Annotated in this window: 45 protein-coding genes; 25 read left to right on the plus strand and 20 right to left on the minus strand. The window is 64.2% G+C overall.

Features of this window, described 5'->3' with window-relative positions; translation table 11 throughout:
• Both VMX79_12130 and VMX79_12135 read right to left on the minus strand, forming a co-directional pair.
• Positions 1-2,585: FAD-binding and (Fe-S)-binding domain-containing protein (locus tag VMX79_12130; GenBank protein ID HUV87845.1), on the minus strand; the 2,585-nt coding region annotated here is incomplete at its 3' end.
• Positions 2,586-2,625: 40 nt separating this feature from the next.
• Positions 2,626-2,991, minus strand: coding sequence for a metalloregulator ArsR/SmtB family transcription factor (locus VMX79_12135; GenBank protein HUV87846.1), 366 nt, complete (start codon positions 2,989-2,991; stop codon positions 2,626-2,628).
• Between the two features lie 446 nt (positions 2,992-3,437).
• Between VMX79_12135 and VMX79_12140 the strand changes: the two genes are divergently transcribed.
• From VMX79_12140 to VMX79_12165, 6 genes are all read left to right on the plus strand, one after another.
• Entirely contained in the window at positions 3,438-4,361 is a 924-nt protein-coding gene (locus tag VMX79_12140) for a hypothetical protein (protein ID HUV87847.1), read from the plus strand.
• Positions 4,362-4,513: 152 nt separating this feature from the next.
• The gene (locus VMX79_12145) at positions 4,514-4,918 is read left to right on the plus strand and encodes a hypothetical protein (GenBank protein HUV87848.1); all 405 of its coding nucleotides are present in this window, start codon (positions 4,514-4,516) and stop codon (positions 4,916-4,918) included.
• Positions 4,919-4,947: 29 nt separating this feature from the next.
• Positions 4,948-6,564: a hypothetical protein gene (locus VMX79_12150; GenBank protein ID HUV87849.1), complete on the plus strand. Its 1,617-nt coding sequence runs from the start codon at positions 4,948-4,950 to the stop codon at positions 6,562-6,564.
• Positions 6,483-7,970 carry a radical SAM protein gene (locus VMX79_12155; protein HUV87850.1) on the plus strand — a complete coding sequence of 496 codons (1,488 nt, stop codon included), beginning with the start codon at positions 6,483-6,485 and terminating at the stop codon, positions 7,968-7,970. Before VMX79_12150 ends, VMX79_12155 begins: the two co-directional genes overlap by 82 nt.
• Positions 7,971-7,987: 17 nt before the next feature.
• Positions 7,988-8,743, plus strand: coding sequence for a methyltransferase domain-containing protein (locus VMX79_12160; GenBank protein HUV87851.1), 756 nt, complete (start codon positions 7,988-7,990; stop codon positions 8,741-8,743).
• Positions 8,744-8,779: 36 nt separating this feature from the next.
• Positions 8,780-8,941, plus strand: a complete 162-nt coding sequence (locus tag VMX79_12165; GenBank protein ID HUV87852.1) for a hypothetical protein — start codon at positions 8,780-8,782, stop codon at positions 8,939-8,941.
• Positions 8,942-9,009: 68 nt separating this feature from the next.
• Here VMX79_12165 and miaB read toward each other — a convergent pair whose 3' ends face one another.
• From miaB to VMX79_12200, 7 genes are all read right to left on the minus strand, one after another.
• Positions 9,010-10,284 carry a tRNA (N6-isopentenyl adenosine(37)-C2)-methylthiotransferase MiaB gene (gene miaB / locus VMX79_12170; protein HUV87853.1) on the minus strand — a complete coding sequence of 425 codons (1,275 nt, stop codon included), beginning with the start codon at positions 10,282-10,284 and terminating at the stop codon, positions 9,010-9,012.
• A 74-nt stretch (positions 10,285-10,358) separates the two neighbouring features.
• Positions 10,359-11,132, minus strand: coding sequence for a prepilin peptidase (locus VMX79_12175; GenBank protein ID HUV87854.1), 774 nt, complete (start codon positions 11,130-11,132; stop codon positions 10,359-10,361).
• A gap of 51 nt (positions 11,133-11,183) precedes the next feature.
• Complete coding sequence (locus VMX79_12180; protein HUV87855.1) at positions 11,184-13,049, minus strand: POTRA domain-containing protein; 1,866 nt, start codon at positions 13,047-13,049, stop codon at positions 11,184-11,186.
• Positions 13,049-16,501, minus strand: a complete 3,453-nt coding sequence (locus VMX79_12185) for a hypothetical protein (GenBank protein HUV87856.1) — start codon at positions 16,499-16,501, stop codon at positions 13,049-13,051. The genes VMX79_12180 and VMX79_12185 overlap by 1 nt, the downstream gene beginning before the upstream one ends.
• 68 nt (positions 16,502-16,569) lie before the next feature.
• Entirely contained in the window at positions 16,570-17,595 is a 1,026-nt protein-coding gene (locus VMX79_12190; GenBank protein HUV87857.1) for an NHL repeat-containing protein, read from the minus strand.
• A gap of 16 nt (positions 17,596-17,611) precedes the next feature.
• Positions 17,612-18,562 (minus strand): PorV/PorQ family protein, encoded by a 951-nt coding sequence (locus VMX79_12195; GenBank protein HUV87858.1) that lies wholly within the window; start codon positions 18,560-18,562, stop codon positions 17,612-17,614.
• A 180-nt stretch (positions 18,563-18,742) separates the two neighbouring features.
• Positions 18,743-19,732, minus strand: coding sequence for a PorV/PorQ family protein (locus VMX79_12200; GenBank protein ID HUV87859.1), 990 nt, complete (start codon positions 19,730-19,732; stop codon positions 18,743-18,745).
• Positions 19,733-19,929: 197 nt separating this feature from the next.
• On the opposite strand from VMX79_12200, the gene glyA reads away from it, so the two are divergent.
• Positions 19,930-21,216 (plus strand): serine hydroxymethyltransferase, encoded by a 1,287-nt coding sequence (glyA, locus tag VMX79_12205; GenBank protein ID HUV87860.1) that lies wholly within the window; start codon positions 19,930-19,932, stop codon positions 21,214-21,216.
• Positions 21,213-21,662 carry a ribose 5-phosphate isomerase B gene (rpiB, locus tag VMX79_12210; GenBank protein HUV87861.1) on the plus strand — a complete coding sequence of 150 codons (450 nt, stop codon included), beginning with the start codon at positions 21,213-21,215 and terminating at the stop codon, positions 21,660-21,662. The genes glyA and rpiB overlap by 4 nt, the downstream gene beginning before the upstream one ends.
• A 37-nt stretch (positions 21,663-21,699) precedes the next feature.
• Here rpiB and VMX79_12215 read toward each other — a convergent pair whose 3' ends face one another.
• From VMX79_12215 to VMX79_12225, 3 genes are all read right to left on the minus strand, one after another.
• Positions 21,700-22,722: a hypothetical protein gene (locus VMX79_12215; GenBank protein HUV87862.1), complete on the minus strand. Its 1,023-nt coding sequence runs from the start codon at positions 22,720-22,722 to the stop codon at positions 21,700-21,702.
• 156 nt (positions 22,723-22,878) lie between these two features.
• Positions 22,879-23,919, minus strand: a complete 1,041-nt coding sequence (locus VMX79_12220) for a glycosyltransferase family 9 protein (GenBank protein ID HUV87863.1) — start codon at positions 23,917-23,919, stop codon at positions 22,879-22,881.
• A gap of 10 nt (positions 23,920-23,929) precedes the next feature.
• The gene (locus VMX79_12225) at positions 23,930-24,691 is read right to left on the minus strand and encodes an outer membrane beta-barrel protein (GenBank protein ID HUV87864.1); all 762 of its coding nucleotides are present in this window, start codon (positions 24,689-24,691) and stop codon (positions 23,930-23,932) included.
• A 122-nt stretch (positions 24,692-24,813) separates the two neighbouring features.
• Between VMX79_12225 and dprA the strand changes: the two genes are divergently transcribed.
• From dprA to VMX79_12260, 7 genes are all read left to right on the plus strand, one after another.
• Positions 24,814-25,932, plus strand: coding sequence for a DNA-processing protein DprA (dprA, locus tag VMX79_12230; GenBank protein ID HUV87865.1), 1,119 nt, complete (start codon positions 24,814-24,816; stop codon positions 25,930-25,932).
• A gap of 10 nt (positions 25,933-25,942) precedes the next feature.
• On the plus strand, positions 25,943-28,189 hold the full coding sequence (gene topA / locus VMX79_12235) for a type I DNA topoisomerase (protein ID HUV87866.1): 2,247 nt from the start codon (positions 25,943-25,945) through the stop codon (positions 28,187-28,189).
• Between the two features lie 4 nt (positions 28,190-28,193).
• Complete coding sequence (locus VMX79_12240; GenBank protein HUV87867.1) at positions 28,194-29,120, plus strand: cation diffusion facilitator family transporter; 927 nt, start codon at positions 28,194-28,196, stop codon at positions 29,118-29,120.
• 60 nt (positions 29,121-29,180) lie between these two features.
• Positions 29,181-30,686 (plus strand): radical SAM protein, encoded by a 1,506-nt coding sequence (locus VMX79_12245; protein ID HUV87868.1) that lies wholly within the window; start codon positions 29,181-29,183, stop codon positions 30,684-30,686.
• Positions 30,687-30,798: 112 nt separating this feature from the next.
• Positions 30,799-31,359, plus strand: a complete 561-nt coding sequence (pyrR, locus tag VMX79_12250; GenBank protein ID HUV87869.1) for a bifunctional pyr operon transcriptional regulator/uracil phosphoribosyltransferase PyrR — start codon at positions 30,799-30,801, stop codon at positions 31,357-31,359.
• Positions 31,360-31,382: 23 nt separating this feature from the next.
• A complete protein-coding gene (locus VMX79_12255; protein ID HUV87870.1) occupies positions 31,383-32,306 on the plus strand; it encodes an aspartate carbamoyltransferase catalytic subunit in 924 nt (307 codons plus the stop codon).
• Positions 32,303-33,616, plus strand: a complete 1,314-nt coding sequence (locus tag VMX79_12260) for a dihydroorotase (protein HUV87871.1) — start codon at positions 32,303-32,305, stop codon at positions 33,614-33,616. Before VMX79_12255 ends, VMX79_12260 begins: the two co-directional genes overlap by 4 nt.
• A gap of 62 nt (positions 33,617-33,678) precedes the next feature.
• Here VMX79_12260 and VMX79_12265 read toward each other — a convergent pair whose 3' ends face one another.
• Both VMX79_12265 and VMX79_12270 read right to left on the minus strand, forming a co-directional pair.
• Complete coding sequence (locus VMX79_12265; GenBank protein HUV87872.1) at positions 33,679-36,312, minus strand: C25 family cysteine peptidase; 2,634 nt, start codon at positions 36,310-36,312, stop codon at positions 33,679-33,681.
• Positions 36,313-36,462: 150 nt separating this feature from the next.
• Positions 36,463-37,818 carry a phosphomannomutase/phosphoglucomutase gene (locus VMX79_12270; protein ID HUV87873.1) on the minus strand — a complete coding sequence of 452 codons (1,356 nt, stop codon included), beginning with the start codon at positions 37,816-37,818 and terminating at the stop codon, positions 36,463-36,465.
• 151 nt (positions 37,819-37,969) lie between these two features.
• Between VMX79_12270 and VMX79_12275 the strand changes: the two genes are divergently transcribed.
• From VMX79_12275 to VMX79_12300, 6 genes are all read left to right on the plus strand, one after another.
• Positions 37,970-38,431 carry a hypothetical protein gene (locus VMX79_12275; protein HUV87874.1) on the plus strand — a complete coding sequence of 154 codons (462 nt, stop codon included), beginning with the start codon at positions 37,970-37,972 and terminating at the stop codon, positions 38,429-38,431.
• 313 nt (positions 38,432-38,744) lie between these two features.
• Positions 38,745-41,273 (plus strand): vitamin B12-dependent ribonucleotide reductase, encoded by a 2,529-nt coding sequence (locus VMX79_12280; protein HUV87875.1) that lies wholly within the window; start codon positions 38,745-38,747, stop codon positions 41,271-41,273.
• Positions 41,274-41,433: 160 nt separating this feature from the next.
• Positions 41,434-41,694 (plus strand): hypothetical protein, encoded by a 261-nt coding sequence (locus VMX79_12285; GenBank protein HUV87876.1) that lies wholly within the window; start codon positions 41,434-41,436, stop codon positions 41,692-41,694.
• A 784-nt stretch (positions 41,695-42,478) separates the two neighbouring features.
• Complete coding sequence (locus VMX79_12290) at positions 42,479-44,326, plus strand: bifunctional homocysteine S-methyltransferase/methylenetetrahydrofolate reductase (protein HUV87877.1); 1,848 nt, start codon at positions 42,479-42,481, stop codon at positions 44,324-44,326.
• Positions 44,327-44,356: 30 nt separating this feature from the next.
• Positions 44,357-44,872, plus strand: coding sequence for a DUF1844 domain-containing protein (locus VMX79_12295; GenBank protein ID HUV87878.1), 516 nt, complete (start codon positions 44,357-44,359; stop codon positions 44,870-44,872).
• A 2-nt stretch (positions 44,873-44,874) separates the two neighbouring features.
• Positions 44,875-45,843: a DUF362 domain-containing protein gene (locus VMX79_12300; protein ID HUV87879.1), complete on the plus strand. Its 969-nt coding sequence runs from the start codon at positions 44,875-44,877 to the stop codon at positions 45,841-45,843.
• Between the two features lie 459 nt (positions 45,844-46,302).
• Here VMX79_12300 and trxB read toward each other — a convergent pair whose 3' ends face one another.
• From trxB to miaA, 5 genes are all read right to left on the minus strand, one after another.
• Positions 46,303-47,250 carry a thioredoxin-disulfide reductase gene (gene trxB, locus VMX79_12305; protein ID HUV87880.1) on the minus strand — a complete coding sequence of 316 codons (948 nt, stop codon included), beginning with the start codon at positions 47,248-47,250 and terminating at the stop codon, positions 46,303-46,305.
• A 2-nt stretch (positions 47,251-47,252) separates the two neighbouring features.
• Entirely contained in the window at positions 47,253-47,702 is a 450-nt protein-coding gene (locus VMX79_12310) for a CoA-binding protein (protein HUV87881.1), read from the minus strand.
• 245 nt (positions 47,703-47,947) lie between these two features.
• Positions 47,948-48,136: a zinc ribbon domain-containing protein gene (locus tag VMX79_12315; protein HUV87882.1), complete on the minus strand. Its 189-nt coding sequence runs from the start codon at positions 48,134-48,136 to the stop codon at positions 47,948-47,950.
• Between the two features lie 97 nt (positions 48,137-48,233).
• On the minus strand, positions 48,234-48,539 hold the full coding sequence (locus tag VMX79_12320; GenBank protein ID HUV87883.1) for a hypothetical protein: 306 nt from the start codon (positions 48,537-48,539) through the stop codon (positions 48,234-48,236).
• Between the two features lie 49 nt (positions 48,540-48,588).
• Positions 48,589-49,527 (minus strand): tRNA (adenosine(37)-N6)-dimethylallyltransferase MiaA, encoded by a 939-nt coding sequence (miaA, locus tag VMX79_12325; protein ID HUV87884.1) that lies wholly within the window; start codon positions 49,525-49,527, stop codon positions 48,589-48,591.
• A gap of 95 nt (positions 49,528-49,622) precedes the next feature.
• Between miaA and selA the strand changes: the two genes are divergently transcribed.
• From selA to VMX79_12345, 4 genes are all read left to right on the plus strand, one after another.
• Positions 49,623-50,828, plus strand: coding sequence for an L-seryl-tRNA(Sec) selenium transferase (gene selA, locus VMX79_12330; protein ID HUV87885.1), 1,206 nt, complete (start codon positions 49,623-49,625; stop codon positions 50,826-50,828).
• Positions 50,829-50,961: 133 nt separating this feature from the next.
• Complete coding sequence (locus VMX79_12335) at positions 50,962-52,899, plus strand: PorV/PorQ family protein (protein ID HUV87886.1); 1,938 nt, start codon at positions 50,962-50,964, stop codon at positions 52,897-52,899.
• Between the two features lie 51 nt (positions 52,900-52,950).
• A complete protein-coding gene (locus tag VMX79_12340) occupies positions 52,951-55,608 on the plus strand; it encodes a T9SS type A sorting domain-containing protein (GenBank protein HUV87887.1) in 2,658 nt (885 codons plus the stop codon).
• 26 nt (positions 55,609-55,634) lie between these two features.
• Positions 55,635-57,053 (plus strand): adenylate/guanylate cyclase domain-containing protein, encoded by a 1,419-nt coding sequence (locus VMX79_12345; GenBank protein ID HUV87888.1) that lies wholly within the window; start codon positions 55,635-55,637, stop codon positions 57,051-57,053.
• 117 nt (positions 57,054-57,170) lie between these two features.
• Here the strand turns inward: VMX79_12345 and VMX79_12350 are convergent.
• On the minus strand, positions 57,171-57,403 hold a 233-nt coding region (locus VMX79_12350; protein HUV87889.1), incomplete at its 5' end, for a S16 family serine protease.

Below are 57,403 nucleotides of genomic sequence, written 5' to 3' on the forward strand. Positions count from 1 at the left end.
GCCGAGGCGGCGTAGCGCGCGAGGTCCACCACCTCCACCGGCACGTCCTTCTTGTCGGCGCTCACGCGCAGCTGGAACTCGCAGCACGGGCACAGCGCCAGGACCTTTTCCGCACCGACCTCGAGCGCCTCGTCCAGCCTCGTCTTGCCGACCTCCGCGGCTATCGGCGGGTCTTTTATAAGCGTGAGGACCGAGCCGCAGCAGTGGGCGTCTTCGCGGTTGTACGGCATCTCGACGAAGTCGGCCTGCGGGATCGCGGCAATCAAATCGCGCGGCGCGTCGTACACGCCCGAGACGCGGCCTATGTGGCAGGAGTCGTGCCAGGTAACCTTTTCCTTCGGCGCGCCGGCGTCGTCGAAGGCGAAGCCGCCTTTTATCTTCTCCGCCGCCACCTCGCTGTAGTGCCGGCACGTTATGTCGTAATCGATTCCCAGCTTCTCGGCCCACTGCGGGTAGACGCGGCGCCACATCATGTCGCAGGCCGGGCAGGACGTTATGACCGTGTCGGCGCCGGCGGCCTTGACCGCCGCTATGTTCTTTTTCATTATCTCGACGAAGACGTCCCACAGGCCCGCCACGAGCATCGGCGTGCCGCAGCAGCTCTCTTCCTCGGCCAGATAGGTGAAATCCTCGCCCAGCTCGTCGAGCAGGCGGACGCCGGCCTGGCCGATGTCGTGCTCGACGTAGCTCGCGGTGCAGCCGGCGAAGTAGACGTTTTCGGATTCGCGGCCCGGGCCGTGTTTTTCGAGCAGGTCGTCCGGGAACCAGGCGGCGCGGTCCTTGCGGTAGCCGGCCCAGATGTCGCCCTGGGAGCGGAGCGCCGCGGCCATCATCTCGAACGGCGGGAACGTCATCCGCTTATCCTCATCTATAAGCTTGCCGCGCAGCTTCATCCAGGAGGGCTCGATGGGCAGCGCCGCGGAGCAGCGGCGGTTGCACAGCTCGCACGTCGTGCACACCAGGATGGTGTCCACCATGAACTGGTTCCACTCCTCCCGGCCCTCCATGTATTCGCGCAGCCAGTACCACTTGCCGCGCGGGCTTTGGCTCTCCCAGCCGCGGCCGTAGAACTGGTCGCACTCGTCGATGCAGTAGCCGCACTGCGAACAGCCGTACGCGTACCACGCGACGTCCGCGGGGATGCCGCGCACGTCCCCCTCGGGCCGCTCGCCCACCGTCGTTATGACGTGGTTCCCGAACGGCCTCACCATCGGCTCGACTATCGCCGCCGCCGCGAGCGCCGTGCCCGCTGCGCCCCGCCCCACGACCTTGGATGGGTTGAACAGCTTCCGGGGGTCCACTTCTTTTTTGAATTTCTTTAAACGGGAGGCGCGGCCCGCGCCGAGGATTTCGTCGGCCTTGGAGGCGAAGTACAGGCCGGTGCCGTAGGGACGGCCGCCGTGGCGCGCGGCGACCTTCATCACCGTGAGGACCAGGCCGAAGACGAAGTTGTACGTGAACTTACGCTGGTCGCTGGGGATGAAGCCGAGGATGACGACCTCCGGCTCGCCGTCGCGCCCTTCGCGGATGACGACGCCCTCTTTTACCACCGGTTGGTTGACTTTTTCCTCGACCTCGCTCATAACGTCGCCGAGGGCCGAGAGCGGGACGACGATCTCCGCCGGTACGAGCGACGGCCCGAGCCGTTTGACGACCATCAGCTTGAAGCGATGTTCCCACTCGTGGCGGGCTATCTTGTCGCTGAGGACCTCCGCCTCGCAGAGCTTAATCGTCTCCTCCAGCTTCGCGCGGACGTCGTCGGCGTCGCGCTTCCGGAACGCCAGCGTCATGACGTAGGCCGCCGGGAGCAGTACGCGCTCCTCGAGCGGGCGACCGTAGTGCTCCATAAGCGGCGCGCGGTTCTTCATTTCGGCCATCGCCGGGTTGATGAACATCACCGACCATACGGGGATTTCCTCCGCGACGAGCGACGCCAACAGCCGCTGCAGGTCGTGGGCGTCCGGGCAGCCGACCGCGACGACGTCCAGGGCCTCGAGCGGCATTACCTGGACCGTCACCTGCGTTATAAAGCCGGTGATGCCCTCGGCGTCGGCCACGAGCTCCAGGTCCTCGCGCGCGAACTCGCGCACCTCGCCGTCCGGCAGTACGACGCGCGCGCTGACGACGTTGTCCCGGACCCAGCCGTACTCGTACGAGCCGATGCCGGCGCCCCCCTGCGCGAGCCAACCCGCGACGGTGGACGACGGGTAACTGGTTGGGTAGAGGCGGAGGGTCAGGCCGGTCTTGGCGAGCTCGCGGTCGAGCTTCTCCCACGTCACGCCGGCCTCGGCCGTCGCCGTCTGCTCCTCGGCGTCGACGTTGACGACGTTTCGCATCCGGTAGAAATCGACCACGACGCCCTGTTTCACGGGGATGGCGCCGCCGTAACCCGACGTGGCTTTCCCGCGGGGCGTCAGCGGCACGCCTTCCCGAACGGCCCAGCGTACGAGCTCGACGAGCTCGGCCTCGTCCGCCGGCTGGACCACCGCCGCCGGCGTCGTGTCGCCGATGAGCGGTTTGAACAGGCTCGGCATGGCCGCGATATCGTGGCCGTAGAGCTTCCGCTCCGTCGGGTCGAAGTTCACGCGCGCGCCGAACGTCTCTTCGAGGTACCGGCGCTGTTTTTTATTTAGGTTTCGCGCGGCGGTTTCCTCTCTCCTTGTACAAGTTCTTAAATTCCTCGTACATCGTTCCCTGGTCCGAAAGGACCGACAGCAGAACGTCCCGCATGATATCGAAGGCTTCGTATATCCGCGGGAACTTGATGGAATAGTAAATTTTCTGGCCGTCGCGCCGCACCGACACCACCGCGGCCTTGCGCAGCATGGCGAGATGGGCGGAGACGTTGGCCTTGGTGCTGTCCACACCTTCGCACAGTTCGCCCGCCGATTTCTCGCCGCGCCTAAGCTCATCCAGGATGTGTAACCGTACGGGGTGAGTTAATATCCTACAGAGGTCGCTCTCGCTCTGGTATAACTTTTTTCTGTCCATCCGCTGCCTTTCTTATATCCGTTTATTTAAGACATTTTTTAACTATATATATATTTAACATAATTCGGGGGTTAAGTCAAGTAAAGTAGTCATATATTTTCCCGGCTCGCTTCCGGGGCCGGGGGTGGCGCGTGGCGACGACTTTCGGTGGCCGCGGCCGCGCCGCGCGGGACGCTAAAGGGTTCGCTTCGTACGGGGGGGCTCCCGGCGTTTGACGTTCCCGCGGTAACCTGCAGGCGCGTGGTATCCGCCGACAACGTCGCCGCCGTAGGGTAGGGAGCGGTGGAGGTTTCGGTCGGTTGTGACGGATTCGCGTCCGGGGAGGGAGGGCGTACGCGTCGGTTATTGATTAGCGAACCAACCAAAAAAACCTTGACAAGGATAACATATTGTTATTAAAATGATTTGGGATATGGATACGAGGCGGCTTGAAAGGAGCAGGGCCCATGGCCGAGGAAATAGAGGACCCCATCGAGGCGATCAAGAGGCGGAACGAGGAACGCGCGCGGCGGCTTAAAGAGAGGATCGCGAGCGGGGAGTTCGATAAATTCGAGACTCCTCTCGAAGAAGTCGACGAATCGGTGGCCTCCGGCCCGGAAGCTATCGAGGCCCCGGAAAGCGACTTCGACTTGAGCTCTTTCCCCGCGCCGCCCGAACCTGCGGCGATTCCCTTGGACGACGAGAGAGCGGTGACGGAGCCGCTCGAGGCGCCTTCTATTGCGCCGCCCGAGATGCCGCCGGAGTTCGGACCTCCGGCCGAAGCCTTGGCCGAGCCGCCGCTCGTCGAGGAGCCGGGCGAAAAAGCGTTCGCCGGGCTGGAATTGACGGAGCTCGACCTGGAGGGAATGGGCGAAGTAATAGCGCCCCGGCCGTGGGATACCGCCGAAGTCCCCGCCTTTGAAGCTGTCGCGCCGCCGGTGGAAGAAGAGTTCCCGTTCGAGATGGTCCCGCCCGGCCTCGAGATAGAGGTCGAAACCGGCGCCGAAGCGGTGCTCGAGGAGATAGCGGGACCGCCCTTCGAGGAGGAAATAGTCGCCGCAGCACAACCGGCCGCGGTGAGCGAGCCTGCTTTGAGGGAGGAAGAGGCCGAAGCGATTAAAGCGACGATAGAGGAAGAGCTCCGCGAAATACCGCCCGCGGCGCCGCCGATGCCGCCCCGGCCCAAGGAAGTCCCGGTCGGCGTGGCGGCCGAAGTTACGCCCGAACCTGGGCCTCCGGCAGCGGTGGAACCGGTCGTCGAAGAGGAAGCCGAAATATTTATCGGAATCGGCGTCAAGGGCAATAAAGTCCGTATTGAGCGGCGTAATATCACGCTCGCCGCCGCGATCGACCTCTTCAAATCGATAATCGACCGCTACCAGAACAGGTAAAACCCCCGTTTTACCGCGAAGATAAACCCCCGCAGCCGCGGGGGTTTTGATTTGGACTTCGCCGGGACGAATTATACTTGCAATCGACAATTAGATACTATATTATTACGCAATAAACGCAACTCAGGTCATAAATACGGCGGCTTTTGACGATGAAATTGAGCGGCTGCATATTCGGCGTGCCGATGGTGGTTTTGGCGCTGGTGGTTATATTTTTCGGCGTCCTGTGGATAATGTCCTCCACCGCCCCCGAGGCCGGCGGCCGGAGCGGCAGCCGGTTAGGCGGGGGCGTATGCCTCAACGTCATCGGCCTGTTGCTCATCGCCGGCGCCGGCGTGTTGATGTATCGTTCCTACAAGAAGTACCAGGCCGAGAAGCCGCAGACCATCGTCCAACAAATAGATTTAACCGGAGACCTGTCGCTGGAGGAGCTGAAGTGCCGCGCCTGCGGCGCCACCCTCGCCAAGGATAATATCGACGTTAAGGCCGGGGCCGTGGTAGTAACCTGCCCTTATTGCGGGACGTCGTACGAGATCGAAGAGGAGCCGAAGTGGTGACGGACCCTCGCCGCCCGCGGTTAAAAGCTGTGAGCCTTGGGTGCGGCGCGATAATAGCTTTGTCTTGGGCCGCGGCCGTAGCGCCTTCGCCCGTCGCGGCGCAGGATTACTACTTCGAGGTCCCGCGCGAGGTCGTAACCGTAACCGTAAACCCGGACTCCTCGTTCGACATCGACTACAAGATAACCTTCCGCAATACCGCCGCCGGCGACCCCATAGACATCGTCGACGTAGGCTTCCCGTCCAACGATTACGACCTCGACTCCATAATCGCCGACATCGACGGCCATCCGCTGTATACTATAAGGCTCTCCGAGTACGTCGACGTCGGCGTCGAGATACCGCTCTCCGGGTACGAAATCGAATCCGGCGACGCGGCGACGCTCCACGTCCACGGCCGCAACTACCATATGGTCTTCGAGGACTCGGCCGACGAGGCGTACGCGTCGGCCGTCTTCAGTCCCACCTGGTTCGGCTCCGATTTCACCACCGGCTCGAGCCACCTCACGATGGCCTTCGTCTTCCCGCCGGGGGTGACGGGGGAGCAAACGCGCTGGCACGAGGACGAGGGCGGCGAGCCGACGCAGCTGTTCGTAAAGGAAGGCCGCGTCCATTACGTCTGGGATTGGCAGCAAGCGTCGCCGTCGGAGCAGTATTATTTCGGCATATCGTTCCCCCGCGACGCGGTGGCCGAGGTGCGGTCGCCCCCCCGCTTCGAGTGGCTGGGCGACCTATTCGCCGGCCTCGTCGGCCTCGGGACGCAATTCTGCGGCTGCTTGATCCCGATTACTATTTTCGTCCTAATCGCGGTATTCGGCGTGATCAACAAAAGGCGCCGGCGCATGAGGTACCTGCCGCCCAAGGCCAAGGTCGAAGGGGTGGGCATAAAGCGCGGCCTTACGGCCCCCGAGGCCGCGATCCTGATGGAGCGGCCGTTGAACGCGATTCTTACCCTGGTCCTCTTCGGTTTGATTAAGAAGGGCGCGCTCTCCATAGTCGCTCAAGAACCGCTGAAGTTCAAGACGCTTCCTTTTAAAGAGAACGGCTTGAGGCCCTACGAGAAGGAGTTCGTCGCCGCGGTCGGGAAAGACGGTACCCTGGGCGAGAAGAAGCTCCAGGATATGCTGGTGTCGCTGATTAAGGCGGTGGAGAAGAAGATGAAGGGCTTCTCTCACCGCGAGACCGTCGAGTACTACCGCAAGATCGTGAAGACCGCCTGGCGGTTGGTGGAAGAGGCCGGCACCCCCGACGTCAAGGTCGAAGAATTCACGAACGGTCTGGAGTGGACGATGCTCGACGACGACTTCGAGGGGCGCGCGCGGACCGTCTTCGTGGGCTACAACGTGCTGGCCCCCGTGTGGTGGGGGCGCGCGGCGCCGGCGCCCGCGGCCGGGGCCAAGGGCGTTTCGCTCGATATGCCCACCCTCCCCGGCGCCAGTTTCGCTAACGCGGTCGTAACGCGGGTGGAGGGCATCGCGAACGGCGTGGTGTCAAAGGTGGAATCTTTCACCGGCAAAGTTACGGCGACCACCAACCCGCCGCCCGTGAGGTCGTCGGGCGGAGGGTGGAGCGGCGGCGGCAGCAGCTGCGCCTGCGCCTGCGCGTGCGCCGGGTGCGCCTGCGCTTGCGCCGGCGGCGGCCGCTAGGGCAGGCACTCCTCCAGTACTACAGTGGGATATTAATGGGTATCGGAAAGAAGATATACGATAAGTTCCTGGCGAAGCAAACGCCGCTCGAGGCGGGGATATACCACCTCCGGCGGGACGACGCCGAGTTCCAGGCTCGCCTTCACCTCCGCCTGAACCCGGGGGGCGAAGGTATATTGATGATAAACGCCGCCCGCATCCTGCACCTCAACCAGACCGGCGCCGAAATGGCGCGCTACATCCTCGAGGAGTGGCCCGACGACCGCATCGTCAAGACGATGGCCAGGCGCTACCGCGTCGGCAAAAAGGAGCTGGCGGAAGACCTCCGCCGCCTGCGGGAGACGATCGAGATGATGGCGCGGGGCGACGAGCGATGCCCCATATCGTACCTGGGCGCCGAGCGCGTCGACCCCTTCACCATCGACGTCGACGTGCCCTACCGGATGGACATAGCGCTCGCGTACGGGTGCGACAACGCCTGCGCCCACTGCTACAACGAGACGCCGCGCGCGGGCGGGGCGCTGGGTACCGAGGACTTCAAGCGCGTCATCGCCAAGGTGTGGGGGCTCGGCATACCGCACGTATGTTTCACCGGCGGCGAGCCCACGCAGCACCCGGACCTGGTGGAGTTGGTGGAATACGCCGAGGAGTTGGGCGTCGTCACCGGCCTTTTGACCAACGGCCGCAAGCTGAAGGACGCCGACTACATGGACGCGCTGGCCGCGGCGGGCCTCGACCACGTCCAGATAACCATACACTCCTCGGTGCCCGAGACCCACGACAAGATGGTGGGCGCGGCCGGCGCTTTCAACGAGACCGTCGCCGGCATCGAGAACGCCGTGGCCGGCCCGGTATACCTGCTGACCAACACGACGCTCACCACCGAAAACGTCGGCGACGTGGAGGAGCTGGTGGCGTTTTTGGCGACGTTGGGCGTCGAGCACGTGGCGGCTAACGGCCTCATCAACTCCGGCGGCGCGCGCGACGTCGACATCGGCATTCCGGAGAGCGCGCTCGGGCCCATACTCAGCCGCTTCACCGCGGCCTGCGCCGCCAACGACATGACTTTTTTATGGTATACGCCGACGCAGTACTGCCGCTTCAACCCGCTGACGATGGACCTGGGCGTCAAACAGTGCACCGCGGCCAAGTACAACATGTGCGTCGAGCCCAACGGCGACGTCATACCGTGCCAGTCGTTCTACCAGCCTTTGGGGAATATACTCGAGGACGATTGGGACACGATATTCAATCACGAATTGGCTCGCGAAATCCGCGACCGGGAGTACGCGCCCGCCCGCTGCCGGGAGTGTCCGGATTTAGAAATATGCGGCGCCGGGTGCCCGCTGTCGGTTAAGCACGAGAGGGTTTTCTGTTGCCCGGACGCCGCGTCCAACGCGGCGTGACGCGGGGGGGATGAGCGATAGCAAACGACGCCGGCCCGTACCTTACGCCCGACGAGGAAGTCCGCCAGGCGGCGTGGTACGAGGCGCACCGGCGCGAGCTCTACCGGCAGCTCGGCTTCCGACGGCTCGAGCGAATATTGGAGGTGGGCTGCGGCAGCGGCGTCGTAACCGCGGAGCTGGCGGCGCGCGCGACCGGAATAGCGGTGGGGATTGATAGGAGACCCGAACCGCTAACGGCGGCGCGCGGCCGGGGGAGCGGCGCGGCCTTCGTAGCCGCCGACGCCGCGGCGCTGCCCTTCCGCGACGGCGTCTTCGACGCGGCGGCGGGGGCGTTCGTGATAACGTGGCTGGCCGAACCGGCGGCCTTTCTGCGGGAAGCAGGGAGGGTTTTAAAGAGCGGGGGTTTGTACGTCGCGTTGGCGGAGCCGGATTACGAGGGCGCCATAGACTATCCGCCGGCGGCCTCGAGCCGCGACTCCGTCGTGGAGGCGGTGCGGCGGCGCGGCGGCGACTCGGCCGCCGGGCGGAAGCTTCCGGCTCTGTTGAGCGGCGCCGGCTTCGAGGTCTTCCGCTTCGGCGTATTGAACTCGGCGTGGACGGCTTCCCGTTGGGCCGAGGAGGAGGAAGAAGAGGTTAAACTTTTGGAGAGGTTGGTCGGCGCGGACGGCGGGCGGCTGCAGGCTGTGGCGCGGGCGCGCCGGGCGGCGATATCGAGAGGAGAACGTTGTTACTTTTTACCCATATTCTTCGCGGCGGCTAGAAAAGCCAGTTGAGGAGTTAACGGTAACCAAGACAAGGCGAGGTAATCTATGGCGACGTTGCTTTTCGTGATATTTCGGTTGGTCCACTTAATCGCACTACCTCACCCGCAGAGCGAGCTGCTCATCGTCTGTCAACTCCTGGCCGTGGATACCATCTCGGCGGCGATTATCCTACACGCGTTACTGACGCGGCGGGCGAGGAAGGGATAGCGCCCCTTTCGGGGCTCGAGTTGGACTCGGCAAAGCCGGCGTCGTGGCGGAGCGCTTCGCGGGTTCGGTCACGGCGCCGGCTCGCCTCTTAGCGTCCACGACGAGGCTCCCGTAATTTTTAGGCGTACGAATTCGCCCGGGCGCGCCCGGCCCGCGAAGTTGACGATTTTATTTTCGCTCAACCGGGCGGCGTATTCGTCGGCTTTCTTGCGACTCGGGCCTTCCACTAAGGCGAGTTTTTCGCTCCCCACCATCCCTTCGTTAATTTCCAACGCAATAGCGCGTTGCCGCGCGCCGACGGTTTGGAGGCGGCGCACTTTTTCGGGGCGGGGCACGTCGTCGGCCAGCGCCGCGGCCGCGGTCCCGGCTCGAGGCGAGTACATGAATACGTACGCGCTGTCGTAGCGTACGCGTTCGACGACGCCGAGCGTCGCCTCGAAGTCGCCCTCCGTCTCGCCGGGGAAGCCGACCAGTATGTCCGTCGTCAGGCAGATCCCCGGAACGGCCTTCCGCACCTTCGAGACGACGTCGAGGTAGCGGGCGATGTCGTAGTCCCGGTTCATCGCGCGCAATACGGCGTCCGAGCCGCTCTGCAGCGGCAGGTGAAGATGGCGGGCGACGTTGCGGCACCGGCCGAGCGCGGCCGCTGTTTCGTCGTCGACGTCGCGGGGGTGGTTGGTGGTAAAGCGCAGGAAGACGCCGTCGCACAGCGCGTCGACTGTCGCGAGGAGCTCCGCGAAGGACGTGTCGCCGTACCGGTACGAGTTTACGTTTTGGCCTATGAGCGTAATGTCTTTAAAACCGGCTCCGACCAGCTCTTCCACCTCGCGCAGCACGTCGTCGACCGGGCGGTAAATTTCCGGGCCGCGGGCGTACGGCACGACGCAGTAGGCGCAGAAGTTATTGCAGCCGCGCATGATAGATACGTTGGCTCGAGGCCAGCTCGCCCGCCGGAGCGGCGCGCCGTCGGGCCGCGGCGGCGCGGCCGTAACGCGGATGGCCGCAACCGTCGCCGGGACGCCTTCCAGGTTCGTCGTCCCGAACGTGAAGTCGACGTGGGGGCACGCGCTTTCGATAACGGCCTTTTCGACCGCGGGCCAGCAGCCGCCGACGCCGATGACGATTCCCGGCTTGCCCTTCTTGTACCGCGCGAGCGACGTGATGCGGCCCAGCGCCCGGGCCGTGGCCGACTCCCGTACGGCGCAGGTGTATACCAGGACGACGTCGGCGACTTCGCCCGGGGGCGCGGGCCGGTAGCCGGCCTCCTCCATTATGCCGGCCAGCTTCTCGCCGTCGTAGTCGTTCATCTGGCAGCCGTATACTATGAGCTCGTAAGTACCCACATTGACTTCCCGTTAAAATTTAACCGGCGTACGCGGTGGTGAGTAATTAAAACGCGCACGGCCGTCTTTCACCGCTAGCGGATGCGGAAGTACCAGGATGTTATGTCGGCGCGGTAGAAAGCCAACGCCAACGCCGCGGCCAGGACCGCGAACCCGAAGGCCGTTTCCGGGTCGCCGCCGAACACGCGGCGGGCGACCAACGGTAGGACCAACGCCGCGACCGCCGCCGCGGCCAGGACGAACAACGCGCTCTGCCATCCCAGGAAGACGCCGGCCAGCGCCACGCACGCGATTTGGCGTTCGGCGCCGCGGGCGTTCTCGGAGAAGAGGCCGCGGCCGGGACGCGCGACCAACAACAAACCGCCCCCTACGACGCCCCCGACGAGGGCGCCGGCGGGAGTAGGAGCCCCGGGGAGGAAAGATAACGCCAGGCCGGCGGCGAGCGCCGGCAAATAGAGCTGCGGCACCAGGACGCCGTAGCGGAAGTCTACCCAATAATTCAAAAGGAAGAAGAAGCAGAACGCGAACGTCGTCGCGAACGCGAAGGAAAAGCCGTAGTAGTAGAACGCCAGCGCCGCGACGGCGCCGCCCGCCGCCTCCAGCAGGACGAGGTTTTTATGGTAGCGGAAGCCGCAGCCCGGGCACCGGCCTCGCAATAATGGGTACCATAATATGGGCAGCATCCACACGCGCCGTTCCGCCCGGCCGCAAGAGGGGCAGGCCGGCGGCAGCGTCACGTGGAAGCGGCCGCCCGGGCCCCGGCGTACGACGAGGTGGTAGAAGTTACCGGCGAACGCGCCGACGAAGAAGGCCGCGGCCACTCCTAATATCTGGGAAAGGCGCACCATAACGGTTGAATATTAAGAAATGAAACACCTGCCGACAAGGGCTTTCGACCGTTAAAACTCCTGCGTGATGGAGACGTGGATTTTGCCGTCGAGGGGGCCGTCGCCGGCGGCCAGGCCGTAATCGACGCCGTACGTTCCGACGGCCGTCGCCGCCCGGAAGCCGCCGCCGTAACCCACGCTTAGCCCTTCGTCGAACGTCTTCTCGGTTTTGAGGTGGCGGTAGGCCGCGTCGACGAAGAGGAACAGCCTGTTGCCGCGGCCGGTCAAGAAGCGATACTCGACGGTCGCGAGCGCTTGGCGGTCCGTTAGGAACTGCTCCTCTTTGAAACCGCGGAGGTCGGCGTACCCGCCCAGCGGGAAAACTTCGTCCAGGCTCGTTCGCTGCGAGACGAAGCCCTGAACGCGGCCTCGCGCCGCGAGGACCTGGTTGCGGGTCGTGGACCAAAAGCGCCAGGCGTCGAGCTCGAGCCGCGGCACCCTTTCCCGGAAGCGGTCGGCCAGGTATTCCTTTACGCCGAGCTCCAGCCGGCCGTGCGCCTGCCAACCCCGGCGCGGGTTGTCGAAGTAGTCGCGGCTGTCGTACGTTGCCCACGTGAAGACTTTGTACTTCCGGCTCGCGCTTTCTTTCCACACCCGGTCGAAGCCGCCGCCCGCCGCCACCGTCAGGTCCACGAGGGGATGAGTACCCAGGGCGAGCTCGCCGGTCGCCTTCCGGTACGTTACCCGCTCTTTATACAGGCCGCTCGGTTGCGCGAAGAGGTCGACGCCCCCGATCCACGGTTCGTAGTACGTTGCCGCGGCGTCGGTCGATTCGACGGCCAGGCGGCGGTAGCGGGCGTCTAGCTCCCGGCCTGTGCCGGCGAGGTTGGCGAGGCGCGCGTCGAGCTCGCCGATCAGGGCCGCGGCGGTTTCGCCTTCCGCGGGCTCGTACGCCAACGCGCCGGTCACGCGGTACGTCGGCCGTTCCACTACCGTTACGCGAAGGCGGCCCGCACCGGCGTCGACCAGTTCGATGTCAGGCTCGGCCTCGAAGTATTTTAGGTTATATATCCGCCGCGCGCTCTTACGCAGGCGCTCGACGTCGTAGGGTTCGCCCGGAACGGCCAGGAGCTCGTGGCGGATAACGCCGTCGCGGGTCCTGCGGTTGCCGACGATATCTATGGCGGTTACGGTTACCTTGCCGCCCGGTTCGACGATTACGTCGAAGTCTATCTCTTTGTAACGCTCGGCGATCTCGAAAGCGCGGGGGCGGGCCGAGGCCGTGGGATAACCGCGCTCGCGGTAGTAGTCTATTATGCTAAGGAGGTCGCGCGCCAGCGTCCGCTCGTGCAAGGGTTTGCCGGGCCGGGTCTCCAGTTTATCGCGTATCGCCTCCTCGTCCCGGGGGCGGACGCCGACGAGGTGGATTTCGCCCGCGGCGTACCGCTCGCCCGCGCGAACGGCGACGGCGACGTCCACCCGTCTCTCGCCGGCGTCGGTTACGGCGTATTCCGCTTCGGCGCGCAGGTATCCCCGGCCCGCCAGTTCGGCCAGCAGCGCGATTAAACCCTCCCGGAGGTCGGGCGGCGACGGCGGGTCGCCCGGGCCGAACGGAACGAACGCGGCCGCCTCGTCGCGACTGAGCGGCGATTCGTTGTCCACATCCAGCGTAGCGACGCGGTATTGCGTACCCTCCGATATCGTTAATGTCGGCGGACGGCCTTTTTCCGCGGTCAGCTCGACGCGCGCGTCCAAATATCCGGCGCGCGAGTAGAGCCGCTCGACGGCGCTTACGTCGACGGAGCCGTCGCGATACGCCGCGGCTTCGATTTCGGCGTCGCCGAACGCCGCGTTTCCCTCGAGCGTTAACTCGGCGGAAGCCGGTACGGCCGCCGCGGCGGAAGCGAGTACGACCAGTATGGCCCGGTTCTTTAACATCAGAAATATATGTTCAGGTCGATTCGGCCCCGGTGCCGCGTCACTCCCTCGTCGGGTTTTTTTTCGCCGTCGTACGTGAAGATAAGCGTGACGTATCGACCCACGCCCTTGTTGACGCTGGTTTCCCACTTGTGCGTAACTCCCGGGATGCGCAGCAACGACGTCTCCGACCCGCCGTAGCCCGAGACGTCGTACTGCGTTCGCTCGTACCACGCGTTGGCGACGCCGGACTCCGTAAGGCGGTACGTGGCCTCCGGTTTCACCCTCGTACCCTTGAAGTGGGTCGGCGCGGCGTTGTATTCCTCGTGCCGCCGCGAAACCTCGCCGCGAACCTTAAGGTCGAGCCGGGCGGTGAGGCTGTAGGTAGGTTCCAGGCCGTATATCATCTCCAGGGCTATGGTATTCTCGGGGCGGGGTACGTTCTCCTCCGTTATCGATTCCCATTCCCGTACCCGGTCGACGTCGGCTTGGACCGTCAAGCGCGGCGCCGGTTCGCCGACGACTTCGCCGTAACGGGACGTGCGCCACCGCCGGCGTTGGCGCGACGCGATGGTCCGGTCGAGGTCGTCCTTGACGGAGTAGCGCGCCCGGCCCGTGAGCCGCCGGTTGACGGGCAATAGGGTAAGGGTATAACGTTGTTCCAGGCTGCTGTCGAGGGAGTCCGAGGCCAGGAGATCTTGAAGCGTGGCGACGGCGAAGCGCCGCGGCGACGCGGAGCTGTTACGGGCGTGGAAGTAGAGGTCCGCGGACGCGGCGTCGAGCCACGGGTCGCGCTCGGCGTCTCGGCCGCGCACGTCGTTGAAGCGGTAGGGGAGCACGGCGAGGCTGACGGTGAGGTCCGGCTCGAGAGCGCGGTACGCCCGGCCGGTATACCGGTACCTCTTTATGTAAATAGCGGCCGGGTCGTCCGGGTCGTAGATATAGACGTAGCGGTTCGGGTTTTTGGGGTCCGGTTCGCGGCGGTAGTCGCCGTCGCCGTCCCGGGCGACCTCGAAGATTTCTTCGCGCTCGAGGTCTTGGACGCTGTTGAGCTCGTAACGCGTCCTCAGCGCTAACGCGCGCTCCAGCGGCGTGTAATACAGCTCGAGCAGCGAAAGGTCGGAGTCGACGTCGCCCTCGTCCGCGGAGGCGAAATCCTTTCTAATCTTGGTGTACTCGGCGTTGAGGTCGACCAGGCCGGGGGCGTCGTACGCAGCGGCGGCGTGTTCTTGGTTCTTACGATAGTGCGGTACGAACGTGCGGTCTTCGACCTTTTTGCCGCGGCCTTCGATGTGGCTGAGACGGACCGCCCACCCAACCGCCGGCCGCACGCCGGTCCCCACCTCGAGCTCTTGCTCGAGCGTTCCTTCGTCGGGGGAGTTGTCTATTTCGTAGTCGGCGCGGCGCTTCTTATCGTAAATCCGGACGTACGGGCTAAGCCGCCAGACGGAATAGGAGACCTCGCCGCTCTGCTCGCGTCGCGTATTTTCGTCGTTGGTGAATACGCTTTTAGCTATCGATTGGTCGCCGTGCTCAAGTACCGCGGTATATCGCGGGCCGCGCCGGCGGACGTGGTTGAAGTCGTACGCGACGTGCGGCCAGCGGTCGGGCTCCCAGGTCAGCGAGGTCGCGACCCTTTTACCTCGTTGGTATACGTAACCGTTCGCCGAGAAACCGACGTAGTGTTGGCGTATACCGCCGTACGTTCCGGACGCCGTGAGGGAAGGAACGGGTCGTTCCGTAATCGTCGTCTCGTGAAGGTTGTAGCCTGGAGGGTGGGCCAGGCCGGCGACCTCGTCGTCGAGGTCCCATTGCTGCAGAAACGCGACGGCATCTTCGCGGCCCAGGTTCTGAAAACGCGTGTCCCTGTTCTCCACGACGTGCCGGACTTCGAGCTCCCCCGCGCGTTTGAGCGGCTCGAGCGCGTCGAGGCGAACGGTAGCGGCGGCGGAACCGGCGAGGCCGCTGTTGTCCTGGTCCGTCGACGAGGAGAAGGTGTTGGCGTCGAGGTCGCTCGTCGCACCCTCGGCCTCGACCGTGATGAGGCGCGTCGGAGCGAGGACGGCGTTCACGTCGAAAAGGCTGTGGCGTTTCGGGAAGGGGAGCAGTATCGTCCTCGGCATAAAGTCGCCGTTGCCCGGGCCGACGTAGAGGTATACGTATTTCCCCTCCACCGGGTCCCATTGCCGTGAATATTCCCCCCGGCCCTCGCCGACGTACTCGTATATTATCTCGCCGTTTTCGTCCCGCGCGAGTACGCGCGCGCGTTCCTGGTCGTCGCCGGCGCCCTCCAGCAATTTGCGGTAATAATCGTCGAGGCCGAAGAAGGCGTGGGCGCGGTCGTCCTCCTCGTGCAGGTACAGCGCGCCCACGTTGACGGCGTCCCCGGCGAAGTGGCCTTCGGTTTCGGCGCCGAAGAAGTTGCGTTGGTACTCTTCGGTGGTGTATTGGAAGTCGACGACGATGCGGTCCTCGGCCGAGATGGGACGGCGGACGGTAAAGGTTATCGTCGCGAGGTCGTAGTCGACGATGTAATCGTTGTTCTCGCCCTCTTTGAGTTTCGCGCCGTTCAGCCAGACGGTCTCGGTTCCCGGGAGTATAATAATGTCGTCGTCGTCGCGGGCGGAGAGTTGGTACGGGCCCTGCACGCCGTCGACGCCGTAGAACTCGTTAGTCGCGAAGCGGCCGCGCGCCCGGGCGCCGTAGGCGTCGGCCCGCCAGGTGGGGTAGAAAGCTTCGGCTTTGATGCCGGTGAGCCGTCGTTGGTAATCGGCGAAACGCCGACCGGTGACGGCGGCGTCGTAGTCGCCGAAGGTCCCGGCCAGGTGGCGGCCCTCCACGCGGACGAATATCTTGTCCACGGCTTCTATTTCCTCCGTGGCGCCCCCCTCCTCGAACGGCAGGTCCTGGTCCGATATCTCACCCGTTACCTTTACGTCGCCGACGTTTCCCCGGATGGAAAGGCGGAGGGATTGCGTGAAGGGCTTTCCCTCGAAGTTGCCGGCGGTTACGGTGAAGGTCTTGGAGCCGGTTACGTCCAGCTCCGAGGGCGCGGCCGCGGCCTCCTCGATGCGCTCCAGCGCCTCGGCCTCGCCCTCGCCCTCGAGCGCGGTGCGATAATCCTCGCTCTGCAGGAACGGCAGGTACTCGTACTCGACGACGACGGGGCCGGCGTACGGGGGGGCCGCGAGTACGGTCAAGGTACCGGCGTCGTAGTCGATGCGGTAGTCGCGGCCCCTTTCCCAGACGACGTCGCCGACGCGCACCGTTTCGGAACCGACGAAGAGGAATTTGTGCGGCAGCCCGTAGCCGATGCCGGGCGCGGGCTCCGTTATCTCGAAGGATTCCCGCGCCGCGGCCAGCGTTTCGCGCCACCGCGGCTCTTCCTCGGCGGCGGCGGAAGAAGCGCCCAGCGCGGCCGCGACCAGAAGGCCGGCCGTAGGGAGAAATCGTCTTCGGGAACGTCCTGCCATTATATAAAAACGCCCCCTCCCGGGGGTACAGGCGCTGGTGGGGCCGCGGCCGCAGGCGGTTTTCGGTTTTACCTTTCGTCCGGCGCCGGGAGCCGCGGCGGCTTCTCGACGCGTTCCGGGAGGCGGTATTGTACTTCTAATACTTTTATTACGTTATTGTACGTATCCGCTACATATAATTTTCCGTCCGCGCCGAAGCCAAGGCCTCCCGGGTGGTTGAAGTCCCTTTTGCCGCGGCCCAGCTTGCCGTATTCGCACAGGTACCGGCCGTCGGCGGCGAAAGCTACGACGCGGTCGTTCCCGGTGTCCGACGCGAAAATATTGCCGAAGCGGTCGAGGCAAACGCCCGAGGGATTGCGCAGTTGCCTGTCGTCGCCGCCGGTAATTACGGCGACGGGGTTTCCGAAGCGGTCGAAGCGCTGCAGCCGGGAGTTACCGGTGTCGGCCACGACGACGCCGCCGCTTTCGTCCACCGCGACGTCGGCGGGGAGGTTGAGTTTGCCCGGCTCGGCGCCGTAGTAGCCTACCTCCAACGTGATTTCGCCCAGAACGTTGACCCGCTTGACCTTGTGGTTGCCGGCGTCGGCGACCCACAGGTTGCCCAGTTTGTCGATGGCGAGGCCGGCGGGCCGTTCGAACCGCGTCGCGAGCCGCTGCGTCTGGCCGAACGACTTGAGGTATTTGCCGTAGATGTCGTACTGGTGGATTAGGCCGCGCTCGCGGTCGCTGACGTATACGTATAATTCCTGGTCGGCCGCTACGCCGTACGGCGAGACGAGCCCCTCGCCCTTCCAACCGAAGCGCCCGAACGCCGTGTCGAAATCGCCCAACGGGAAGAACCGCTGGACGCGTACGTTGCGGTTGTCGACGACGTAGAGCCGGCGCGCGCCGTCGAAAGCGACGGCGGTGGGTTCGTCGAACTGGCCGTCGCCGCGGCCGGCCTCGCCCGCGACCGCGACCGTTTTAAAGGCCTCGGGTAACGACGCGCCCTCGCCGCCGATGATTATCGCCGCGGCCGGCGACGCTAAAGCCGCCGCCACGGCTGCGGTGACGACGGCTTTTTTCTTTTCGAAGATGGGCTTGGGACGCGCCACGCGTATTCCGGGGCTTTTAAAAGACGTAGCCGACGGCGAAGCGGTGCCGGTCGCCGAAGGCCTCGCCTTCTGGTATGCGGCTGTAATCGAAGCTCAGGCCCGTATACGCGAAGCCGAAGCCTAACGTTAAGCCGGTTATCTCGCCCCACCTATCGCGGTAGTAGCCGGCTCGTACTGCCACCATTTTGGCGTATATATATTCCGCGCCGCCGGAGTAAATCGCCTGGCCGAACTCTTCGCTCAAGCGGTCGTTGAGGTTCATCAACAGCTTCGAGCCGTCGGCGGCTACGGTGAGGTCGTTGAGGTTGGTCGAAAATACCTTATAGGCCAGGCCGAGGCGCATAGTACGCGGCGGCGCCCAGCTAACTTCGATCTCTTGTTCCTCTTCGTTCACCCGCTTAGCGGTTTTATTCGTGCCCAGGTTGGTGAAGGCCAGGCCGCCGGAAAGGCCCTTGAGCGGCGTTTTGTACAGGACGCCGCCGTTAAACAATAGCTGTTGGTCGACGCCGCCGGGAAGGTCCGTAAGGTGTTGGTACGCGTACGTCAGGCCGCCGCCGACGCCGAGGTCTTGGCGGACCGGATAACTCCAATAGAGGGACGGCGCCGCGCCGTAACTGTGCATTACGCCTATTTTCCGGCCTTCGAGGTCCATCATATCGGTTCTACCGGCGTCGCTGTATATGACGTCGAAGCACAGCGTACCGTATTTGCCGGTGCGGTAGGCGAACGCGGCGTAATCGTAGAAGATGTCTTTAAGGTCGCCGGTGCCGCGGGGTTCGTGCATAACGGTAATGCTGTTCTTCTCCAACAGCGCCAGGCCGCCCGGGTTGTAGAACGAGGCGTTGGCGTCGTCGGCCAGGCCGGTGAAGGTTTTGCCGATGCCGCCCGGGCGGGAACCGGGTTCGATATGGAGCCAAATAAACTGCGCCGTGTCCTTAGTTTCGCATAACGCCGGTCCCGCAAGCACAAGTGCGCCAACTAGTAAAATTGTCGCCGGTTTATACATCGCGCGACCCCCTTTTCCCTATTATTATAACCCGTGCCCGTTTTAAAATCAAGCTGAAAAGGGCGCTGCCGTCGCGCCGCCCGTTTCTGCCGTAAGCGGTTCATACGTCGTCAAATCAAGACTTCCGAGCCGAGCCCTCGCTTAGAAGTAATAACCCAGGGCGAAGCGGTGGCGGTCGCCGAAGGCCTCGCCTTCCGGGACGCGGCCGTAATCGAAACCGACGCCCCGGTAACTGAAGCCGAAGGCCGGCGTCAAGCCGTTCACCGCGCCCCACCGGTCGCGGTAGTACCCGGCCCGCACCGCCACTATTTTCGCGTAGACGTATTCTACGCCCCCGGAATAAACCGCCTGGCTGAATTCATCTTCCAGCCGGTCGTCCAGGTTCATCAAGGGCTTCGAGCCGTCGACGGCCGCGGTGAGGTCGTTGAGTTCGTTCGAGAAAAACTTATAAGCCAGGCCGAGCCGCATCGTCCGCGGCGGCGGCCAGCTGACGGCGCTCTCTTTTTGCTCCTCGTCTACTCGGGTAGGGCTTTTGTTCGGGCCGAGGTTGGCAAAGGCGAGGCCGCCGCTCAACCCCTTAAGCGGCGTCCGGTAGAGGACGCCGCCGTTGAATAACAATTGCTGGTCGACGCCGCCGGGAATGTCCGCCAGGTGTTGGTAGGCGTACGTCAGGCCGGCGCCGATGCCGAGGTCGTTGCGGAGCGGGTAGCTCCAATACGCGGAGGGAGCGACGTCGTAAATATGCATCACGCCGATCACGCGCTTATCCGGGTCGGTCATGTCGCTTTTGCCGGCGTCGCTATATACGACGTCGAAGCACAGCGTGCCGTATTCGCCGGTGCGGTACGCGAACGCGGCGTAGTCGTAAAACATATCTTGCGAGTCGGCGGTGCCGCGGGGCTCGTGCATTACGGTAATGCTGTTCTTCTCCAACAGCGCCAGGCCGCCCGGGTTGTAGAACGAGGCGTTGATGTCGTCGGCCAGGCCGGTAAACGCCTTACCGAAACCGCCCGGGCGGGAGCCGGGTTCTATAAGTAGAAAGGCGAACCTCGCGACGTCTCGCGTTTCGGCACGCGTCGGCGCGGCCGCGAATATTCCCGCCGCGGTTATAATTGTTATTAATCCCCTCATTTTTTAACCACCATTCGCGTAATATTATAATGCCGGCTTGAGCGGAAATCAATCCGAAAATTCGCCTCGTTGGCAAGTAGGTTTAGGTTATCGCCGGGATGCGGCGTGGCCCGGCCGAACGCCCTTAATCATGGATTAAGATTGACTTGTCGTAACGCGGGTGTTATTTTAAGGAAAATCGCAGTCGGAGGTTTAATATGAGCCATTTATGGCAAACCGACCCGGAAGTGGCCGCGGCGGTTTTGGGCGAGTTGCGCCGCCAGACCGAGACGTTGGAGCTTATCGCCAGCGAGAACTTCGTGAGCGAGGCCGTGCTGGAGACCGTCGGCTCCGTTATGACGAACAAGTACGCCGAGGGTTACCCGGGACGCCGCTACTACGGCGGCTGTCAGTACGTCGACGTCGGCGAGTCGCTCGCGATCGAGCGTGCCAAACGGCTCTTCGGCGCCGAACACGTTAACGCCCAGCCTCACTCCGGGACCCAGGCCAACATGGCCGTCTACTTCACCGTGATGGAGCCGGGCGACACCATGCTGGGGATGAACCTCAGCCACGGCGGCCACCTGAGCCACGGCCACCCCATCAACTTCTCGGGGAAATACTTCAACGTCGTCCAGTACGGCGTACGCGAGGACGACGAGACCGTCGACTTCGACGCGCTGCGTACGTTGGCGCACGAGCACAAGCCGAAGCTGGTTATGGTGGGCGCCAGCGCCTACCCCCGCACCCTCGACTTCACGAAGTTCCGCGCTATCTGCGACGAGGTGGGCGCGGTGCTGGTCGCCGATATCGCCCATATCGCGGGGCTGGTCGCGACCGGCCTTCACCCCACGCCGGTGGGGATAGCCGACTACATAACCACCACCACCCACAAGACGCTGCGCGGCCCGCGCGCCGGTATGATAATGTGCCGGGAGGAGCTGGCCAAGGACCTCGACCGCGTCGTCTTCCCCGGCATCCAGGGCGGCCCGCTGATGCACGTCATCGCCGCCAAAGCGGTGTGCCTGGCCGAGGCGCTGAAGCCCGAGTTCAAGGATTACCAGAAGCAGATCGTCGCCAACGCCGCGACGCTGGCGGCGCGGCTGGCCGAGAACGGCCTGCGCATCGTCTCCGGCGGGACGGATACCCACCTCATGCTGGTGGACCTCAGGCCGTTCGAGCTGACGGGCAAAGTGGCCGAGAAGCGGCTGGAGGAAGCCGGCATAACCGTGAACAAGAACACCATCCCGTTCGACCCGCAGAAGCCGTTCGTTACCTCCGGCATCCGCATCGGCACGCCGGCGTTGACGACGCGCGGCATGAGGGAACCGGAGATGAAGGCCATCGGCGACATGATCGCGCGCGTCCTGAAAGATATCGAGAACGACGCCGTCGTCGCGGAGGTGCGCGAAGAGGTGCGCGAGCTGTGCGAGCGCTTCCCGCTGTACGCCGAAATGAAGGCGCGCTACATAGCGGAGGCGAAGAAGCGAGGGATGGAAGCGTGAAGATAGCTTTCGCGGCGGACCATCGCGGCTACCCGTTGAAGGAGTACTTGAAGGCGGCCGCGGCCGAGCTGGGCCACGAGGTCGTCGACTTCGGCACCGATTGCGAGGAGTCCTGCGACTACGTGGACTTCGGCCGGGCCGCGGCGGAGGCGGTGGCGCGGGGCGAAGCCGAACGCGGCGTTCTGGTGTGCGCTACCGGCCTCGGGATGTCGATGGCGGCCAACAAGGTCCCCGGCGTCCGCGCGGCGCTGTGCTGGACCGTCTACATGGCCCGGCTGACGCGCGCCCACAACGACGCCAACGTCCTGGTCCTCTCGGGCGACCAGACCGGTTTTCAGTACGGCCGGGAGATGCTGACGGCCTGGCTCGAGACGTCGTTCGAGGGCGGCCGCCACGCCCGAAGGGTGGATAAGATAAAAGCTATCGAGGGCGATTACGCCAAATAAAAAAAGCCGGCCTTCGGGCCGGCTTTCGAATTAGGCGCTACTTTCGGTATCGGGCGAAGGTCGTGCCGCCCACGGCCCATCCGGCGCCGTCGATGAATTCTATGTCGAAGAAGCGCGGAATGGCCTCCGTCTTATTAGCTATGGCGGCCTCGGTCCAACGCCGGCCGTCCCAGTAGAGTAGCCGGTAAGCCCTGGTTATAACCTCGTACGGCGCGGCGGCTACCCAAAGGCCGCCGGCACGGTCGGCGAAGCACGTCCGGTAGTAATATTCTTCCGGCGGTACGATGGCGGGGGTAATATCCCGAAGCTCGGGCGTAAGCTGGTAGACGCGGCCGAGCCTTTCCCTCGCGAGCCGCCGTTCGCCCACCGCGTACGTTAGGGCGCCGTCGCCGGTTATATCGTACAGGTGAAGATTTTCGTTGAAGGCTAGAGCCGGCTCCCAACGTTTTCCCTGCAGCTCGAATACTTCGTCGCCCGCCGCTCCCCGGACGACCATAAAGCCGGTGTCGGCCCCCGTCATGTGAAAAGGCCCGAAGCTCTTGTAGCCTTGCGGCTTCTCCGCCTCGCGCCACCGGCTGCCGTCGTAATAGAAAATAGCCGGTACGCCGTACGGCCGGGAGATGGCGTTTACCCATACGTGGGAGGGGTCGACGCCGCCCAGGTGCAGGTATTCCAGGTCGTTGTAAAGGCGGGTGAGGTACCATTCGCCGCCCTGGTAGTCGAGGAGCGCGCCGCCGTTGCCGCAAGCCCAGCCGCGTTCGCCGTCGAACATGAGGATGTCGTTCAGCGCTTCCGTGACGACGGGCTCGAATTCTTTTACGGCCCAAGCGCCGTTATTATAACGGGCGACCGCGGCGCGCTTCGAGTCCGTCAAGAGGACCGTCGCCCAGACGGTGCCGTCTTCCCGGACGTCGCAGTGCGTCCACGCTCCCTCGTACGGCGGCTCGAGGACGGTCCAGGAGCCCACCGAGGTGGTGGGGGTCGTAACCTCGTCTTCGCCGCAAGAGATAACCAAGGCCGCGGCCGCCGCCCCCAACGTTAATACTGCCCAACCGCGCATTCCGTTTCTCCTATAACGTAATTTTTCCTCAACACGCCGCCCCGCCTTCGCGGGCTCCTCTTCGCAACCGCCCCCTTCCTGGCGCCCGTAGACGTTCCGGCCGTCGCGAACCCGAGGCCGGCCTTATACCTGACTTACTTTGTTAGGTATTATAACTTATTTTTGCTCGCGCTTCAAGATAAATTCTTTAACGCGGGCCAGGGAGATGCGCTCGCGGCATTCGTACTTGAAAGGGCGTTTGCAGCGGGGAAAGGGCGAGTTGGCGTAGCAGGGAGCGCATTCCAGTTCGGCGGCGACGGCTTCGGCGGGCCCCCCGCGCGGGAGAAGCGCGCTCGGGTTGGTGGGGGCGAAGAGGGCGAGGGTGGGTTTTTTGAGGGCGACGCCGACGTGCAGAGGCAGCGAGTCCACCGTTATGAGGTAAGCGGCGCCGTCGATCACCCGGGCGCTTTCGAATATGTCCGTTTTACCGGCGAGGTTTATTACGTTGCCGTTGCCGGCCTTAGCGGTTATGGCGGCGCACCTCTCCCGGTCGTGGGGCCCGCCCACCAACACGACGGGGCGGCCGGCCTCCTTCTTGATAAAATCGACGATCTCGACGAAGAAGTGCGCCGGCGGCAACTTCGCCGCGACGGTTTCCCGCGGGTTCCGTCCCCCCGAAGGCACCAGCGCTACGTATTTCTTCTTTTTTTTAATCCCCGTGATTTCGGCCGCCTTCGGCACGCCGCGCGGGATGACGAAGTCGAGTCGCAAGTCGTCGCGGGCGCAGCCCGCCGCCTCGGCCACTTCGACGTAGGTTTCGGCGATGTATTTGTCCGCGTTCGGCTGCCAGCGCGCGCCGCCGGCCAGGTACCGGGGCGGCTTCGGTCCGGTAAACGGGGCATATACGGCGGCTCCGCCCCAGTTTAGCAACCGCGCCAGGCCGGGCCAAGGTTGGAAGAGGAACGCTACGTCCGCTCCGGAATTTTTAATATCTTTGGTCAACCGGTACGTCGTGACCGGGTTCGGCTTGAACGCGACCTTCTCTTCCACGAACATATACGCGTCCGCGCCGGGTATAGCGCCGGCGACGTCGACGTTGGCTCGCCCCGTTAGGAGGACCAGGTCCGCCTCCGGAAAGGCGCGGCGCAAGGTCCGGAGGGCGGGCGTCGTCAGCAGAAGGTCCCCGGCGGCGTGCGTCTTTATAGCGATAAGCCTCATAACCCGCAACCTATAGGAAGCGCCACCCCGCGCCGGCGAAGAGCCCTTGGAGGCCGGTGCGGTACTTATAGCCGGCGACCTCGTGTTCGCGGAATTGGCGGTCGTAGTTATATTCCGTAATAAGGAACAGGTTGTCCCCGAGGTTCACTTGTATGCCCGCGTAGAGGGCCCAGTCGAACGAGAACTGTTGGAACCAACCCGACGTCAAAAGGCCGCCGCCTTGGCTTTTTTGGAGGAACGCGTCCGATACGTGGTCGTCGACGTCTATCGTCGTCAGGTTGCCGCCGATGCCGGCCGCGGCGTACGGCGTAACGGGCCAAGCGGGGAGAACCACGTACTTGAGCGCGATCTTATAATCGACGTTTTGGAATTTATACGCCAGGCGTTCCTCGACCGGCCACGACGCCCTGGTGGGCGGCGGCCCCTTGGGGAAAGTGGCGTAGTCGTATTTCAGTACGGTTTCGCGGCGGGGGGCTTGTTCTTGCGTCAATTTTAACGAGGCGGCGACGTAGGGACCGACGAAAAAGTCGAACGTTACGCCGAAGGCGGAGAGCGTTCCTATGTCTTCCAGCGGGTCGTCCAAGCCTACCGCGGCGGCCCTGCCGGTGATGTCCGGCGCGGCGTCGTACGACGGCCCCCACGCCGCGCCGCCGTACACGTAGACCGCGGGGAACACGTAGGCCGGTAGATACTGAACGGTAGGCGTGGGTTCGGGTTCGGTCCCCTCCTGTTGCGCAAGGACGGCGGCCGCAAAGACCGTGAATACGGACAAAATTATGGCGAATCTCTTCATTGAATGTAACGAATAACATACCCGGCCGACGCGGTCAAGCGGATACGATTCGTTAATTTTATCTTGACAGTCTCGGCGGGTTCGAATACAATCCGGCCTAAATGGAGGCTGGTCGGCAAGAGCGCGTACGGGCTACCCTGGCGCTGGCCCGCGTACCGGGCATCGGAAGCGTATTTTTCCGGCGCCTTCTGGAAACCTTCGGCGAACCCGCGGCGGTTTTTACGAAGACCTTCGACGAGCTCGCCGCGGTCCCGGGCATCGGCGACGAGCGGGCGCGAGCGCTCGCGACGTTCGACGGCTGGAAGGAAGTTGAGGCCGAGATGGCCCGGGCGGAGACTTTGGCCTTAAGGTACGTAATATGGGGCGAGGACGATTACCCCGAGCCCCTCGCCGCGATATATGACGCGCCGCCCGTGCTGTATTATAAAGGCGCGTTGGACCGGCTGACGGCGCCGGCCGTCGCGGCCGTGGGTACGCGCCGGCCCACCGACTACGGCGAGCGCGCGACGGCGTTCATATGCGAGCCCTTAGCGGAGGCGGGCTTAGCGATCTTAAGCGGGATGGCGCGGGGCATCGACACTTGCGCCCATCGGGCCGCGCTCAAGGCGGGCGGCGTTACCGTCGCCGTCCTCGGGTGCGGCGCCGACGTCGTCTACCCGCCGGAGAATAAGGGCCTGTACGACGAAATATGCGAAAAGGGCCTCGTCGTTTCGGAGTTGCCGCCGTCGGCCCGACCCGAGGCGCAGAACTTCCCGCGCCGCAACCGGATAATTAGCGGCCTGGGGGCCGGCGTCCTGGTCGTCGAGGCGGGGGAGCGCAGCGGCGCCCTCATAACCGGCTACCACGCCGCGGAGCAAGGCCGGGAGGTCTTCGCCGTGCCGGGCAGCATCTTCTCGCCGGCGAGCGACGGCTGCCGGCGGCTTATCGCCAGCGGCGCCAAGCCGGTGGGTTCGGCCGACGAAATCTTGGAGGAGCTCGCGCCGCAGTTCTCGCCCGTCGGCGGACGGCGCGCGGCTAGGCCGACGGTAGATACCGCGTCGCTCGGCGCCGACGAGCAGGAACTCTTGAAGTGCGTCGCCGGCGAGGCGATGCCGGCCGACGAGCTCGCGGCCCGCGTTGGGTGGGACCCGTCTCGAGCCGCGACCGCGTTGCTCTCCCTCGAGATCGCCGGCCTGGTCGAGAAGCTCCCCGGAAACAACTACCGCCGCATCTTCATGTAGCGTATTCCTTATGGGTAAAAGTTTATTAATCGTCGAATCGGCCGCCAAGGTCAAGACCATCGCGAAGTTCCTGGGCAAGGACTACGCCGTAAAGTCTTGCCAGGGCCACGTTGCGGACCTGCCGAAGTCTTCGCTCGGCGTCGACGTATCCAAGGGTTTCGAGCCCACGTACGAATCCACGCCGGCGCAGAAGAAAATATTGAAAACCCTTACCAAGGCGGCCGAGGCCGCGGACGTGATTTATCTGGCCACGGACCCGGACCGCGAGGGCGAGGCCATAGCGTACCACCTGTCGCAGCATCTGGACGGCGCCCGCGCGCGCCGCGTATCGTTCAACGAGATAACGGCGGCGGCGGTGAGGGCGGCGGTGGCCGAACCGCGCGACCTGGACCTCCGCCTCATCGCGGCCCAGCAAGCCCGGCGCATACTGGACCGCCTCGTCGGGTACCAGGTCAGCCCCATATTGTGGAAGAAGGTCACGACCGGCCTTTCCGCCGGCCGCGTCCAGTCCGTGGCGGTCCGGCTTATCTGCGAGCGCGAGCAGGAAATCGAGGACTTCGTCGCCGACGAATATTGGACCCTGGGGGCCGAATTCGAAACCGCGGCCGGCGAACGCTTCGCCGCGTCGCTCGTCTCTATCGACGGCGAGACGTTGATGGCGCCCGGGCGGCTGGTCAAATACCGGCGCCGGCTGGCGAACGAGGCCGAGGCGTCGGCCGAACGGGACAAGGTCCTCAAGCAAAGCTTCGTCGTTACGTCGTTCGAACGCGGCGAGAAGCGCCGGTCGCCGGTCCCGCCTTTTACGACCAGTAAGTTGCAGCAGGCCGGGGCCCGGCAATTCGGCTTCACCGGCCGCAAGACCATGGCGCTGGCCCAGGTGCTCTACGAGGGCGTCGACGTGGGCGGCGGCGACCGGGTGGGCCTTATCACCTACATGCGAACCGACTCGGTGCGGGTGGCGTCGTCCGCGGCGGCCGCGTGCCGGAAATATATCGAAAAAGAGTTCGGCGCCGATTACTTACCCGCTAAGCCGCGTTTCTATCGCTCTCGCCGCGGCGCCCAGGAGGCCCACGAGGCCGTACGCCCCACCGACGTTGCGCGAGCGCCCGAGGCGGTGAAGGGACATCTCACCGCCGACCAGTTCAAACTGTACGACCTTATCTACCGCACGTTCGTGGCGTCGCAGATGGCGGACGCCGTCTTCGATACCGCCACCGCCGCGCTCGAGGGCGGCGGGTACCTCTTCCGCGCGCTGACGCAAGCGCTCAAGTTCCCGGGCTTCATGAAGGTTACGCCGCGCGAGACCGGCGCCGGCGAGCTACTGCCTTCGCTGGCGGTGGGCGACGAGGTTCCGTTGGCCGACGTCACGCCGGAGCAACATTTCACGAAGCCGCCGCCGCGCTACAACGACGCGTCGCTGGTCCAGGCGTTGGAGGAGCACGGCATCGGTCGCCCGAGCACGTACGCCCCCACGGTGGCCACCATCATCGACCGCAAGTATATCGAACGCGTCCGGCGGGCGTTCCATCCCACCGAGCTCGGCAAGTTGGTGAACGCCCTGCTCGTGGCGTCTTTCCCGGACATCTTCGACGTGCAATTTACGGCCAAGGTGGAGTCGCAGCTCGACGCCGTGGAGGAAGGCCGCGCGGAGTGGGACGCGGTGCTGGCCGACTTCTACGGTCCGTTCGCCGCCGACCTGGCGCAGGCCGCCGACGTTATGGACGCGGTGCGCGACGAAGCGGCGGAGCGCACCGACGTGGATTGCCCCAAGTGCGGCGGGAAGATGGAAGTACGGTGGGGAAGGTTCGGGAAGTATTTGCGGTGCGAGAATTATCCCGACTGCGGCCAGACCATGAACTTCGAGCGCGACGAGGACGGCAAGGTGGTCCCGGTCGAGGCCGAGGACACCGGCGAGACGTGCGAGAAGTGCGGCGGCGCGATGGTGGTAAAACGCGGCCGGTACGGCGAGTTCCTCGCCTGCGACAAATACCCGGAGTGCAAGAATACCCGTCCTCTACGCAAGAAGGTCGACGCCAAGTGTCCCAAGTGCGGCGGCCGGGTGGTGGAGCGGCGGGGCAAGCGCAATCGCCGCTTTTACGGCTGCGAGAAATACCCGGAGTGCGATTTCACCGCCAACGCCGTCCCGGTGAACGAAGAGTGCCCGGCCTGCGGCGCGCCGTACCTCCTGGAGGGGAAGCGCGGGAAGTATTGCGCCAAGAGGAGCTGCGGTTATCGCGGCCCGGGCGAAGAGGACTAACGTCTTGCCCGAACACGTCCCCGACGACCACGGCGTTTCGGATTTGCCCTCCGGCCGGCCGGCCCGACGGCTGGCCTGGGCCATCTCCCTTACGACGCTGGTGCTGGCGGGCGAGGTCGTCGGCGGTATATGGGCCGGCAGCCTGGCGCTGCTCTCCGACGCGGCGCACGTCTTTATGGACGTATTCGCGCTCACGCTCTCGCTGGGGGCGCTGCTCTTGGCGCGCCGCCCCGCGGACGAGCGACGCACTTACGGTTGGCATCGCGCCGAAGTATTCGCCGCTTTGATTAACGGCGTGACGCTTATCGCGGTCGCGGCCTTTATCTTCGTGGAGGGCATAGGCCGACTGATGGAGCCCACGCCGGTGAAGGGCGTGGGCCTGTTGGTGATCGCGGCCGCGGGCCTGGTGGCGAACGCCGCCGTCGCGCTGCTGCTCCGGCGGCACGTCGGCTCCGACATAAACATACGGGGAGCTTTTCTGCACGTCATAGGCGACGCGCTGGCGTCGGCCGCGGTGATCGTCGGCGCGCTTATAGTCATCTTCACCGGATGGTTCGTCGTCGACCCGCTGCTGGCGCTGGCGATCGCCGGCCTGCTGCTGTGGGGGGCCGGGCGGCTGGTGCGGGACGCGCTCCGGATCCTCTTCGAGGGCACGCCCCCCGGCGTGCGGCCCCGCGACGTCGCCCGGGCGCTGACGGTGGTAGAGGGCGTTACGGCCGTGCACGACCTCCACATCTGGGCGTTGTGCTCGCACATCACGAACCTGTCGGCCCACCTCGTCGTCTGCGAGGGGGCCGGCGACGACGTGCGGCGCGCCGCGGAGGACGCGTTGGCGGCCCGGTTTAAAATTAACCACACCACCCTTCAGCTCGAGGAAGAACCTTGTGCGGCCGGCTCGAGCGACGTCTTTTGCGAAAAATTAGACCATTGAAGAAAGCCCGTATAACATCTCTAACGTCGTCGGGGCGCGCGGGCGCCCTTTGTTACGTCTATGGCTCGCGCTAAAGAATCGGACGCCGACCGCCGGCGGGAGGTCCTCGCCGCCGAGGCGGTTTTGGCGACGCCCGCGCCGGGCGGCGACGGCGAACTGTACGCCGCGGCGTGTTATCCCAACAGCTACCGCGTCGGGATGGCCTCGCTGGGGTACCAGCTCGCGTGGGGCGCGTTCGCCGCGCACCCCGCGTTCCGGGCGGAGCGCTACTTCGCCTGTTACGCCGGGAAACCTCCCAAAGGCGTCGTCAAGGACGCGGCCGGGTTGGAATACGGGACGCCTTTGTCTCGAGCGGGCGTCGTCGCGTTCTCCGTATATTACGAGCCCGACTACCAGCGCGTATACGGGATGTTGGCCGGCGGCGGCGTTCGCCCCTGGGCCGGGGAGCGCGGCGAGTTCGACCCGTTCGTGATATTGGGCGGCCCGGCCGTAACCGCCAACCCGGAGCCGCTGGCGCCGTTCGCGGACGCCGTCGTGTTGGGCGACGCCGAAGAGTCGCTGCCCGCGGTTTTAGACGTGGTCGCGGCCAACGTCGGCGGGCCGCGGCGCGACGTGCTGGCGCTTATGGCGCACGTTCCGGGCGTCTACGTCCCGGCGTTGTACCGGGTCCTGTACGGGGCGCCCGGGTCGCCGGCGCAGGTGGTGCCGGAGGAGGGCGCGCCGGCGAAGGCTGAGGCCTCCCGGGTGGACGACCTCACGCCGTACCGCGGCGGCTCGTGGCTCGCGACGCCGCACGCCGAATTCGGGAAGCTCCTCCTGCTGGAGCCCGTCCGCGGGTGCGGCCGGTCGTGTTCGTTTTGTCAGACCGGCGCGATAAGTTCGCCGCCGCGCCGGCGCGAGCTGTCGTCGCTGTGGCCTTTGGTGGACGAGGCGCGGGATAAGGTCGGCAAGGTGGGGTTGGTGGGCGCGGCCTTGGCCGATTACGGCGACGTCGTCGAGCTGGCCCAAGGCGTCGTCGAACGCGGCATGTTGCTGAGCGTGAGCTCACTCGCGCTCGCGGCGCCGCGGACGCCCGCCGTCTTGCAGGCGCTCGGCGCCTCGGGCCAACGGGGCGTTGCGTTGGCGCCGGAGGCCGCGACCGCCGAGATGCAGGCCCGGCTCGGCAAGGCGCTGCCGCCCGGGCGGCTCGAGGAATGCCTCGACGCGGCCGCGGCGGCGGGTTTATCCAAAATAAAACTCTATTATATCGTGGGGGCGCCGGGCGAAAGCGCGGCCGATGTGGCCGCGGTGGGCGATGAGCTGGCCCGTCTCAACCGGAGGTATAAGACGTTGACTTTCCAGGCGCGGGTCAACCCGCTGGTGCCGAAGCCGCGGACGCCGCTGGCCGACGCGCCGCTAATATCGCGGCGCGAGTTCCGCGACCGCGTGCGCGCGATACGGGCCCGGGCGCGGGGCGTACGGGTAAGAGCGGGGAGTTGGCGCGAGGCCGAGCTGCAGCGGGATTTGGGCCGCGGGAGCCGAGCGCTTTCGCGCTGGGTCGCGCGCGCCGCCGACCGAGGGGCTTGAGTTTCCTCGGCGAGCGCGCCGCGCGACCGAGTTTTAACTTGAAATGTACCGGTCGAAGTGGTAGTTTTGCGCCGCCGCCGTTGCGTCGCCAACGACCGGGTGCGGGAATAATATGACGCCTGGAACGGAGTACGAGGTTACCGAGATACTTTCGGTCGCCGATACCGCGAGCGCCGTCGCGCGTATAGCCAGCGAGATCGTCGCGGAGAACGCCGGCGCCGACGAGCTGGCCGTGGTCGGCATACATACCGGCGGCGTGCCGCTCGCCGAACGCGTCGTCGCGGCCCTCGAGCGGTTGGGGGCGAAGCCCGCCGCCACCGGGACCGTGGACATCACGCTCTACCGCGACGACCTCTCGCAGATCGGGCCCGCGCCCATCGTGCGTGCCACCGACGTCACCTTCGACGTGGCCGGCATGACGGTGGTGCTGGTGGACGACGTCATCTTTACGGGAAGGACCGTACGGGCCGCCATCGACAACCTCATGGATTTAGGCAGACCGCGCCGCATAGAGCTGGCGGTGCTGGTCGACCGCGGCGGCCGCGAGCTGCCGATTCAGCCGGACTTCGTCGGAACGCGCGTCGACGTCGAACGCGACCGTATAATAGAGGTCGTCTTCGGCGACGGCGGCGACCGCGTGATAACGTATCCTTGCCCCGCCGGCCGACGTTAGGCCGGCGTTTTTAAGGGGTTGACGTGGCCCTGCAATCGAAAGACCTTTTGGGCATCCAAACGCTGAGCGAGGGCGAGCTCCGCGTGGTATTGGATACGGCGGCCAACTTCCAAATCATCGCCGCGCGGCCCGTTAAGAAGGTGCCCGCCCTCCGCGGGAGGACGGTGGCCAATCTCTTCTACGAACCCTCCACGCGGACGCGCCTCTCGTTCGAGCTCGCGGCCAAGCGCCTTTCGGCCGACTTCATAAACATCACCGCGGCCACGTCTTCGGCCGCCACCGGCGAGACCCTCACCGACACCGCCAAGACGGTGGAGGCGATGCAGGTCGATTTCCTGGTGGTGCGCCACTCCATGGCGGGCGCGGCGCACCAGCTCGCGCGCCAGGTACATTGCTCCGTCATCAACGCCGGCGACGGCCCGCACGAACACCCCACGCAGACGCTGGTGGACCTCTTCACCATTTGGGAACACAAGAAGCGCTTCGAGGGGCTCAAGGTCGCCATACTGGGCGACCACCCGCGGAGCCCGGCTACGATATCCAATATATACGGCCTAAAGAAAGTGGGCGCCGAGGTTACGCTCGTCGGCCCGTCGACGTTGATACCGCCGGGCGTGGACCAGTTCCGCGTGCGGGTGGCGACGCGCCTCGAGGACGGCATCGCCGGCGCCGACGTGATATTGCTTTCGCGCGTCGAACTCACCGACGCCAACCGCCTGCAGATACCGTCGCTGCGGGAGTACGCGCGCTTCTATTGTCTCACGCCGCGGCGGCTGGCGTTGGCGGCCGACGACGCGCTGGTCCTGCATTCGGGCTCGATGAACCGCGGCGTCGAGATTTCCCCCGAGGTGGCGGACTACGCGTTTCCGCTCATGGTGCAACAGGTGACCAACGGCATCGCGGTGCGAATGGCCGTGCTGTACTTGCTGGCCGGCGAACGCGAATGAAACTCCTGATAAAGAACGGCCGGGTTATAGACCCCTCGCGCGACGTCGACCGCGTATGCGACCTGTTGCTGGCCGACGGCGTCGTGGCGGCGTGCGACGTAGACCTACCCGCGCCCGAAGATGCCGAGGTTTACGACGCTACGGGGAAATGGGTGATACCGGGCGCCGTCGACCTGCACGTCCACTTTTCGGAACCGACCCGCGCCGACCGCGAGACGGTGGCGAGTCTGTCGCGCGCGGCCGCGGCCGGCGGCGTCACGACCGCGGTGTGCCGGCCGTGTGACGACGTGCCCTTGGACAACATCACCGTCGCCGAATTCCTGCTGAGCAAGAACCGGCGGGAGGGTTTGGTCCGGCTCAAGCCGGTGGCGGCGCTGACGCGGGGGCTGAAGGGGAAAACCCTCACCGACGTGGGCGACCTCGTTACCGGCGGCGCGGTGGCGGTGGGCGACGACCGCGCCGTCATGGACTCGCAGGTTATGCGGCGGGGGTTGGAGTACGCCCGGGCCTTCGCCGTTCCCGTAATCGCTTTTCCCCAGGACGAATCGCTGGCGGCGGGCGGCGTGATGAACGAGAGCTTCGTTTCCACGACGTTGGGCTTGAAGGGGATTCCGTGGTCGGCGGAAGAGGTGATGGTCATCCGGGACATAATATTGGCCCGGATGACGCGCTGGCACGTACACATATCGCCCGTTACGGTGGGGGGCGCGGTGGAGCTGATACGCCGCGCCAAGGCGGACGGCATCAAGGTAACCTGCGACACGTCGCCCCATTATTTCCGGCTGACGGAGCGCGCGGTGGAGGGATATAACACCTTCGCGAAAGTGTCGCCGCCCCTCCGGGGCGAGCGCGACGTCGAAGCCCTCAAGGCGGGCCTGGCGGACGGTACCATCGACGCCGTCGCGTCGCATCACGTACCGCTCTCGGTGGTGGACAAGGACGTGGAATTCAACGACGCCGCTTTCGGCATCTCGGCCATCGAGACGTACGCGGCGATAGCTTACACCGCGTTGGTAGCCGGGGCCGGTATGTCGGCCGCCGATTTCGTGCGATTGATTTCGACGGGCCCGGCCAAGTTGTTCGGCCTGGCCGGGGGGACGCTGGCGGTGGGCGCGCCCGCGGACGTCGCGGTACTCGATGCCGAGGGGAAGTCGGTCATTTCCGCGGCCTCGTTTTTTTCGCGCGGCAAGAATACGCCGTTCGAGGGGGTCGAGGTCGGCGGAAAGCCGGCCTTGACCGTCGTGGGCGGCAACGTCGTGATGCGGGGCGGCAATTGCGCGTCGCCGCCCAACCCGGCGTTGGTGACGTAATCGCTTTACGGAGGAAATAAAAAAACCCCGGCCTGAGCCGGGGTTTTTTCTTTTCGCTGTCGTTACCTCACGACTACCATACGCTTCGTCGCCGAGAAGTTGGGCGTGTCGAGGCGGTAGAGGTATACGCCCGCGGGGATTTGCCGGCCGGCGTCGTCGGTAAGGTTCCATTCCAAGTTCACGATGCCGGCTTGCCGCGCGCCGACGTTGATCGATTTAATTTCGCGGCCCGAGAGGTCGTAGACGCGGAGTTTGATGTCCCCGGTGGCTACGGGAAGGCCGAAGCTGATTTTAGTCGATACGTTCGCCGGGTTCGGGTAATTCTGGCTGAGCGCGAACGCTTTCGGTATCGCCGTGGTATCTACGTCGATGGGCCCGACTATTATCGGGGCGGCCCGCGTGACAGCCTCGAGTTTATAACGGTAATTACCTTCGTCGACGGCGTCGAGGTATTCGTACGGCCCGCGGCCCACGATCAATTCCTCGTTAACCTTGGTCCATGACGCGGTTTCGGCCACGGAGTTACCGCCCGCGGCGAACCGCTCGTCGTTCCCTGTGGCGGCGGGGACTTCCAGACGGTACAGATTGAAGCCGATAAGCTCGCCGTCGTGCCGCGCGTTCCACGACAGCCGTACGCCGCCGTCGGCCTTGCGGGCTACGAAGTGGGATATTTTAACGTCGTCGCCCGACAGTAGGGCGCACTGCCACCAGTAGCCGAGGTAGCCGTCCTTGGTGGCCGTGACGTACATCGTGCCCTCGCCCGTTAGTTTGCGCGTGGGCTCCAGCTCGACCTTGCCCCCGCTATCGGTAGTGCCGGCGCAGTAAACGTCGTCCTTTTTGTATAAGCCGACCAGCGCGCCTTCCACCGGCGCCCGGGTGGTATCCGAAACGGTGACGACGAATTTTTTCCCCGGGTCGATGATGAAGGTTGCCGGATGGTAGGCGGTCAGCTTTTTATCCGGCTTCTTCATCCAGATCTTGGTGAACGGGTCGCCGTTCCACATATACATATAGACGTTCTTCATGTACAGGGAGTAAGCCCCGTATATCTGGATAACCCTGGTGTTGCCGTAGTTGGAGACGAGGCCGCAGTTCAGGATGCCCTTGTCGTAGATGGCCTTGTACATCTCTTTCATGTAGTCGTGGTTGGGGACGGTGTACGAGGGGTCGGAGGCGCTGTTGGACGCTACGCCGGCCTTGCCGGTGGCGTTCAAGTTCGACTCGATGAAGCATTCGCCGCCGTAAGCGAAGTTGCCGTTCAGGCAGCAGACGTTGAGCCAGACGGGCGTCTTATCGCCGTTGGCGAGGGCGTGGACTTCGTTGGTGCTAAAGTAATCCCCGTAGATGCTCCAAGCGGTCCAGGCGGTCTCGCTGCCGTGGCCGCGATAGGAGGCGATGTTCACGCCGCTGTTTATAGCGTTGGAGACGTCCGAATTGCGCTTGCCTTGGGAACCGTAGATCCTGATGAAGTTTGGTTTAAATAGCGAGTAATTGAAATTATAAACCTCTTCGCAACAACCCTCGTACTTGCCGGGGGCTTGCTCGTAGTGCGCGCAGAGCATCGCGTTGTTGAGCCAATCGTTGCTCAGGTCCGGGTCTTTCTGGTACTTAATGCTTTTCTGGATGAAGTACGTAACCTTGGCGCCGTCTTTGGTGCTGTAGCGGCCTACGTTGACGTCGGGGTAGGGGTCCTCCAGGCCTCCCGTCAGGCAGGAGTACCAGTAGTCCCCCACCATGCTGTAGCCGGGCCAGTACCCCGCGGCGACGTAGTCCATATCGCCCACGAGCAGCACGTACTTGAGTACCGCCGGCGTCGCCTCGTTGTAAGTCGTCTGGATGTAGGCTTTAATATTCTCTTTGGTCGTACCGGTTTCGGTCGTGGTAACTACTTTGGTATAGACGCCCATCTTGTTGTAGAACTCGGCCAGCGCCTCGGCCTCGTCTTTGAAGTCCGGGTAGCAGATGAAGAGGTGTTCCGGGTGTTCCAGGTTGCCGCCGGCGTCCACGCCGTGATACCCGGCTCTATAGTTTATTACGCTGTCTTCGTAGAGCGGTTCGAAGGCCGGGTCGCGGTACCCGGTGACCCGCAGCGTGTTGACGTCACTCTGGCCGTAGTAGTTGAGTTTGACCGTGATCTTCTTCGCGACTCTCAACTCGCCGGTGACCGGGTTCCACCGGAAAGGACAAACCCGCAGCGGGATAACGCGGATGTCGCGGAAGATGGCCGGCTTGCCGAGTTCGACTTTCGCCGTGGGGTAGGTCGACCCCGCCGCGTAGTACTTGTCGTCCCGGACGAACGGGAGTTCGAAGTCGACGTCCGTAGCCGGCGTCTGGAACGGCCAGACGTTGTAGCCGGTGAGCGTAACCTCGTCCCACTTGACGATGTCAACGCTGACCTTGCGGTCGCCCGGTATCATCACCGTTTCGTTTACGGCCGGGAGTTCGGGCAGGCCGATGTTTTCGGTCGTTCCGCGACTACGCAGGATGACGCGGTCGTACGTAACGCCGCCCTCGGCCTCCTTCTCCCGTATGAAGCCGTCCAACGTAAAAGTGAGGACCGTTTCGGTCGACGTGTCCGATACGACCTTGGCCGCCGCCGTCGGCGAACCGGTCCCGCCCAGCATTACCGTTTCGGCCCCCGCGAAGGACGCGGCCGCCAAAAACAGGCACGCGATTAACGGTAACGGTTTTTTCATTTGTTTTTTCCCCTTTGTTTATAGACTACCTTTTTAACGGAATGCGTTTTCCGGGGAGGTTATTACCTGCCTTTCGAAAAGGCTCCTTAATTATTCATTTTAACCGTCGCGAAAACCCCTGTCAAGTCAAAAAATCGGGGCCGCAACGGCTTAGGCCGAAGCCAATACGCGTCCCAGCGCGTCCTCGACCTCGAGCCGTATTTCGTCGCGGCGTTCTTCGGTTTCGGCCTCGAAGCGGAGGACGAGCGCGGGTTGCGTGTTGGAGGCGCGGACCAAACCCCATCCGCCGTCGAAGAGGATGCGGGCGCCGTCTACCTCGATTATTTCGTGGTCGGCGAAGCGCTTCTTTATCTCGTCGACCGCGCGGAACTTGAGCTCGTCGGGGCAGTCTACGCGTATCTCCGGCGTGGCGTAGTACGTCGGAACGCGGTCGGCGAGTTCGCTCAGGGGCGCGTCGGCGTTCGCTATGAGCTCGGCGAGGCGAAGCGCGGCGTAAAGCGCGTCGTCGTAGCCGAAGTACCGGTCGGCGAAGTAAATATGGCCGCTCATCTCGCCGGCCAACAGGGCGTTCTCCTCCCGCATTTTGGCTTCGATGAGCGAGTGCCCCGTCTTCCACATCACGGGGATGCCGCCCCGCGCGGCCACCTCCTCGGCCAGCGCCTCCGAGCACTTCACCTCGAAGATGACTTTCGCGCCCGGGTGTTCCGCCAGCACCGGCCCGGCGTACAGCGCCAGCAATTTGTCGCCCCAGATTATACGGCCGCGGTCGTCCACCGCGCCGATGCGGTCGCCGTCGCCGTCGAAGGCCACGCCGGCCGCGGCCCCGGTTTCGGCTACGCGCGCTATCAGCGCCTCCATATTTTCCGGGATGGTGGGGTCGGGCCAATGGTTGGGGAACGTCCCGTCCGGTTCGCAGAATAACCCTTCCGCTTCGCAGCCCGCGTCGGCCAGGAGTTCCGGCATCAACAGCGACGCCGTCGCGTTGCCGCAGTCGGCGACGAGCTTAACCGGTCGCGTAATCCGGACGCGCTCGAGAAGCGCGCGGCGGTAATCGTCGAGTACGTCGCGCGCGCGGTACGTACCTTCGCCTTTCGCGAAGTCGCCGGCGTCGATGATATCGGCGAGGCGTTTTATCTCCGGGCCGTAGATGGTCCCCTCGCCGCAGCTTATCTTGAAACCGTTGAACTGCGGCGGGTTGTGGCTGCCGGTGACCATAACGCCGCCCTCGCCGGGCGCGTAGCGGCGCGTCGCGAAGTAAAACGCGGGGGTGGGGGCCATGCCCAGGTCCACCACGTCGACGCCGGCGGCCCGCAGCGCGTCCGACGCCAAAGTCGCGAAGCGCTCGCTGGAGGGACGATTGTCGCGGCAGACGAGGGCGGTTTTTTTGCCGTGTCGGACGAGGTAGGTGCCGACGCCCCGGCCTATGGCGGCGACGACGTCGTCCGTCAACTCGTCGCCGACGGTGCCGCGTATGTCGTATTCCCGGAATATATTTCGAGGTATCACGCGACGCTCCTTTGCCGCCTTTGCCCGAGTATACCAAATAATCAGGGCGTCCGTGAGAACGAAAAAATTCGCGCCGGGTACGAAGCGCCTTGCCAAACTCGCCGCGTTGTGGTAATAATGCGCAAACGGAAAACCACTTAGGAGGTGCGAGTTGAAAAACTTTTACGGGTCTACCGGTCTGATTTTAACCCTGCTGGCGGTTTTGGTTTTGGCGGCGTGCGGCAAGAAGGCCGAGGAACCGGCCACGGCGGAGGAGACGGCCGCCGAGGCCGAGGTGCCCGCGGCGCCCGCCGAAGACCTCCGGGGTACGTTCGAGGCCAAGGCCGCGGAAGTAGACGTGTATATGAAAGAGCACGACGTGACTAACACGGCCGCCGAAAAGCTTGCCGGCACGCTGGAGGGATTTCAAAAGGATTTCGAAGAGCTCGCCGCCAAAGCGGGCGACGACGAAGAGCTGGCGTCGCAGTTTGACCTGGCCGCGGAGGCGATGGCACTTTACGTTAAGAGCTTGCGCGCGCCGCCGGGCGAACTGAGCTCGCTCGAGCTGGCCATCGACGCCGAGGCCAAGTGGCTCGAGGCCAAGGAAGCGGCCTCGGTAGAACCGAAGACGTAGCTTTAGCGGCCTTCGCCGCCCCGGCCGGCCGGCGCGCTTCGCCGGGCGTCGTCGGTTTCGGTCGCGTCTAATGCTCCTTTTCCCGGCCGCGCGGTTCGTCGGCATCGAGAATGCCGCGGCGCCGCCCGGCCGGGCATTTTTTGCTTGACACCCAATATATTGGGGTGTAAAATACCCAACGCATACGATATATGGGGTTTCGACCCTACTCGTCGGTTATTATAATGTATCGTTTATATCGGATTTCTGCGGTCGAGAGTACGCCGGTTGTAGTGGGCAAGGGCGTGCGCGTAACAGAGGAAGTCGTGACGTCATGGCGGTAGGAGCAGGGCGGAAGTCGGCGCGCCTTAGGGCGCGGCTCGAGGCGCGCGCGCTGTTGAACGAGATGGGCGTACGCGGGTCGCAAGCGGAAAGAATAATAATAGAAACGCTGGACGAACTCGAGGACTTGGGGAACTTCGGCGGCGAAGTTTTGGAAGGCGTCGTAAAGGCCAAGGTCAAGGACGCGGAGGCGGGGTGGGAACGTAACGTACCGGTGGTCGCGGAGGGCGAGGATTGGGAAGAGCCCGGCGTAGAGCTCTCCGATAACGCCTTCGAGGTCCTGAAGCGCCGCTACTTGCGCCGCGACGAAGAGGGGAATCCGGTAGAGGAACCCCGCGAGATGTTCTGGCGGGTGGCGTGGGCGGTCGCGGAAGCGGAGCGGATCTACAACCCCATGGCGGACCTCGAGCCCGTGGCCCGGGAGTTCTTCGGCATTATGGCGCGGCGCGAGTTCATACCCAATTCGCCCACCCTTATGAACGCCGGCCGCGAGCTGGGTCAACTTTCGGCGTGCTTCGTCCTGGCGGTAGAGGACTCGATGGATTCCATCTTCGGGGCCATAAAGGACACCGCGCTCATACATAAGAGCGGCGGCGGCACCGGTTTCTCGTTCTCGCGCCTCCGCCCCAAGAACGACGTCGTCATGTCCACCAAGGGCATCTCGAGCGGCCCCATCTCCTTTATGCAGGTCTTCGACGCGGCGACCGAGGCCATAAAGCAGGGCGGGACCCGCCGCGGCGCCAATATGGGAATTCTGCGCGTCGACCATCCCGACATCATGGAGTTCATCACGTGTAAGGCCGACGAACATCACCTCAATAATTTCAATATCTCGGTCGCGCTCACCGACGAGTTCATGGCCGCGTTGGCGGAGGAGGAGACGTACGCCCTCGTCAACCCGCGCACCGGCGAGGAAGCCGGCCGGTTGCCGGCGGCCAGGGTTTTCAATAAAATCGTCGAGATGGCCCACGGCAACGGCGAACCGGGCATAATCTTTATCGACCGCGTCAACGCCGCCAACCCCACGCCCCACGTCGGCGCGATCGAATCCACCAACCCGTGCGGCGAGCAGCCGCTACTGCCGTACGAGTCGTGCAATTTGGGTTCGATCAATTTGGGCTTGATGGTGCGGGAGGAGAAGGGCCGGAAGGTAATCGACTGGGAGCGGCTCGGCCGCACGGTCCACGCCGCGTTCCGCTTCCTGGACAACGTTATCGACGTCAACCGCTATCCCCTCGCCAAAATAGAACAGAATACCAAAGCCAACCGCAAAATAGGGCTGGGCGTCATGGGCTTCGCCGACCTCCTGGTCGAGCTTTGGGTCCCGTACGATTCGGAGGAAGCGGAGGAAATCGCCCGCCAGGTGATGGAGTTCGTCGACCTCGAGTCCAAGCGGGCGTCGGTCCGGCTGGCGGAGGAACGGGGCGTTTTCCCGAACTTCCGCGGCAGCGTCTACGACCGCCCGGGCGGCGCGCGCCTGCGCAACGCCACTACCACCACCTTGGCGCCCACCGGCACCATAAGCATCATCGCCGGCGCGACCGGCGGCATCGAACCTATCTTCGCGCTGTGCTTCTACCGCCGCGTACTGGACGACGACAAGCTGGTGGAGGTCAATCCCCTTTTCGCCAAAGCGGCGGAAGACGCCGGGGTCGCCGGCGAAGACCTGTTCGAGAGCCTCGCCCGCGGCGAATCCATCCAGAGCCGCGACGACGTCCCGGCCGAGCTCAAGCGCATCTTCGTCACCGCGCACGACGTACCGCCGGAGTGGCACGTTCGCATCCAGGCGGCCTTCCAGAAGTACACCGACAACGCCGTCTCCAAGACCATCAACTTCCCCAAGTCGGCTACGCTGGAGGACGTGGAGAAGGCGTACTTGTCGGCCTACGAGCTGGGTTGCAAAGGCGTAACCATCTATCGCGACGGTTCGCGTTCGGTGCAGGTGTTGAACGTAGGCGAGGCGGCGGCCGACGGCGCGACGGCGCCGGCCGCCGGTCCGCCTCCGCTGGGCGTTGCGCCCAGGCCCCGGCCCGCCATCACCCACGGCATTACCGAGAAGGTCGCCACCGGCTGCGGGAACCTGTACGTTACGTTGAATTGGGATGAGAACGGCTTGTGCGAGGTCTTCGCGAAAATGGGGAAGTCGGGCGGGTGTATTTCGTCCCACTCCGAGGCTTCCTCGCGGCTCATATCGCTGGCCCTTCGCGCCGGCGTAACGGTCAAATCGATAATAAAACAACTTCGCGGGATTCGTTGCCCGATGCCGACGTGGCAGAACGGCGAGGCCATACTCAGTTGCCCCGACGCCATAGGCATCGTCGTCGAACGTCATATGGGGGCGAAGACCTCGCCTCTCTTCGACGCCGGACCCGCCACGGAAGAGATGGAGGCCATGCGGCGGGAGCGGATGTTGAAGGAGCTCGCCAACGCCGGGCCCCAATGCCCGGAGTGCTCCGGCCTCCTGGAAATCGCCGAGGGGTGTTTAACCTGTCGAGCTTGCGGGTTTACGAGGTGCGGCTAGCGGCCAACCGCGGCCGTGCGAGAGGAGGTGAGCGGACCCGCGATGGTAACTAAGAAGAAAGCACCGACGAAGAAGAAAGCGTCCACGAGAAAGACGTGCGCTAAGAAGAAGAAATAATTTCGTAGGAACCCGGGCCGCCGGTTGGAACGCTCGTGCCGGCGTGCGGCGGCTCGAAGAGGTAGCGCGGGACTACCGCCCGGGTAGCGGCACGGCTGTACCGGGTTTTCCCCACGGGAAGGTGGTGAAAAAGATGCCAGTGAAGAGAACAGCAGCGAAGAAGAAGACCGCAAAGAAGACGACTGCGAAAAAGTCGACCGCCAAGAAGAAGACTTCTACCAGGACGAAAGCTGCCCCTAAGAAGAAGACTGCCGCGAAGAAGAAGGCTACTACTAGGAAGAAGGCTGCTACCAAGAGGAAGTAGCGTCCGGCGTTCGGTCGTTGGCGAAGGCTAACGTTTGCTCTTCTTTGTTGGTTATACCTCGGCTCGAGCCGGGGTTACGAGGGGCCGCTATGGCGGCCCTTTCGCTTTGGAAACCGAGCTCGTTTAACGACGTCGGCTCGACCTAGTATGATTTTACCTAACGTCCGTATTTTAGAGCGGCCAACCTAACCGTCGGTAGCGGCGTAGCTGACGGGACGGAGGGAGCAGCCCCTCCTTTCGGACGAATACCGGCCGGCGCCTTACGAAAAAATTTGCATTCGTCGGATTTTTCTGCTATATATTCTGCCGTCGGGATGGTAAGACCAAACCGGCCGGGACGTCTTAGTCGGGTTGCCGTTGACTTCGACCCCTCGCGCCCGCGTGCGGGCGCGTATTGTTATTAGTAGTGTCGTATTGGTTCTAATATTGCGGGTTTACCTTATGCGGCCGGCCGTCGGGCCGGCGGCACGAGAGGAGGTGACGGCCCGCAATGGCAACCAAAAAAAAGAGCAAGCCTAAGAAGACGACCCCCAAGAAGTAAAATTAACCGACTCGTCAGGCCGCCCTTCGGGGCGGCTTTTTTATGCGCCGCGGGAGCGTCGGGTATCCGCCCGGGCCGGTTCACGTTATACCGCCGTTTGCGGGCCGGGACGCTTTATCGGTACCGCCGGGGGGAATTTTTGATATAATCGCACCGGTTTATTTTACCCCGGCCGGAGTTATCGGTTCGGGCGAGGGCCCCGCGTCCGGTTTATATAAACCCGTAGGCGGAGGAATCGAGCTTTTGACTGAGTCGGCCTTTAAAGAATATCTGGGCGAGAACGTGGTCGTCGCCGACGGCGCGACGGGGACGTACCTGTATTCCAAAGGTGTGGAGGCCGGCCGCTGCCTCGAGGAGCTGAACGCGACCCGGCCGGACGCCGTCGCCGCGGTACACCGCGAGTACCTGGCCGCGGGGGCGCGCCTCCTCGAGACCAACTCCTTCGCCGCCAACGGCGTCAAGTTGAGTCGCTTCGGCCTCGAGGGCCGCGTCGTCGAGTTGAACGCCCGGGCGGCGGCCGTCGCGCGCGAGGCCGCCGGCGCCGACGCGTTCGTCGCCGGTTCGGTGGGGCCGTTGGGGGCCGTGATGAAACCCTTCGGCTACTTGACCGAGGACGAGGGCCGCGGGTTCTTCGCCGAACAAATGACCGGCCTGCTGGAGGGCGGCGTCGACCTCGCCGTCGTCGAGACGATGTCGTCGCTGGCGGAGGCCGAGGTCGCGCTGGCCGTTTGGCGGGAGCTGACGGACCTCCCGGCCGTCGTCTCGTTGACGGTCCTGCCCGACGGGACGACGAAGTTCGGCGACGACGTCGTAGCCGGTTTCAAGACCCTCGTGGCCGCCGGGGCAGACGTCGTGGGCCTGAATTGCAACCTGGGCCCCAAGGAGACGTACGACATTATCGCCGAACGCGTCCTCTCGGACCCTCCGGCCGCCGCGGCGTGGTACTTGAGCGTTATGCCGAACGCCGGGTACCCGGCCACCGTCGGCGGCCGCGCCGTCTACGGCGCCACGGCAGAATATTTCGGGGAGTACGCGCCGTTGTTCGCCGAGCTGGGCGTGAACGTCGTCGGCGGCTGTTGCGGCACGACGCCGCGGCACGTGGAAGCGGTGGCGAACGCGCTCGCCGGCGTGCGGCCCGCGCGTCGGCGCGCGCCGGCCGCGGCCGTCGCGGTAACGGAGCCTCGCACCCACGGACCGGATACGCCGCCCCCGGGCGAACGCTTCGCGGATAAATTGGGGCGGCAGTTCGTCGTCACCGCGGAACTCGACCCCCCGCGCGGCCCCGATTACGCGGCGGCGCTGGAAGCGGCCGCGAAACTTCGGGGGTTCGGCGTAGACGCCGTAAACGTCGCCGACAATCCGCTGGCGCGGGTCCGGATGTCGTCGGTCGCGCTGGCCCACATAATCCGCGAGGAGGTGGGCCTGGAGGCCATACTCCACTTCACGTGCCGCGACCGGAACCTGTTGGGGCTCCAATCCGAGCTCGTCGGCGCCGCGGCGCTGGGCATAGGCGTCATCCTTGCTTTGACCGGCGACCCGTCGGAGGTGGGGGATTACCCCAAGGCCAAGTCGGTCTTCGACCTCGACTCCACGGGCCTGGTGCGGCTGGTGGATACGCTGCGCTCCGGCGTCGACCTCTCCGGCAAGGCCATCGGCGAAACTTTCGACGTCACGGTGGGCGTGGCGTTGAACCCGGGGGCCGGCGACGTCGACCGCGAGCATCGGCGCTTCGAGGAGAAGGTGGCGGCCGGGGCCGATTTCGCGATGACGCAACCCTTCTACGACGCCGCGGTGTGGCTCGAGTTCCTGGAGCGCTTCGGCGAGCCGCCGGTGCCGGTTATACTCGGCCTCCTGCCCCTTAAATCTTTCCGTCACGCGCAGTTCCTCCACTACGAGGTCCCGGGCATCGACGTCCCGCCGGCGGCGCTCGAGCGAATGGAGGCCGCCGCGGCGAAAGGTAAAGGGGCGGAGCGCGCCGAGGGCCTGGCCGTCGCGCGCGACCTTTTGGCCCGGGTGCGCCACGCCTGCCGCGGAATATATATCATCCCGCCGCCCGCCGATTTCGACATCGTGGGCGAAGTGCTGACGTAACGTTAACCGCTGCGATTAGGGGAGGTACCCATGGCCGAAGAAAATAGTTTCGACAGAGACGAAGCGCTGTTCCTTTCGATAATGTACTCGTTCCACGCCGCGGCGATGCAGCAGATGGGTAAGATAGCGAACCCGTTCACCGGAAAAGTCGAACGCGACCTCGACGCCGCCCGCGGCACGATAGATGTCCTCGCTATGTTCCGCAAAAAGACCGAGGGCAACTTGACGGACCGCGAACGCCGCGTCCTCACCGGCCTGATTACGGAGCTGCAGCTGAATTACGTCGACGAGAGCAAGCGCGAACCGGCCGCGGAAGAGAAGGAGGCCGCGCCGGAAGCGGGAGCCGGAGCTGCCGCGAAGCCGACGGCGGAGGCCGAAGTGAAGGCGGAAAAAGCAGAGGGCGCCGAAGAGGCCGCCGCGGAAGCCGAAGAGAAGCCGGCCGCGACGGCGGAGGCCGAGGCGGCCGACGTCGAAAAGCCGGCCGAAGAGGAGCCGAAGAAAAAAGAGGCCAAGAAACACGGCGCCTCCAAGAAGAAGGAGGAGTAGCGGTGCCGGTCTACGAAGGCCTGCGCGTTTACGAGGTCAAGGAGGACCTCTATTTCGCGCGCGGCGTACGCGCCGCGGGGCCGATACGCGATATCTTCGGGATGCTCGGCGCGGCCGAGGGCCCGGTGCTGATAAAGGCCAACTGGTTCAGCCCGTACCCCGGCCAATTCACCGACGCCGCGACGTTGGCGTTGGCGTGCGACGCCGTCGACGGCCAGAAGATAATAATCGAGGGCCACGCGGCGATGCGCAACGACGGCTCGCGCGAGGTAACCCCCGAGAACGGCCGCGAGAGTTGGGATTGGATACGCGAGCAGGAGGCCGCGTACTTCGCCCGCTTCGGCCTGGACGCCGTCCTGGCCCGCGACGACGTGACGTACGTGAACGTCACCGACGAGGTATGGGAGAGACGTGCCGTCCCCGAAGACGAGGTCCGCGCCGCGTTGGAGGGTGCCGGGACGCCGCTCGTCTTCGACGAGTTATACGGCGCGCTCCCCGAGAAGCTGTTGGCCTGGCGCGGCCGACCGCTCCTCAGCCTCGCGCGTATTAAAGTTACCGACCCGGCGTCTGGCGCCGCCGGCTTCAGCCTATCGCTCAAGAATATGTTCGGCCTTATCCCGGAGCCGAACCGGATGGCGTACCACGAGCGCCTCCCCGAGGCCATAACGGACGTCTGCCGATTGTACGGCGCGCACTTCCGCGTCGTCGGCGCGTGCGAGGCGATACACCACGCCGTCTACGTCCGCGAGGGCGGCGCGCACGAAGCGGCCTGGGGCGACCGCTACGACGACGTCGAGGGGTTGGGTATAATAGTCGCCGGCGCCAACCAGGCGGAGGCGGACGCCTTCACCGCGGCGCTCTTCGGCCTGGATATAAGCTCGCGCGCGGTTATAAAGGCCGCGGAGGAACGGCTCGGCCCTTGGGACCGGATGGTGGTGCTGGAGGCGTCGCGGTACGCGGTGGAAATTTGAACAATAACGAGAAGTGTCTGTTCGCTTGGTCACAGACAAGAATGTCTGTGGCACAGATGATATACGAATGAAAAACGCCGGCCCGGGGCCGGCGATTTTTTTATGAACGTTTTTACTTCGTTTTTATCATAAACGCGACGATAACGCCGACGGCGGCTACGATGGCCCCGGTGACCCAGGGCGAGCCCTGGCTGGCTCAAGTCGCAAGTCCGCGCGGCGCGAGCGCGAGCACGTGGAAATAGTACCCCGCGGCGAAACCCGCCGCCCCCAGCAACGCCGCTATGCCGAGTTTGAGCATATCACCGTCCCGCCAACGCCGCGAACAACACCCCGATTACCACTCCCAGGCCGCCCGTGAGCCACGGGCTCGAGCTCGCCGGTCAAACCGAGCCGGCGCAGCGCGTCAGGTAAAACCAACCGAACCCCAGCGCGCCGCCCGCTATCGCTCCCAATAATACTTTAGCCGCTGCCGGCATAGGGCCCGCCGGTGACGTATTCTTGAGCCGAGAACGCGGCCGCGGCGCCTTCGCCCACCGCGGTGGCGACCTGCTTGAGCGTCTTCGAGCGGCAGTCGCCGGCGGCGAAGATGCCCGGGGCGCCGGTCCGCATATCCTCGTCCGTTACGATGAGGCCGTGGTCGTCGAGCTCCACCAGGTCCTTTACGAACGCGGTGTTCGGTCGTACGCCGACGTAGAGGAAGACGCAATCCACGGCCAGCTCGCGCTCGTTTCCCGTTTTGACGTTTTTAACCTTCACGCCGGTTAAACCGTCGTTGTCGCCCACCATCTCGGTTACGACCGTATCCCAGACGAACTCGATCTTTTCCCGGGCGAAGGCCTGCTCCTGGATAATTTTTTCGGCGCGCAGTTTATCCCGGCGGTGGATGACGTAGACCTTGCCGGCGAACTTGGTTAGGTACACGGCTTCTTTGACGGCGCTGTCGCCGCCGCCTATCACCGCCACCGGTTTGTCGCGGTAGAGCGGCCCGTCGCACGTGGCGCAGGTCGTGACGCCCATCCCCCAGAACTCCTGCTCGCCCGGCACGCCGAGCTTACGGCTTTCGGTCCCGGTCGCGACGACTACCGCTTTCGCCGAATAATCGCCCTTGGCGCTCTCGAGGAGATATTTGCCGTCCGCGGCGCGAACGTTGGTTATCTCGGCGGTGGCGAATTGCAGGCCGAAGCGCTCCGCCTGCTTCCGCATCTTTTCCATCAACTCGGCGCCGGAAAGCGGCTCGGGGAAGCCGGGGTAGTTCTCGATGATGTCGGTCAGTAGAATCTGGCCGCCGGTCAGCGGTTTGGCCTCCAGCAGTATCGCGTCCAGGCGGCCGCGGGCCGCGTAGATGCCGGCGGCCAACCCCGCGGGGCCGCCGCCCACGATGGCGAGCTCGTGCTCTTCTTCGGCCATCCCTACTTAACCCTCCGCATTAATACCAGCCGTTCGTATTCCTTCTTCATGCATCGGTTCATGACGACTTCGAGGCCGGCCTTTTGCGCCTCGGCCGCGAACTCCTCGTCGGATATCCCGAGTTGGAGCCATATTACTTTCGCCCCCACCTTAACGGCGTCTTCTATTACGCCCCCCAGGTGTTCGGGCCTGCGGAATACGTCTATGATGTCGACCGGCTCGGTGATGTTTCTGATATACGGCCACGCGATTTCGCCCAGCACCGACTCGTACCGCGGGTTGACCGGGTAGATACGGAAGCCGTGGCGTTTCAGGAACCGCGCGACGCGATTGGCCGGGGATTCCTGTTTGGGCGTTAACCCCGCTACGGCGACGTTTTTGTGGGTTTTGAGGATTTCCGCCAGTCGCTCGTCGCTCGGGTTTTCGAACTTTTCGGATTTTTCTTCGTTCATAAAATGGTTGCTCCCGATGAGGATTATCGTAATCGGGCGGGTCGCAAGAAGTGGTTTTTTACGGCGTAGTTCACTTCCCGGTATAGGGCCGCCGAAGATACAAACTACCTATTCGCGCGACTTGAGCCGCGTTACTCAAGGTACTCGCTTTACCCCGTCTTCTGTAAGAAATTTGCGGCGAGCGGCGTTAAAATCCTTCGAAGAGGCTTTCCCGGCACCGGCTTCCGCCGTGCTGGTCAGCGCCCTCAACCCGCTTTAATGGCGCACGCGTCGCCGGCGCGGGGTTTCGACGTCCTAGTCACCACCCAAGATATTAAACGGCGGCACTTTTCGGAGGCGCAGTCGGGACACCGGCATTTGGAGCCGTCGGCGTCGCGGTAGAGCACCTCGAAAACGGTACCGCATTCGTCACATTCAAATTCGTAAATAGGCATACTTCATCCGTGCCCCCCCTGGTTCGCGCTTGGGCCGCCCGCCGGTAAGCCGCGCCGTCGGGACGCCGGGTTTACGCTTTAACCCGTTGCTCTTTCTTTACTTGCCCCCCTCGGTCTCGCGCATTTCCCAGAACTCGTCTTTCACCTTGGCCCATTTTTCGGGGTGTTTCGTTTCCATATGGGCCGCGTAGTCCTCGTCCGACATGAAGAGCTCTTTGCACTCTTCGCAGATGAGGTCTTCGCCGGGCGCGGGGCAAGCCACCTCTTCCTTGGCGACGGTCTCGGCCGCCGTTTCCGCCGCGGTCTCGGCGGTGGGGACTTCCTCTTTCTTCTTACATCCCACGAAGACGGCCGCGACGCCCAACGCCAACGCTACGACGATGAAGGCTTTTAAGTATTTCACGATTAAACCTCCTCTATGGATAAACATATCATATTTTATCATAAATGCCCTAATTTTGCAACAGCGCTTCCCAAAGCGCTACGACCCGCTCCGTTAGACGGCCGGGCCCTTCGGCGGCGTTTAAACGCAACGCGCGCTTTTCTTTTTTGAACCAGGTCCGCTGCCGCTTCGCGAGGCGGAGCGTTTCGCGGACTACGTGCCCGAACGCCGTTTCCTCGTCGAGCTCGCCCCTCAGGAGTTGAACCGCCTGGCGGTAGCCGATGGCGTTGAGGGGAGGCGCCGTCGCGTCTTCGACTTCGGCCGTCAGGCGGGCGGTTTCGGCCAAAAGCCCTCGGGCGAACATGCGCCGCGTACGCTCCTCGACGCGTTCGGCCAACCAGCGTCGCGACGCGTCCAGCGCGACGACCGCGACGCGTTCGGCCTCCAGCGGCCTCGTCCCCTTGGAATGGATTTCGGCCAGCGGGACGCCGGTCAGCTCGTATACTTCGAGCGCGCGGACGATGCGTTTTTCGTCCGCGGGGGATATCCGCGCCGCGGCGTCGGGGTCCACTTCGCGTAGCCGTTTATGCAGATCTTCGCCCGCGGCCCGACGCGCCCGCAGCGCGGCCCGCACGTCGGCGTCCGCCGCGGGAGCTTCGCAGATGCCGTCGACCAGCGCGCGGAAGTAAAGGCCGCTGCCGCCGACGACCAGCGCCAACCTGTCGCGGCGCCACGTTTCCTCGCACGCGGCGCGCCCCTCCGCCATGTAGCGCCCCGCGCTGTAGGGGACCCCGGGGTCGGCGACGTCTGCCATAAGGAATTCGTAGCCGCGCCGCGCCGTGCCCGTCAGCTTGGCGGTCCCCACGTCGGCCCCGCGGTATACTTTCGTCGAGTCGCACACGATTATCGAGACCGCGTCGGGGCCGCCCAGCGCGTCGGCCAACGCCAGCGCGAGCGTCGCCTTCCCGGTACACGTAAGGCCCACTATGGCGAGTAACTCCCTAGGCATCGCCCTACAATTTAATATTAATAAGCCCGTTTATCAATAGTTCTGAACACGTATTAGTTTGACATTATAAATAGGGCTTATTATACTTCGGCGTAATGCTTATCAAGCGGGTCATCAATGCTACGGGCGTAATCCTGCATACCGGCGCGGGCCGCGCGCCGTTCGGGCCCGCCGTCCTCGCGCGCGTCTCCCAAATCCTGGAGGGGTACTGCAACCTCGAGGTGGATTTGGAGAGCGGCGAGCGCGGCCAACGCAACACGCTGGTCGCGGCGCCGCTGCGCGAGCTGACGGGGGCCGAAGACGCATTAGCGGTGAACAACAACGCCGGCGCGGTGCTGCTTGCCCTCCACGCCCTCGGCCGCGGCAGGCCCGCGGCGGCCAGCCGGGGGCAACTCGTCGAGATCGGCGGCGCCTTCCGTCTACCTGAGGTTATGGCCTCCGGCGGCGTCGAACTCATGCCGGTCGGCACGGCCAACGTGACGCACCTCGACGATTTCCGGCGCGCGCTCGACGCCGGCGCGTCGCTCGTCGTGCTGGCCCACCGCAGCAATTTCTACTACCGCGGCCGGTTCGACGAGCCGCGGGCCGACGAAGTGGTGGCCTTGGCCGCGGCGTACGACAGGCCCGTATTGTACGATTTGGGCAGCGGTTTGCTCAGCACGTCGTTGTACCCGGACCTGGTTTCGCCCGACGAGCCGTCGGTGGAGAATTTGCTGGACGCGGGCGTCGACGTTGTATGTTTCTCGGCGGATAAATTGCTGGGCGGCCCGCAGGCCGGCGTCGCGGTGGGGAAGGCCGCGGCCGTCGGCGAATTGCGGCGCGACGGTTTGTACCGGGCGCTGAGGGTCGGGAAGGAGACGTACGCCTTGCTCGGGGCGGTGCTCGAGACGTACCTCGACGGCGACGCGTTGGACGAGGTTCCGACGTATCGTTTGCTTACGCGCTCGGCGGAAGACTTGGAGAGGATGGCCGACGCCGCGGCCGGTTTTTTCCGGAAGGCCGGCGCGGCCGGTGATTCTCGGAAGGCCGGCGCCGCCGGTTTGGAGATATCCACCGCCCGGGCGGAGTCGTACGTCGGCGGCGGGACGCTGCCGTACGTTCGTTTGCCGACTTCCGTCGTCGTACTGAGGCACGGCGGCCTTTCGCCGCACGCGCTGAGCGGTGCACTGCGGCGCCTCGAGCCGCCGGTCCTGGCTCGCGCCGCCGGCGAAGCCGTGTACGTAGATATGCGGAGCGTCCCGGAGGATGATTTGCCGCTGCTCGAGCGAGCGCTCGAGACCCTGGCGGCCGAGCTGGCCTAGCGCCGTCGGTTCAAATGCCGCTTTACGGGGCGGGCGAGCCGGTAATTTAACTTGACAACAAAGCGACAAATCGTTAATATTACGTGAGTATTGTGCGGTCTTAGGTGTTTTGCCTAGGCGCGTTGCAGGTAGTATGGCCTTTAAGAGAGCAGCTTGGCCGTTGCTTCTCGTCGCGTGGGCCGCCCCCTTCGCGGCGGCTAAGAGCGGCGAGACCACGGCGACGTTTTTAACGCTCGGCGTCGGCGGCCGTCCGTCGGCGATGGGCGAGGCGTACGCCGGCCTCGCCGAGGGCGTCAACGCGTTGGCGTACAACCCGGCGGGCGTCGCGAACCTGGACGCGGCCGAGGTGTCGGCGATGCACGCCGAATGGCTCCAGGGTCTTCGGTACGAATACGTAGCGTTCGCCTACCCGCTGTCGTGGGGGACGTTGGGAGGGGCCGTGCGGGCGTTGACCGCCGGCGGCTTCGAGCTGCGGACCGACCCCGATAACCCGTCCGAAGAACCCGAGGGGACGTTCGGCGCCACCGACATCGCCGTCGACGTCAGTTACGCGTACGCGTTGAACGGGGTGTTGGCTGTGGGCGCCAACGCCAAAGTGATAAGCCAGAAGATACACAACGTTTCGGCCACCGGCGTCGCGGGCGACGTCGGCCTGTATTGGGTACCGCTGGCGTCGTTGAGCGCGGGGTTGGCGGCGCGGAACCTGGGCCCGCCTATCACGTTCGAAGAGGAGTCGAGCCCGCTCCCTATGACGGCGGAAGTAGGGCTCGGGTACCGTTTGTTTAATCGCATGTTGGTTTTGGGCGGGGCGGTCGAGAAACCGTTCAAAGACGATTTATTGTACAAAGGCGGCGTCGAGTATTCCCCCTTCGAATTCATTTCGGGGCGCGTCGGTTACCTCTACGGCTTGGATACCCAGGGGAATACGGGCCTGACCAGCGGCTTGGGGGTGAACGTAGCGGGGTTTTCCTTCGACTTCGCGGTGGCGCCCTACGGCGGCCTGGGCACGACGTATCGCGCGGGCTTTACGTACGCCTTCGGCCGGGAGCGGCGGCGCATCACCGAGGAAGTCGCGGCCGAGTTCGAGAAGCGGCGCCAGGAGATGATCGCCTCTTTATCGGCCAAGGCCGAGGGTTACTACGGCGCCGGTAATTATCAAGGGGCGGTGGACACCTGGGACCTGATATTGGTTTGGGACCCCGAGAAAGCGGAGGCCGCGGCGAAGTTGGAGGAGGCGCGCGACCGGTTGAACGAACAACTCGTCGCGGCGCACGTCGAGCGGGCGGAGGCTTTCTTCGCCGCCGGCAAGTACAGCGAAGCGGCGCTGGAGTACTCGTTGGCGCAAAAGATAGACCCGACGAACGGGGCCGCCGTCGCCGGCCTCGCCCGGGCCGAGGAGGAATTGGCCAAGGAGGAGGCGCGTCAAAAGGAGGAAATAGCGGGGTTGCTCGAGCAGGCCCGGGCGGCGTACAGCCGGGGGGAGTACTTGACGGCCGTCGCGAGGTGGGAATCGGTTCTGGGGCTCGAGCCCGGCAACGCCGAAGCCTCCGCCAACCTCGAGGACGCGCGGGCGCGCGTGGGCAGTATGGTCGATAAATACAAAACGGCCGCGCGCCGTTATACCGACGCGCGAGATTGGGTTGCGGCGGCGTCCAATTGGGACCGCGCCCTCCGGTTGGCGCCCGACGACGCCGAAGGCGCGGCCGGCCGCGCGGATGCTCGCGCCGTCCTGGCCCGCGAGGCCGAGAGCTCCGTCAACGCCGGCGTCGCGTTGTACGAGCGCGGCGATTTGAACGGCGCCGAGGCCAAGATGGTAACCGCTTTGAACCTGCAACCGGGTAACGCCCGGGCTAGCTCCTATTTGAATAAGATACGAAAAAAACGGGCGGCGCAGAAAGAAGCCGGGGTAGACTATACTTCCATATATATGAAAGGCGTCCAGGCCTATACCAATAACCAATACCGGGCGGCTATCGCTTATTGGCAGCAGATACCGGCCAAAGACCCGCTCTACCGCAAGGCCCAGACGAACATCAAACGTGCGAAAGCGGTGCTTAAAGAACTCGAGTAGCGTAATGTACGGTATCTTCCGCGAAGTCGCGGCGGCGGACGTGATGGATTCGTGTTGAGGAAAGCGGTAATTGCGTCGGCGTTATGCGCTTTTGTCGTGTGGCAGGGCGGCGCGGCGCCCGGCGGCGACGCGCGTAAGTTGAAGTGGGCGGAGGGGTTGAGAGCCGAGAGAGCCCGGGCGGCCGCGGGCCGCGAGCCCTTATCCGCCGAAACGGCTCGGGCTTTGACCCCCTCGTCGGACGGTAAGCTAAAGGACTGGGTCCAGGAGCGCTGGGACGGTCCGGTATCGAAAAGTTGGAACCTGAACGACTCCTATTGGGGAAAGACCGACGGGATCGACCTGTACTTCATGCCGCCGTTTATCGGCGCCGGGGCCGCGTGGGGAGCGCGGCGCGAGTTGCCGATGTCTACGGCCGGCCGTTTCGCCGTTTCTTCCGCCGCCGGGAAAACCTGTATTCTTTTAGGCGGCGCGGACGCCGCGAGTACGGGCGTGGTTTGTTACGCCGAGGACCGCGAAGGCGCCAACTGGAAGACGTCCCAGGTCAAAGAGAGCGGCGGCTTCCAGGCTAAGGCGGTCCTGGACTTATGCTGGGCGCCTAAAACCACTTCCGGTTACGTATTCGCGGCGACCAGTATAGCGAAGACCGGCACGCCGAAAACCCCCCTGTTTTATTACGACGGGCCGGTACCCGCGTCGTTTTGGGTTTCGGCTGTGGAATACAGGTCGGTCCCGCCTCGTACGGTATATGATTTCAGCGCCGTGGCACCGGGCCCGATGGGCCCGAACGCGGCGGTTTACGCGGGTTACTCGGGCGCGAGCGTCGGCACGGCGCAAGTTTACTATTATAGCGAGCCGGGGTGGGATTTATTAGGTACGTTAACGGGCGCCAAAGACGTTCACGCGTTGTACGCCACCGATACCGGCGTCCTGGCCGGGACCGGGCCGCGCGGTATAATTTACGAATGGAACGGGAGTAGTTGGAGCCCGAAACCCGTAACGGGGTTGACGACGGGGGATATCAAAGACATCGTCAAAGTCGGCGCGTATTATTACGCCGCCGCCGCCAACTGCTCGCCCGGGGGCGAGGCGCGGCTCTTCCGCACCAGGGACTTCGCCCAGTGGGAGGACGTAACGCCCCGGGCGACGGGCGTAGAGGTGCTTTCCGAGTTCGTGGCGGTGGCCGAATTCGGCAAGGACGGCGCGGTCGTCGCGGTGGGAGACGGCTTTGACCGTTTTTACGTCAGCCAAAATCCCGCCCCCGCGAATTGGGGTGTGGTCGGCGGTGAAGCCGGCGCGGCCGGCAAAGCCGTCGTCCACGTCCGCTCGGGCAGCGACTTTTGGGGGAACTTCTTCGGGTACGAAAAAGACAATCACGCCTACGCCGGGAAATTGCAGGGGTTTAAGAACGGCGGCGTCCTTTACTCGTCTATATACGATTCCTACGACAAGCTCATACGATATAAAAAGTTGGAGTTCGAGGGGGCGACGGCCTCCGGCGGCGCGACGTTCTGGTTACGCGCGGCCGCGGACTACGGCGAATTCGGAACGCCCGGGGGCGGCTCGGGCGAGCCGGCTTGGATTAAAGTTACGCCCGGCGAACCCTTGCCGGACCAACTTAGCAACAAGAGGTACATCCAATACAAGGTCCGTCTCGACGTACCCGACGGCCAGAAGTTCCCGCCCGTAGTCAAAAAGGTGCGGCTCGCGATGGACTCGACGTACGCCAAAGTAACCGGTACGTCCCCGGCGGGCGGGACCAAAGACCACAACGTCGACGTTCCCGTAAAGTTGATTTTCTCGAAGGATATCCGGGACGCCACCATTTCCAAGGAGAACGTTAAGATAAACGGGAAGACCCGGGAATACAAATGGTATTTCGACAGCTACGACGAGAATACTTGCGGATACGTCATCGACCACCAGGATTTCGAAGCTTACGACGAAATAACGGTGACCTTGGAGAGTATCCCGCGTCGGGAAGTTAGAGATAAAGACGGGTGGGAGATCGACCCCGACGGCGACGGCCAGCCGGGCGGCGAGTACAAATTCGTTTTTAGCGTCGGCTCGGGGGGCGGCGGCGAAACTACGGGCCCGAAGGTATACAACGTAACGGTGGAGCCCAACCCCACCTTCGGCGCCGAGAAAATAAATATCACCGCGACGGCCGACGATACCGAGACCGGCAAATCCGACATCGTAGCGGCGGAATACTCCTTCGGCCCCAGCGCCGCGCCCGCGGGTAAAGGTACGCCGATGGAAGGTGAGTTCGGGACCCCCAAGGCCGAAGTGTGGGCGGAGGCGGACATCGGCGGAGTCAGCCAGGGCGAGAAGCGGCTTATAGTGTACGTGCGCGCGATGGATAAACCCGGCAATTGGGGCGACCCCACCGCCGCGCCCATATTCATCAGGCCCCCGGAGTTCCTGCCGGAGGAATACGTTTACTTCTACCCGAATCCGTGTCGCGGCGACGACGGGTATTTTCACTATTTCGTCACCCACGACAGCGAGATTACGGTGCGCATCTTCGACGTACGAGGCCGGTTGGTCGACAAGCTCGATACGAGGGCCGCGGCCTATTCCGGCGAAAGGGGCCTGCGGTGGGACGTTTCGCGCATCGGCGCCGACGTTTACATTTTCCAGTTCACGGCGCGGGCGCTCGCCACCGGCGAGGTGGCGACCGTCACCAAGAAGTTAGCCGTATTGAAGTAAAGAGGCTTTAAAGGCCGGCCTATACGATGCCCCTTAAGTTTAAAATCGCTCTATTCGTCGTCCTGCTGATGGTGGTCGTTACCGGCGTCGCCGGCGTTTTGATTACGGGTCGGATGGAGTCCTCGCTCCGGCGGGAGATCGAGATGCGCGGCGAGGCGTTGGCTCGCAATCTCGCCGCCAACGTCGAAGACCCGCTGTCGCAAGGCGACGACCTTTACATCGCGCGGTTCACCACCGGCGCTATGGACAACGCCGGCGTAGTGTACGCCATAGTCGTCGGCGACGACGGCCGCATCGCCGGCTACCGCGACGCGGCCCACGACGATTTCACCCCCTTCATGGGCAAGCCGTACGAGCCGCCCCCGGGGGTCGAACCGCTGGGGAAGCGCGAGTTCCTCAGCCAAACGTACGACGCCCCCCGTTGGGGGCCGATGTACGACGTCGCCGTGCCCGTGATGCTCGCCGACAAGAAGTCCATCGGCGCGGTTCACGTCGGCATATCGGGCGAGGGCGTCAAGCGCGCGGTCAACCGAACCAGGATTACGATCGGCGTCATTTCGGCGGCCGCCGTGTTGCTCGCCTTGTTGGGGTCGTTCGTGCTGGCCGGGTTCATTACGCGCCCTATAGACCGTTTGATGGCCGGCGTCCGCGAAATCCAGAAGGGCAACGGCTACGCCATGCAGCTGCCCATCACTACCAGCGACGAGGTGGGTCACCTGACGCGCGCGTTTAACGACATGGTGAAATCCCTCGGCGAAAAAGAGCTCATCAAGGAGGCGTTCAGCCGGTATGTCTCGCGCCAGGTCGCGGGCTTGATCCTCGACGACCCCGATAAGTACATATCGACGCTCAAAGGCCAGCGGAAGACTATAACGGTGCTCTTCGCCGATATCCGCGGGTTTACGCGCATCGCCGAGGCGCTGGGGCCGGAGCAAGTAGTGGCCATGCTCAACGTCTACTTGACGTATATGACGGACGTGATTTTCAGGCACGAGGGCACGCTCGACAAGTTCCTGGGCGACGGCCTTATGGCTATCTTCGGCGCCCCGGTGGAGCAGCCCAACAGCACGCTTAACGCGGTGCGGGCCGGCCTCGGTATGCGGGAGAGGCTCCGCAAATTCAACCTCGCCCGCGAAATAGGCGGCGAGGAACCGGTACTCGTGGGGACCGGGATTAATTACGGCGACGCGATCGTGGGCAATATCGGCTCGCGCGAACGTATGGACTACTCCGTCATCGGCGATACGGTGAACATCGCCCAGCGCATACAGACCTTCACCGAGGGGGGCCAAATAATCCTGGCCGAGCCGGCCTACCGCCGCGTCGAGGACTACGTGGAGGTTAAGCCGCTGGGGCCCTACGAGCTCAAGGGAAAAAGGGAAAGGATAGAGCTGTTCGAGATCGTAAAGCTGAAGGAAGGTGTGGAGGAGAGCGGGGAGGAGTAGCGCGCCGTACCGTCGTCGCCGACGGTCATTTAATTCCGTACGCGGCCGCGCTCGAGCGCGGTTTTATTTAGGCGAAAAAAAGCCCCGCTCGGCGGGGCGTTTTTCGTCAGGGGGTTTTTACCGAGGCCGCGGCGCGGCGGCGGGTCGCGTTTCTTTTTTGCGCCCGGTGCGCGTGGGTTTTCCGGCTGCTTTACTTTTCTCGGATAGGCCGAAGCCGACGAGCGCGGCATTCAGGACGTCGCCGATGGTCTTGGCGTACGTTACGTGTACTTTGTCGCGGTGTTCCTCTTCGACCTCGAGGATGTCGCTCTCGTTTTCCTCGGGGAACAACACGTTGGGGATGTGGGCGC

The organism is bacterium (assembly GCA_035529855.1).
In the GTDB taxonomy this organism is placed as follows: domain Bacteria; phylum RBG-13-66-14; class B26-G2; order WVWN01; family WVWN01; genus WVWN01.

Excerpts from the sequence above, each read along its gene's own strand:
- VMX79_12185 (HUV87856.1), bottom strand. The coding sequence starts at position 16,501 with ATGGCAGGACGTTCCCGAAGACGATTTCTCCCTACGGCCGGCCTTCTG.
- VMX79_12200 (HUV87859.1), bottom strand. The coding sequence starts at position 19,732 with ATGAGGGGATTAATAACAATTATAACCGCGGCGGGAATATTCGCGGCC.
- VMX79_12215 (HUV87862.1), bottom strand. The coding sequence starts at position 22,722 with ATGCGCGGTTGGGCAGTATTAACGTTGGGGGCGGCGGCCGCGGCCTTG.
- topA (HUV87866.1), top strand. The coding sequence starts at position 25,943 with ATGGGTAAAAGTTTATTAATCGTCGAATCGGCCGCCAAGGTCAAGACC.
- VMX79_12220 (HUV87863.1), bottom strand. The coding sequence starts at position 23,919 with ATGAGGCTTATCGCTATAAAGACGCACGCCGCCGGGGACCTTCTGCTG.
- VMX79_12135 (HUV87846.1), bottom strand. The coding sequence starts at position 2,991 with ATGGACAGAAAAAAGTTATACCAGAGCGAGAGCGACCTCTGTAGGATA.
- VMX79_12140 (HUV87847.1), top strand. The coding sequence starts at position 3,438 with ATGGCCGAGGAAATAGAGGACCCCATCGAGGCGATCAAGAGGCGGAAC.
- VMX79_12280 (HUV87875.1), top strand. The coding sequence starts at position 38,745 with ATGGCGGTAGGAGCAGGGCGGAAGTCGGCGCGCCTTAGGGCGCGGCTC.
- pyrR (HUV87869.1), top strand. The coding sequence starts at position 30,799 with ATGACGCCTGGAACGGAGTACGAGGTTACCGAGATACTTTCGGTCGCC.
- VMX79_12180 (HUV87855.1), bottom strand. The coding sequence starts at position 13,049 with ATGTTAAAGAACCGGGCCATACTGGTCGTACTCGCTTCCGCCGCGGCG.
- VMX79_12295 (HUV87878.1), top strand. The coding sequence starts at position 44,357 with ATGGCCGAAGAAAATAGTTTCGACAGAGACGAAGCGCTGTTCCTTTCG.
- VMX79_12260 (HUV87871.1), top strand. The coding sequence starts at position 32,303 with ATGAAACTCCTGATAAAGAACGGCCGGGTTATAGACCCCTCGCGCGAC.
- glyA (HUV87860.1), top strand. The coding sequence starts at position 19,930 with ATGAGCCATTTATGGCAAACCGACCCGGAAGTGGCCGCGGCGGTTTTG.
- VMX79_12165 (HUV87852.1), top strand. The coding sequence starts at position 8,780 with ATGGCGACGTTGCTTTTCGTGATATTTCGGTTGGTCCACTTAATCGCA.
- miaA (HUV87884.1), bottom strand. The coding sequence starts at position 49,527 with ATGCCTAGGGAGTTACTCGCCATAGTGGGCCTTACGTGTACCGGGAAG.
- VMX79_12265 (HUV87872.1), bottom strand. The coding sequence starts at position 36,312 with ATGAAAAAACCGTTACCGTTAATCGCGTGCCTGTTTTTGGCGGCCGCG.
- selA (HUV87885.1), top strand. The coding sequence starts at position 49,623 with ATGCTTATCAAGCGGGTCATCAATGCTACGGGCGTAATCCTGCATACC.
- VMX79_12145 (HUV87848.1), top strand. The coding sequence starts at position 4,514 with ATGAAATTGAGCGGCTGCATATTCGGCGTGCCGATGGTGGTTTTGGCG.
- VMX79_12335 (HUV87886.1), top strand. The coding sequence starts at position 50,962 with ATGGCCTTTAAGAGAGCAGCTTGGCCGTTGCTTCTCGTCGCGTGGGCC.
- VMX79_12175 (HUV87854.1), bottom strand. The coding sequence starts at position 11,132 with ATGGTGCGCCTTTCCCAGATATTAGGAGTGGCCGCGGCCTTCTTCGTC.
- VMX79_12345 (HUV87888.1), top strand. The coding sequence starts at position 55,635 with ATGCCCCTTAAGTTTAAAATCGCTCTATTCGTCGTCCTGCTGATGGTG.
- dprA (HUV87865.1), top strand. The coding sequence starts at position 24,814 with ATGGAGGCTGGTCGGCAAGAGCGCGTACGGGCTACCCTGGCGCTGGCC.
- VMX79_12315 (HUV87882.1), bottom strand. The coding sequence starts at position 48,136 with ATGCCTATTTACGAATTTGAATGTGACGAATGCGGTACCGTTTTCGAG.
- trxB (HUV87880.1), bottom strand. The coding sequence starts at position 47,250 with ATGGCCGAAGAAGAGCACGAGCTCGCCATCGTGGGCGGCGGCCCCGCG.
- VMX79_12245 (HUV87868.1), top strand. The coding sequence starts at position 29,181 with ATGGCTCGCGCTAAAGAATCGGACGCCGACCGCCGGCGGGAGGTCCTC.
- VMX79_12310 (HUV87881.1), bottom strand. The coding sequence starts at position 47,702 with ATGAACGAAGAAAAATCCGAAAAGTTCGAAAACCCGAGCGACGAGCGA.